General features: G+C 58.8%; 45 protein-coding genes (2 of these 45 cut by a window edge). 26 read left to right on the forward strand and 19 right to left on the reverse strand.

Annotation, left to right across the window (positions count from 1 at the left end; translation table 11 throughout):
• Both mfd and bamA read right to left on the reverse strand, forming a co-directional pair.
• Window positions 1-2,781, reverse strand: the 5' portion of a protein-coding gene (gene mfd, locus HNQ81_RS02770; protein ID WP_183348088.1) for a transcription-repair coupling factor. Its footprint begins 771 nt before the window's first position; only the first 2,781 of its 3,552 coding nucleotides appear in the window; it begins with the start codon at window positions 2,779-2,781; its stop codon lies off the left edge, out of view.
• Between the two features lie 70 nt (window positions 2,782-2,851).
• Entirely contained in the window at window positions 2,852-5,542 is a 2,691-nt protein-coding gene (bamA, locus tag HNQ81_RS02775; protein ID WP_183348090.1) for an outer membrane protein assembly factor BamA, read from the reverse strand.
• Between the two features lie 349 nt (window positions 5,543-5,891).
• Here bamA and HNQ81_RS02780 point away from each other — a divergent pair, with 349 nt between their 5' ends.
• Complete coding sequence (locus HNQ81_RS02780) at window positions 5,892-6,629, forward strand: ComF family protein (protein WP_240191633.1); 738 nt, start codon at window positions 5,892-5,894, stop codon at window positions 6,627-6,629.
• Window positions 6,630-7,175: 546 nt separating this feature from the next.
• Window positions 7,176-8,498: a chromosomal replication initiator protein DnaA gene (dnaA, locus tag HNQ81_RS02785; protein ID WP_183348094.1), complete on the forward strand. Its 1,323-nt coding sequence runs from the start codon at window positions 7,176-7,178 to the stop codon at window positions 8,496-8,498.
• Window positions 8,499-8,585: 87 nt separating this feature from the next.
• On the opposite strand, the gene hemG is transcribed toward dnaA, so the two are convergent.
• The 5 genes from hemG to HNQ81_RS02810 form a co-directional block, all read right to left on the reverse strand.
• Window positions 8,586-9,986 (reverse strand): protoporphyrinogen oxidase, encoded by a 1,401-nt coding sequence (hemG, locus tag HNQ81_RS02790; RefSeq protein ID WP_183348096.1) that lies wholly within the window; start codon window positions 9,984-9,986, stop codon window positions 8,586-8,588.
• 163 nt (window positions 9,987-10,149) lie between these two features.
• The gene (locus HNQ81_RS02795; protein WP_183348098.1) at window positions 10,150-11,874 is read right to left on the reverse strand and encodes a Na/Pi cotransporter family protein; all 1,725 of its coding nucleotides are present in this window, start codon (window positions 11,872-11,874) and stop codon (window positions 10,150-10,152) included.
• Between the two features lie 174 nt (window positions 11,875-12,048).
• Window positions 12,049-13,728, reverse strand: coding sequence for an ABC transporter permease (locus tag HNQ81_RS02800; RefSeq protein WP_183348100.1), 1,680 nt, complete (start codon window positions 13,726-13,728; stop codon window positions 12,049-12,051).
• A gap of 8 nt (window positions 13,729-13,736) precedes the next feature.
• On the reverse strand, window positions 13,737-14,819 hold the full coding sequence (locus HNQ81_RS02805; RefSeq protein WP_183348103.1) for an ABC transporter ATP-binding protein: 1,083 nt from the start codon (window positions 14,817-14,819) through the stop codon (window positions 13,737-13,739).
• 12 nt (window positions 14,820-14,831) lie between these two features.
• The gene (locus HNQ81_RS02810; RefSeq protein ID WP_205240171.1) at window positions 14,832-15,827 is read right to left on the reverse strand and encodes an ABC transporter substrate-binding protein; all 996 of its coding nucleotides are present in this window, start codon (window positions 15,825-15,827) and stop codon (window positions 14,832-14,834) included.
• 426 nt (window positions 15,828-16,253) lie between these two features.
• Between HNQ81_RS02810 and htpG the strand changes: the two genes are divergently transcribed.
• The 5 genes from htpG to HNQ81_RS02835 all read left to right on the forward strand — a co-directional run bounded on the left by htpG (window position 16,254) and on the right by HNQ81_RS02835 (window position 20,944).
• Window positions 16,254-18,125: a molecular chaperone HtpG gene (gene htpG / locus HNQ81_RS02815; protein WP_183348107.1), complete on the forward strand. Its 1,872-nt coding sequence runs from the start codon at window positions 16,254-16,256 to the stop codon at window positions 18,123-18,125.
• Window positions 18,126-18,312: 187 nt separating this feature from the next.
• Window positions 18,313-18,702: a hypothetical protein gene (locus HNQ81_RS02820; protein ID WP_183348109.1), complete on the forward strand. Its 390-nt coding sequence runs from the start codon at window positions 18,313-18,315 to the stop codon at window positions 18,700-18,702.
• Window positions 18,699-19,346 (forward strand): protein-L-isoaspartate(D-aspartate) O-methyltransferase, encoded by a 648-nt coding sequence (locus HNQ81_RS02825; RefSeq protein ID WP_337833415.1) that lies wholly within the window; start codon window positions 18,699-18,701, stop codon window positions 19,344-19,346. Before HNQ81_RS02820 ends, HNQ81_RS02825 begins: the two co-directional genes overlap by 4 nt.
• A 253-nt stretch (window positions 19,347-19,599) precedes the next feature.
• Window positions 19,600-20,022, forward strand: a complete 423-nt coding sequence (locus HNQ81_RS02830; protein WP_221270816.1) for a hypothetical protein — start codon at window positions 19,600-19,602, stop codon at window positions 20,020-20,022.
• Window positions 20,023-20,146: 124 nt separating this feature from the next.
• Window positions 20,147-20,944, forward strand: coding sequence for a sulfite exporter TauE/SafE family protein (locus HNQ81_RS02835; RefSeq protein WP_183348113.1), 798 nt, complete (start codon window positions 20,147-20,149; stop codon window positions 20,942-20,944).
• Window positions 20,945-21,015: 71 nt separating this feature from the next.
• On the opposite strand, the gene pruA is transcribed toward HNQ81_RS02835, so the two are convergent.
• The 5 genes from pruA to HNQ81_RS02860 form a co-directional block, all read right to left on the reverse strand.
• On the reverse strand, window positions 21,016-24,015 hold the full coding sequence (gene pruA, locus HNQ81_RS02840; protein ID WP_183348115.1) for an L-glutamate gamma-semialdehyde dehydrogenase: 3,000 nt from the start codon (window positions 24,013-24,015) through the stop codon (window positions 21,016-21,018).
• Between the two features lie 33 nt (window positions 24,016-24,048).
• Window positions 24,049-24,543, reverse strand: coding sequence for an Lrp/AsnC family transcriptional regulator (locus HNQ81_RS02845; RefSeq protein WP_183348117.1), 495 nt, complete (start codon window positions 24,541-24,543; stop codon window positions 24,049-24,051).
• Window positions 24,544-24,701: 158 nt separating this feature from the next.
• Window positions 24,702-27,878, reverse strand: coding sequence for a hypothetical protein (locus HNQ81_RS02850; RefSeq protein ID WP_183348119.1), 3,177 nt, complete (start codon window positions 27,876-27,878; stop codon window positions 24,702-24,704).
• 116 nt (window positions 27,879-27,994) lie between these two features.
• Window positions 27,995-28,645, reverse strand: coding sequence for a thiamine diphosphokinase (locus tag HNQ81_RS02855; protein ID WP_183348121.1), 651 nt, complete (start codon window positions 28,643-28,645; stop codon window positions 27,995-27,997).
• Window positions 28,646-28,686: 41 nt separating this feature from the next.
• Window positions 28,687-28,935, reverse strand: a complete 249-nt coding sequence (locus tag HNQ81_RS02860; RefSeq protein WP_183348123.1) for a hypothetical protein — start codon at window positions 28,933-28,935, stop codon at window positions 28,687-28,689.
• A gap of 359 nt (window positions 28,936-29,294) precedes the next feature.
• Between HNQ81_RS02860 and HNQ81_RS02865 the strand changes: the two genes are divergently transcribed.
• Window positions 29,295-30,485: a hypothetical protein gene (locus HNQ81_RS02865; RefSeq protein ID WP_183348125.1), complete on the forward strand. Its 1,191-nt coding sequence runs from the start codon at window positions 29,295-29,297 to the stop codon at window positions 30,483-30,485.
• 86 nt (window positions 30,486-30,571) lie between these two features.
• On the opposite strand, the gene HNQ81_RS02870 is transcribed toward HNQ81_RS02865, so the two are convergent.
• From HNQ81_RS02870 to HNQ81_RS02880, 3 genes are read right to left on the reverse strand one after another with little or no spacing between them, the layout of a single operon-like run.
• Entirely contained in the window at window positions 30,572-31,786 is a 1,215-nt protein-coding gene (locus tag HNQ81_RS02870; protein ID WP_183348127.1) for an NADP-dependent isocitrate dehydrogenase, read from the reverse strand.
• A gap of 38 nt (window positions 31,787-31,824) precedes the next feature.
• Entirely contained in the window at window positions 31,825-33,207 is a 1,383-nt protein-coding gene (locus HNQ81_RS02875; protein WP_183348129.1) for a PFL family protein, read from the reverse strand.
• A gap of 59 nt (window positions 33,208-33,266) precedes the next feature.
• Window positions 33,267-33,824 carry a glycine cleavage system transcriptional repressor gene (locus tag HNQ81_RS02880; RefSeq protein ID WP_183348131.1) on the reverse strand — a complete coding sequence of 186 codons (558 nt, stop codon included), beginning with the start codon at window positions 33,822-33,824 and terminating at the stop codon, window positions 33,267-33,269.
• Window positions 33,825-33,910: 86 nt separating this feature from the next.
• On the opposite strand from HNQ81_RS02880, the gene HNQ81_RS02885 reads away from it, so the two are divergent.
• From HNQ81_RS02885 to HNQ81_RS02895, 3 genes are all read left to right on the forward strand, one after another.
• Window positions 33,911-34,084 (forward strand): hypothetical protein, encoded by a 174-nt coding sequence (locus HNQ81_RS02885; protein WP_183348133.1) that lies wholly within the window; start codon window positions 33,911-33,913, stop codon window positions 34,082-34,084.
• On the forward strand, window positions 34,078-34,572 hold the full coding sequence (locus tag HNQ81_RS02890; protein ID WP_183348135.1) for a hypothetical protein: 495 nt from the start codon (window positions 34,078-34,080) through the stop codon (window positions 34,570-34,572). The genes HNQ81_RS02885 and HNQ81_RS02890 overlap by 7 nt, the downstream gene beginning before the upstream one ends.
• 286 nt (window positions 34,573-34,858) lie before the next feature.
• Window positions 34,859-36,985, forward strand: a complete 2,127-nt coding sequence (locus HNQ81_RS02895) for an RNA degradosome polyphosphate kinase (RefSeq protein WP_183348641.1) — start codon at window positions 34,859-34,861, stop codon at window positions 36,983-36,985.
• Between the two features lie 27 nt (window positions 36,986-37,012).
• On the opposite strand, the gene mtgA is transcribed toward HNQ81_RS02895, so the two are convergent.
• Both mtgA and HNQ81_RS02905 read right to left on the reverse strand, forming a co-directional pair.
• Window positions 37,013-37,729 carry a monofunctional biosynthetic peptidoglycan transglycosylase gene (gene mtgA, locus HNQ81_RS02900; RefSeq protein WP_183348137.1) on the reverse strand — a complete coding sequence of 239 codons (717 nt, stop codon included), beginning with the start codon at window positions 37,727-37,729 and terminating at the stop codon, window positions 37,013-37,015.
• Between the two features lie 8 nt (window positions 37,730-37,737).
• Window positions 37,738-39,042, reverse strand: coding sequence for an amidohydrolase (locus HNQ81_RS02905; RefSeq protein ID WP_183348139.1), 1,305 nt, complete (start codon window positions 39,040-39,042; stop codon window positions 37,738-37,740).
• A gap of 227 nt (window positions 39,043-39,269) precedes the next feature.
• Between HNQ81_RS02905 and ychF the strand changes: the two genes are divergently transcribed.
• From ychF to HNQ81_RS02955, 10 genes are all read left to right on the forward strand, one after another.
• The gene (ychF, locus tag HNQ81_RS02910) at window positions 39,270-40,367 is read left to right on the forward strand and encodes a redox-regulated ATPase YchF (RefSeq protein ID WP_183348141.1); all 1,098 of its coding nucleotides are present in this window, start codon (window positions 39,270-39,272) and stop codon (window positions 40,365-40,367) included.
• 26 nt (window positions 40,368-40,393) lie between these two features.
• Window positions 40,394-41,422, forward strand: a complete 1,029-nt coding sequence (locus tag HNQ81_RS02915) for a 3'-5' exoribonuclease YhaM family protein (RefSeq protein WP_183348143.1) — start codon at window positions 40,394-40,396, stop codon at window positions 41,420-41,422.
• A gap of 19 nt (window positions 41,423-41,441) precedes the next feature.
• A complete protein-coding gene (gene holB, locus HNQ81_RS02920; RefSeq protein WP_183348145.1) occupies window positions 41,442-42,473 on the forward strand; it encodes a DNA polymerase III subunit delta' in 1,032 nt (343 codons plus the stop codon).
• 37 nt (window positions 42,474-42,510) lie between these two features.
• Window positions 42,511-43,413, forward strand: a complete 903-nt coding sequence (locus HNQ81_RS02925; RefSeq protein ID WP_183348147.1) for a PSP1 domain-containing protein — start codon at window positions 42,511-42,513, stop codon at window positions 43,411-43,413.
• Window positions 43,414-43,453: 40 nt separating this feature from the next.
• Complete coding sequence (gene metG / locus HNQ81_RS02930; protein WP_183348149.1) at window positions 43,454-45,391, forward strand: methionine--tRNA ligase; 1,938 nt, start codon at window positions 43,454-43,456, stop codon at window positions 45,389-45,391.
• 15 nt (window positions 45,392-45,406) lie between these two features.
• A complete protein-coding gene (locus HNQ81_RS02935; RefSeq protein ID WP_183348151.1) occupies window positions 45,407-45,706 on the forward strand; it encodes a YggT family protein in 300 nt (99 codons plus the stop codon).
• A 45-nt stretch (window positions 45,707-45,751) separates the two neighbouring features.
• Window positions 45,752-46,672, forward strand: coding sequence for a DivIVA domain-containing protein (locus tag HNQ81_RS02940; RefSeq protein ID WP_183348153.1), 921 nt, complete (start codon window positions 45,752-45,754; stop codon window positions 46,670-46,672).
• Between the two features lie 52 nt (window positions 46,673-46,724).
• Window positions 46,725-47,051, forward strand: a complete 327-nt coding sequence (locus tag HNQ81_RS02945; RefSeq protein WP_183348155.1) for a DUF167 domain-containing protein — start codon at window positions 46,725-46,727, stop codon at window positions 47,049-47,051.
• A 28-nt stretch (window positions 47,052-47,079) separates the two neighbouring features.
• The gene (locus tag HNQ81_RS02950; protein ID WP_183348157.1) at window positions 47,080-47,772 is read left to right on the forward strand and encodes a triose-phosphate isomerase; all 693 of its coding nucleotides are present in this window, start codon (window positions 47,080-47,082) and stop codon (window positions 47,770-47,772) included.
• A gap of 127 nt (window positions 47,773-47,899) precedes the next feature.
• Window positions 47,900-48,583: a DUF533 domain-containing protein gene (locus tag HNQ81_RS02955; protein ID WP_183348159.1), complete on the forward strand. Its 684-nt coding sequence runs from the start codon at window positions 47,900-47,902 to the stop codon at window positions 48,581-48,583.
• 38 nt (window positions 48,584-48,621) lie between these two features.
• Here HNQ81_RS02955 and HNQ81_RS02960 read toward each other — a convergent pair whose 3' ends face one another.
• Together HNQ81_RS02960 and HNQ81_RS02965 are read right to left on the reverse strand one after the other, a co-directional pair.
• Complete coding sequence (locus HNQ81_RS02960; protein ID WP_183348161.1) at window positions 48,622-50,304, reverse strand: ABC1 kinase family protein; 1,683 nt, start codon at window positions 50,302-50,304, stop codon at window positions 48,622-48,624.
• Between the two features lie 245 nt (window positions 50,305-50,549).
• Window positions 50,550-51,275, reverse strand: coding sequence for a hypothetical protein (locus tag HNQ81_RS02965; RefSeq protein WP_183348163.1), 726 nt, complete (start codon window positions 51,273-51,275; stop codon window positions 50,550-50,552).
• Window positions 51,276-51,402: 127 nt separating this feature from the next.
• Here HNQ81_RS02965 and dnaG point away from each other — a divergent pair, with 127 nt between their 5' ends.
• The 5 genes from dnaG to HNQ81_RS02990 form a co-directional block, all read left to right on the forward strand.
• Window positions 51,403-53,229, forward strand: coding sequence for a DNA primase (dnaG, locus tag HNQ81_RS02970; protein ID WP_183348165.1), 1,827 nt, complete (start codon window positions 51,403-51,405; stop codon window positions 53,227-53,229).
• A 209-nt stretch (window positions 53,230-53,438) separates the two neighbouring features.
• Window positions 53,439-55,091, forward strand: a complete 1,653-nt coding sequence (locus HNQ81_RS02975; RefSeq protein WP_240191627.1) for a sigma-70 family RNA polymerase sigma factor — start codon at window positions 53,439-53,441, stop codon at window positions 55,089-55,091.
• Window positions 55,092-55,176: 85 nt separating this feature from the next.
• Window positions 55,177-56,280 carry a DNA-processing protein DprA gene (gene dprA / locus HNQ81_RS02980; RefSeq protein ID WP_183348169.1) on the forward strand — a complete coding sequence of 368 codons (1,104 nt, stop codon included), beginning with the start codon at window positions 55,177-55,179 and terminating at the stop codon, window positions 56,278-56,280.
• A 68-nt stretch (window positions 56,281-56,348) separates the two neighbouring features.
• Window positions 56,349-57,032 carry a ribulose-phosphate 3-epimerase gene (gene rpe / locus HNQ81_RS02985; RefSeq protein ID WP_183348643.1) on the forward strand — a complete coding sequence of 228 codons (684 nt, stop codon included), beginning with the start codon at window positions 56,349-56,351 and terminating at the stop codon, window positions 57,030-57,032.
• 41 nt (window positions 57,033-57,073) lie between these two features.
• Window positions 57,074-57,671: the start of a glucose-6-phosphate isomerase gene (locus HNQ81_RS02990; RefSeq protein ID WP_244960467.1), read on the forward strand. The gene runs 986 nt beyond the window's last position; 598 of the gene's 1,584 nt are visible here — the first part of the coding sequence; its start codon is at window positions 57,074-57,076; the stop codon falls past the right edge of the window.

Genomic DNA, 57,671 nt, shown 5'->3' on the forward strand with positions numbered 1-57,671 from the left:
TCGGCCCCGCAGCTGGTAGATCTCGGCCAGTCCGAGCTGATCGGCGCGGTTGATGATGATCGTGTTGGCGGACGGGATGTCGAGCCCCGATTCGATGATCGTCGTGCAGATCAGGACATCGATGTCATGGTTGACGAAGGCGACCATGATGTCTTCCAGTTCCTTACCCGCCATCTGCCCATGGGCCACGGCGATCCGGGCGGTGGGGACCAGTTTTTTGATGTTGGTCGCGACCTGGTGGATCGAACGGACCCGGTTGTGGACGAAAAAGACCTGGCCGTTGCGCCGGATTTCCCGGGTCACCGCCTCCTTGATCACCAGATCGTCATACTGGGCGACGAAGGTCTTGACCGGACGGCGGTGCTCGGGCGGGCTGGAGATCACCGACAGATCGCGGATGCCGAGCAGGGACATCTGCAGGGTGCGGGGAATCGGGGTGGCGGTGAGGGTGAGGACATCGACCGCGGCCCGCAGCTTCTTGACCTTTTCCTTGTGGGCGACGCCGAACCGGTGCTCTTCGTCGACGATCAGCAGCCCGAGACTCTTGAAGACGATGTCCTTCGACAACAGGCGGTGGGTGCCGATCAGGATGTCGATGCCGCCCTCGGCCAGCGCCTTGACGAGTTTCTTCTGCTCGCTCGTCGTCCGGAAGCGATTGATGCATTCCACCCGCACCGGAAAGCCCTGCAGCCTCTCCCGGAAGGTCTTGGCATGCTGTTCGGCGAGCACGGTCGTCGGCACCAGGATCGCCACCTGCATCCCGTCCTCGACGACCTTGAAGGCGGCCCGCACCGCCACCTCGGTCTTGCCGTAACCGACGTCGCCGCAGACGAGCCGGTCCATCGGTTTGTCGGAGATCAGATCGTCGATGACTTCGGTGATCGCCTTGTCCTGCCCCGGGGTCTCGTCGAAGGGGAAGGACTCCTCCAATTCGTGGAACAGTTCAGCCGGGGGTGAAAACTGCCGGCCTTCGCGGAGTTCCCTGGTCGCGTAAATCTCCAGCAGTTCCTGGGCCACCTTCCACACCTCCTCCTTGACCTTGGCGGTGGTCGTCTTCCAGGTCTGGGTGCCGAGTTTGTCGATTTTCGGGGTCTGATCGGACAGTCCCTCGTAGCGGGAGATCAGGTTGAGCCTGTCCACCGGAACATAGAGCCGGTCACCGTCGCGGTATTCAATCTGGACGAAGTCGTTGGTGACGTCATTGAACCGCATTGTCACCAGTCCCTGGTAGACCCCGAGTCCATGGTCGCGATGGACTATGATGTCGCCGTCATTCAGTTCGGCGAAACGCAGTGGCGCCCCTTCCTGGTTGCCTTTACGCCTTTTGCCGAGACGCATCTCGCCGAACAGTTCGCTTTCGGAAAGGAGATGGATCTTCAGGTCAGTAAGAGAGAACCCCTGGGTCAGGGGATGATTGCAGAGGAAGACGGTCCTTTCGGCTTCGGTGCCCGCAAACTGGTCGAGATCGAGTGGTGGTGCGGCCTCGGCGGTAAGATGATGATGCCGGGCCAGAAGATCCCGCAGGTTTTTCATGTGCCGGCTTGACCGGCAGCAGAGGATGATACGGTCGCCTTCTCGCTGCCAGCTATTGATCTGTTCCGAGAGCGGAGTCAGGATGCCGCGGTCGCGACGCTGGAGATGGATATCCTGTTTGAGCGGCAGATGGCTCTGGGTTGTCAGGGAAATCGTGGCGGTCGCGTTGACGTTGAAATCGCTGCACAGGGCCTGATGGAAACCGGCCATCCGCTCTCTGGTTGCCGCGGCGTCGAGAAACAGTCGGTCGGGATGCAAGGCCGGTCGGCCGGCGGCCTGGGCGGCGGCAAAATTGCTGACAATGCGTTCCTCGACCAGATCCATGTTCTGGTTGATCGCCTCCGGCGAGACCAGCAGCAGTGTAGTTTCCCGAGGGAAAAAATCGAGAACCGCGGAGCTGCCGGATGGTTCGGCCGGATAGAAGAGCGGGAGATAGAACTGCATGCCGGCAAAGCGCCGGCCGCTCACAGCCTGCTCGATCAGGGCCGCGGCAGGTTCTTGCTCCCAGCCGGCGCTGCCGCTGTAGTCCTGAAAGCTCCTCTTGAGCCGGATCGCCGCCGTTTTGTCGGTCGGGTTGAGCAGGATGTCGGATACCGGAAGCAGGATAGCCTCGGCGATCTCCATGGTCGACCGTTGCGACAGTGGATCGAAGGCCCGCAGCGATTCAACGGTGTCGCCGAAGAAATCGAGGCGGACCGGTCCATCGTAAAGGCGGGAATCGTCCAGGGGGAACGGAGGGGGATAGATGTCGAGGATGCCGCCGCGGAGCGAAAAGTCGCCGACGCTCTGGACCAGGGCGACCTGTTCGTACCCCATCATGACCAGACTGGAGATCAGTCGCTCGATATCGATGTCCTCGCCGGCAAGGATCAGCTCCGGAATCCGGGTAAGCAGACCCTTGGGCATGACGCGCCGCATCAGGGCCTCGATCGAGGTGACGACGAGGGGCGGGGAGTTGCTGTCCGTCAACTGGTACAGGGTTGAGAGACGAAGGGCGGTCGTCTGCTGGTCCGGTGCCAGCGGGGTGTAGGGCGGAATCTCGTGGGCCGGATAACTGAGGACCTTGCCGGCAGCAAAAAGCCGCAGGTCCTGTTCGAATGGGGCCACCATCTGCTCGTCCGGAACGATGCAGCAGCAGGGGCCCTGCTCGGCGAGCAGGGCCCCGAGCAGGGCGGGACTGGAACCGCGCAGGCCGGTGCACTTCACGGTCGATGCAGATTGAAAGAGTTGCTGAAGTTGATTGCGCATTGGTAAAAAAAAGTGCCGGTTGCACCCAGAGGAGCAACCGGCAGGAAAGGAAGACGGACAGAAAAGAGGTCTAAAAGGTACCGCCGACGCTGAAATCCCAGACGGAATCATCCTCGTCGTCAAGCGGATCGAGGTTGTAACCCCAGACAATCTTCAACGGTCCCATCGGCGACAGCCAGTTGAGGCCAAGGCCGACGGACTCCCGGTAGGAATCGAGCGACCAGTCCTCGTCGTCATCGAAGACCTGGCCGGCATCAAAGAAAACCAGCCCCTGAACCCCCTGGTTTTCGGCAAGGGGGAAGAGAATTTCCCAGTTGGTGTACCACATTTTATCACCGCCGATACGCTCACCGGTAACGGGATCGAGCGGACTGAGATCACCGTAATCGAACCCTCGTACGGTATTGATGCCGCCGAGATAAAAGCGCTCGTAAACCGGCAGTTTGTCGGTCTCATTTTCAAACACCTGGCCGGCGGAGCCTTTGAAGTGGAATACCGTCTTCCAGAACATCGGAAAATACCAGCTGGTCGAACCCTCCAGTTTCGTGAACTCGGCGTCGCCGGCAAACGGTCCTCCTGCATACTCGGCGCTGAGCAGGTTGTAGGAACCCTTCGAGGCGCTGAGAATCCGGTCGCGGGAATCGCGGACGAGCGACACCTTGACGGCACTGGTGACATGCAGGTCGACTGAATTTCTGATGACATAGGAGGCATAGTCGGAAACATCGGTCAGGTCGGTATCGGTGTAGCTGTACATGCCGACCATGCGCCATTTTTCCCATACAGGATAGCCGATGCGGATATCGCCCCCCTGTGAATCCTTGGTGTAATCGTCGTATTCGCGTTCGGTATCGAACAGGTCGGCGCCCCAGGACAGATCGGAGTCGTTGAGATGGGGGTTGGTATAACCGAGATTGTAGCGTGAACTGGAGCCGCCGATATTGGCGGCAAGCGAAAGCCGGTCACCCCGACCGAGGAAGTTGTTTTCGGAGATCTCGCCCATGAATATCAGGTTGTCAACGGAACTGTAACCCGCGCCGATACTGAAGTTGCCGGTGCTTTTTTCCTTGACGGCGATGACGATGTTCATCCTGGTCGGATCGAGAGAAGGTTCCGGGGTGATATTGACCTCCTCGAAATATTCAAGACGCTGCAGGGCCTGGGTGCTCTGCCGCAGGGCCTTGGAATCGAAGATGCCGCCCTCGGAAACCTTCAGTTCGCGGCGAATGACATTGTCGCGGGTCCGGGTGTTGCCCTTGATGGAGATCCGGTCGATGTAGACCAGATCGCCTTTTTCGATCTTGAACTCGACATCCAGCCTGCCGCCCGATGCCGATTTCCTGATATCCGGTCTGACTGTGGCGAAGGCATACCCTCTCTCGGCGTAATAATCGGTGATCTTGAGGATATCGTCCCGCATGACCTGCCGGCTCAGAAATTCTTCCTTGCGGATGGCGAGGAGGTTGAGCAATTCGTCCTTGTCGGTGATCAGATCGCCGGCAATATCGATGGTCCCGACCTTGAACCGCGGACCCTCCTCGACCATGAAGGTCAGGTAGAGCCATTCCTCCTCCTGCCGGATCGTGGGCTCGGAAATCCTCGCCTCGAGAAATCCGTGGTTGTTGTAGAAGGCGACGATGCGGCCGACATCCTGTTTGACCTCATCCATTTTCAGCGTCCCTGATGCGGTCAGCCAGCTGAAGAAGCCTTTCTCGCTGGTCTCGATCTCATCGGCGAGATCACCGTCGTCAAAGGTCGTGTTGCCTTCGAAATCGATCTTCTTGATATAGATCTTCTCTCCCTCGTCGATGATGATCCGGACGACGGCGCCTTCATCGCTGGGGAAGGTCGTTTCGGCCTTGACCTGGGTGTTGTAATAGCCTTTGGATTTGTACAACTCCCGGATGGCCTCGACGGCGGTGTTGATCCTGGCAGGATTGAGAATGAAGTGCTCCTTGATGTTGGCCGCACTCTTGACGTCTTCTTCCTTGAGTTCGTCGATGCCCTCGTACACCAGTGAGGCGATGACCGGTTTCTCCACCAGCTTGAAGACGATCTGCTTCCCTTTCTCGCTGTCGCTGACGTCGATCTGGACATCGTTGAAATAGCCCATCGAGTAGATCGACTTGAGATCCTCCCGCAATGTCGACGGACTGTAAATATCGCCGACCTTGCTCTTGATCTTGCGCAGGATCGCGCCTGAATCGATCCGTTTGTTGCCCTGCGGGGTGATGGTGGCGATCCGAAGGTCCTTGCCGGAGTAGAGCAGGATGTCGCCGATGACGGCGGCGATGCCGTCACGCAGGGTTTCAACGGTCAGTCCATCCTTGAAATAATAGCGCGGAGCGTTCGGGGACAGCAGGTCGAAGACCTTGATGTCGATGCTTATCTGTTTACCGACATAGGTGAGACTGCCTGCCGCGACGTTGTCGAAACCGGTGGTTTCCGCGATTTTCTGCATCTGCGGCACTGCCGGCGGCCAGACCTTGGTGTAGTCGGCCATCGATTCCACCCTGGTACGGGACAGCATGGTCTGCCCGTTGCTGACCAGGGCCTCCTCCATGAAGGTGTCGGCCTGTGCCGTCAACTTGTCCACCTCCTGCTGGCTGTTGATTTTCAACGGCAGAAAGGCGGTGTTCTGGTCGGCCGAGATCGCGGGACCGGTAAAAATGACCGTTGCCAGGGCGAAAACCAAAAGCTGCAGAAGACGGAACATGTGGAGATGACGGAGGGGAGACGGCGTTTTTCCGGTGTGATCCATGGCGGAGTTCCTTTCTGTTTGAGATGCCCTTGAGGATACGGTGGAGTGTATACGCATCGTTGGACGTGGGTGTATCAACGGTCTGTGGGTAAATAGTCTGATAAGACAGGTATTGCACTGTGCATGAAATCCAAGGGTAAAAATCGTGACCATTATGCCATGTTTGGCAGGAAATGCAAAGAGAGCATCTGGATAAGAGAGAAAATGGTCTCCGGCGATGATGGCGGCCGGTTGAAGAGTTCTTTGAGGTCGGGCGTTTCATTAATATTTTGAAATATAACATGAAAACACAATCCTTCGGGGAGGCGTTGAGTCGTCGCGTCTCGCGGGATCGGCAGCGTTGAACTCCATGCCGCCGCCGAAATCCTGGGCGACAATCTTTCTCGATCTGGTGTTTCCCCCTCGTTGTCTGCTCTGCGGCGCCTACCCCGGATGGGAAAATCCTGAACACCTGTGTCGGGACTGCAGGCAGGGGATAAACTATATCCGGCCTCCTCTTTGCGCCTGCTGCGGCAAAATGATGGCGGCAGGGGAACCGGGGCGCAGTCATCGCTGCCAGGACTGTCTTGTTCACCCGCCGCCGTTCAGCGTTGCCCGATCCTGCATCCGCTATGACCAGACGGCGAGCCTGCTGCTGCATCGTTTGAAATACCATGGCGACACGGCGGTGCTGCCTGGTCTCAGGCATATCATCGAGCAGGCCGCTATCGCCGGGGTTTGTGACCCTGACATTATCGTCCCCGTCCCTCTCTATCGAAAACGTCTGAAAGCGCGGGGGCTGAATCAGGCCGCTCACCTCGCCCGCCTGTTCTACCCCGGACGCGATAGCGACATTCGTTTCGATCTCCTTCATCGCATACGGGATACTCCCCCCCAGACAGTACTGAGCGGCGCCGCCCGGAGGAGAAATCTCCGCTCCGCCTTTGCGGTGAAGGATTTGACGTTGGTGAAGGGAAAGACGGTCTGTGTCGTCGATGATGTCTTCACCACCGGCACAACGGTGTCGGAATGCAGTCGGGCGCTTCGTCTGGCCGGGGCGGAAGAGGTCTATGTCCTGACCCTGGCCATGGTTGTCTCCACAGTGTAGTATGTTCCGGTTCTGTTCAGAAAAAATATGGTTGAGGTTAAGGATGAATTACCTTCTAGAAGGTGCGGAAATACGTACATCTCGCGGTGGATGTAAAGATATATTGAGTAAAAAGCAATTTAGTCCCTTAATTTTGAGAAATATTGAGTTGAACCATTTTGTAAAACTGTTGATAAGTTGTGGGGAATCAGACTAAGCTGTCTATTTGACGGTGGAAAAAGGCTATCGCCGCAAGGCCTCTGAGAATAAGGATTTCGAGAGGGGGGGGGCGGAGACTCAGGCTGGTTCTGGTCTTGCAGCTGTTAACAATAAGATGTTGCACTAATAACAAATTTCTCGATATCGTCTTTGACTGGAAATGGGAAATGGAGTTAATCATCCGCCATCCAATGCGAGGCGAAAATCACGGGAGGTCCTCCTTCCGTTTTTTGGCTGACGGGTGGTTCCGGGCATTGGGATATAAAGCGTACAGTATCGTTCATTTCTGCTGAATTGGCTGAAATGGATCTGGATCGCTTGTAAAACCTGTTACGGGAAGGATTAGGGATGATCTGGGAGAAGACGAAAGAGAGATTGAAGGACGCATTGACGGAAAATGTCTATGCGCTGTGGATAGAACCGCTGGAGTGTGTCCAGGTTCAGGCTGACGCCCTGTTCCTCGCCAGCCCGGACAGGTATTTTAATGCGTACATTTCTCAGCATTACCTGGGCTTGATTGAAGAAAAGATCAAGGAGTGCGGGGCATCGGCCCGGAAGGTGGTGCTCTGTGAAAAGGAGGCGAAGCCGCTACCGGTAAAACTCGCCAAAGGCCAGATGCGTCTTCCCAGCGTACCGGAAAACACTACCCGGCTCCGCGCCCTGCATCCCCGCTATACCTTCGATGAGTTCATGGTCGGAGATTGCAACATCCTCGCCCACTCCGCCTGCCGGTCGATATCGGTGAGCGAGGACCTGGTCGGTCCCTGCCTCTACATCAACAGCGGCACGGGTCTTGGCAAGAGCCATCTGACCCACGCCGTGGCCCACAAGATCATCGCCGATTCGCCGATGACCCGGCTGCACTATGTCACCGCCCAGCAATTCGCCTCGGAAATGGTTCGCGGCATCCAGTCCAATACGATGGACCAGTTCAAGCGCAAATACCACGACAACTGCGACATCCTGCTGGTTGAGGATGTCCATTCGCTGACCGGCAAGAAGAAGACCCAGGAGGAATTGAACGAGTTGCTCGACACCCTGGTCAAGTCCGGCAGGCGGGTGATACTGACCGCCAACAGCGCCCCGCGGGATCTGGTGGGAATCGACGACGAGTTCCGCTCACGGATGTCGGCCGGTCTGGTGACGAGCATCAAGCCGCCGGATATCGATACCCGGCTGCGCATCGTCAGCCGCAAGGCCGTTCAGCACCAGCTCGTCCTGGAGGAGAGGTATGTCGATTACCTGGCCCAGCATATCAGGGGCGATATCCGCAAGGTCGAGTCGGCGCTGATCGCCCTGCGGGCCAAGGCCTCTTTGCGCAAAGGGGATATTGACCTGGACCTGGTAAGGGAGGTCGTCTCCAGCGTCGTCGGACATCAGCAGGTCCTGACTTCGGCGATGATCGGCGATCTGGTCGGCAGCCAGTTCAAGGTCAGCGTCAAGGATATGCAATCCCGATCACGGAAGAAGGTCGTAACCTTTCCCCGCCAGGTGGCAATGTACCTGAGCCGTAAATATACCGACGAGTCTCTGGCCGATATCGGCAGGAACTTCAACCGGGACCATTCCACCGTTCTCCATGCGATCAAGGTCGTCACCAACCTGACCAACCGCGATACCTCCGTCAACGCCCAGCTCAACCTTTTGTCCGACAAGGTCAAGCAACTCTGATGCGATAAGGCGCAAGAAAGGATGAAAGGGGAAGACCGCGCCTGCGATCTTCCCCTTTTTTGTTACGAGGCTTCTTCCGGCGCCGGTTTAAAAATAGACGCCCTTGATCTCCGCCCCTTCGGGGGCGGCGGTGGAAGGTCTGAGGATCCGTTCGGCAACACTGGTGGCACTCTTGATCATGTCGTTGATGCCGATGCCCTCCCAGCCGAAACCGCAGACCGCCAGTCCCCGCTGGTCCAGCATCAGCTGGTTGCGCCAGGCCAGAAGCCGGCTGTAGCCCTTCTCCAGTTGGGGGATGCCCGCCTTTGGCCGGAGCACCGTGCTGTAGACTGGATTGCCGGGCAGATTGAGAACCTCGCGGACGTCGTCGAGGGCGAGCCTGGTGATGGTCGCGTCGTCGAGTTCCAGCCGTTCCGGATGACGCCGGCCGCCGACGAGGGTCTCGCAGACGATATGACCGGCCGGGGCTCGGCCGGGGAACATGTTGGACGAGAAGAGGGTTCCGAGGGTGAATCGCCCTTCCTGTTCCGGGGTCAGGTAACCAAACCCCGGCGGCAGGACGGCCCCTGGGCCGAAACCGAAGACCACGGTGGCAATCCATGCCTCCGGGACGGCGGTGGCGGGCACGGTGGGGTCGATGTCGGCCAGCAGGGCGAGGGAGGCATTGACCGGCAGGGCCAGAACCAGGTTGGTGGCGGTATGGACTCCTTGCTCCGACTCCACCCGCCAGCCGGATTCGGTACGGGAGATCGCCGTGACCCCGCACTGAAGCAGCAGATCGGTGCCCGGCTGCAGCGATTCGGTCAGTCGTTGTGCCAAGCGGGCCATGCCGTCAGGAAAACTGGTCATTGCCGGCATGGTCAATTTTTTCGCGGTGCCCGAGCGCCTGGCCTTCAGCATCTTCCACAGCATGCCGCGGATGACCGAGCCGCGTTCCTTCTCGAGCCGGCGGATGCCGGGCATGACGCTGTCGATCGTCAGTTCGTTGAAATCGCCGGCATAGGTGCCGGTGAAAACGGCGTCGGCGAAGGGCAGGAGGGCCGGGCCGAAACGATGGTCGACCCATTTGGCGACCGTCGGTTCCCCGTCGAGCGGACGGAGCCAGAGATCGGCAAGCACGCGCAGTTTGGCCGTCCAGGGAACCAGTGGGGCCATCAGTATTTTGCCCGGACTCTGCGGGATGCAGCAGAGTTTGCCGTGGAGGTAGACATAGCGCACAAACTGCTTGAGCGGGGCCTTGACACACTCCCGGTCAAGTCCGGTCTCGCTCAGCAATGCCCGGCTCTCGGGACAATTGTCGAGAAATCCATGCGGGCCGATCTCGGTAACGTATCCCTGCTCCCGGTGCGTCCGTATCGCCCCGCCGGTTCGATCCGATTTTTCGAGGAGCAGGAAACGGTGGTCGGGGGCATGGCTCTTCAGTTTATGGGCGATTGTCAGGCCGGAGAGCCCGCCGCCGATGATGATGGTATGAAGTTGTGCTGTCATTGCAGGGCCGAAGCAGAGGTGGATTTTCCAGTGAAGGTGCTGTCGTTCTTTACCAGGAATCCTTGATATCGGCAATGCAGGAATGGCCGATCGGTGGGCCGCATCCCGTGGCTGAAAGCGGAGATTCCGGCTGTTTTGCTGGAGATTGCGATGGCAGCCGCGATCAGGCAGCGACCGACCGCGCCGGCCGTTGCTGTTCCTCGTCGAGGATTTCCTTCATGTCCATGGCCTTGTCGAATTCATGGATTTCCTCTTCGGTGAGGAGGAGATTCTTCAGGGCAAAGACCTGGAGCCGGGAGGACTGGTTGAACAGACGGTTGGCCATGAGCAGGGAGGCGATTTCCAGTTCGTTGATCTCGCCGTTGGCGGCCCTTTTCATAACTTCCTCGAGCGCCTGTTTGTCCTTCTGTTCGAGGTGGAAGATCGTTCGCAGGAGATCGCGGTGCTGGTCCCGGGGATTGTCGCTTTCCAGCAGGTGATTGGTGTCGTAGTACAGCTCGACCAGGCGACGACGAAACAGCTTGTACTGGCGGTTGAGGTGCTCATTGTCCGAGCTTTCGAAGTCATCGAGATCGTTTTTGATCCCCTTGATGTTTTTGATGGAGTTCATGATATTGCGGGAGGCGTACGCCATCCGTTCCAGTTCCTTGACCTCGGATTCTTCCAGTTGCGATCGCAGCATTTTCGCATAAAATTCAACAATCTCGCCATGTAGAAGTTTTATGTTGTCGTAGAGGCCGGGCAATGTGGTACGCCGTGGACTCTGTTCCAGGGGCAGGGGGTGGTCGAAGATCAGCTTGTCGTCAATTTTAAAGGTCCTGAGGCTGTACAACTGCGACTCTTCAAACAGATGGAGGATCTCCTTGCGCAGGGAAGCGGTGGCCGCGTCCGTGATTTCGGTCGGGGTATTGTTGATGTAGACGGCCACCATCTCCTTGCGGTCCGGAAAAGCGCGAACCAGAAGTCGGGAGAGGATTCCGATGAAGGGGAAAAAGACCACGACGCCGGTGACGTTGAACAGGGTATGAAAGAAGGCCAGGACCATGACGGCATCGGTCGGGATATCGAAGAGGGTGGGAAGCAGTTGCGACAGGGGACGCACAAGGGGAAAAGCCAGGATCCCGGTACCGAGATTGAAGATCAGGTGACTGGTGCTGACCCTTTTCTTCGATGGGATTCCTCCGATGGACCCGAGGAGAACGGTGACGGTGGTGCCGATATTGGCGCCGATAACCATGGCCATTGAATGCTCGAGGGTCAGCAGACCGCCGTTGAGCCCGGTCAGGATGATGGCGATACTCGCCGAACTCGACTGCATCAGGGCCGTGATGAGGATGCCGATGAGCAGAAAGACCCACAGTCCGTAATGGATGATGGCATTGAGGTCGATATGGCGGGCGAAGTTCTCCACTCCGGTCTTCATGAATTCGAGGCCAAGGAAGAGAAACCCGAAACCTATCAACAACCGGCTGGCCTGAAACAGTTTCGATGACGGGCCGAAGGCGATGAACACCAGTCCCCCGAGCGCGACCAGAGGCAGGGCGAATACCTCGATATTGAGCTTGAAGCCGAAAACGGCGACAATCCAGGAGGTCAGGGTGGTGCCGATATTGGCGCCCATCATCACTCCAATTCCATTCTGCATCGTCATCACCCCTGCCCCGACAAAGGCCAGGATCATCAGGGAGACCGCCGAACTGGACTGGAGGATCGCGGTGATGAGGGCGCCGCTGCCGATGGCACGGAGGCGGCCGGCGGTACAGTACCTGATCATCTGGCGGAAGGCCTTGCCGGACATGGTTCTGATGGCGTCCTCCAGCATGTACATCCCGTACAGGAAGAGGGAGAGGCCGGCGAGGAGCTTCCAGATATCCAGGGATTCATTCATGGGCATGGACAAAAATCAAAGGATGACTGCGCGACGTTGATTGCCGGTTGTCCGGAGGAGTGTCGATCACCGTAGGCAAGTATACACGATCTGGATCCATGTCGTCAGTGCGACTCGTTGCGATCGGCATGAACAGCAGGCTGCAGTCGAGGGCCGAGGAGGCAGAGGCAACGGTCAGCGGTCGACCGGACGAAACCAGCGGCCGATGAGGGTGACCAGGAGCACCAGCAGGGTCGAAACCCCGATCATCATGATTCCCAGGGCCGACAGTTTGCCCCACAGTCCGTCCTCGGAGAAACGCAGGATCTGCACCGCCAGGACCTCGGTTCCCGGTCGGGACAGGACCACGGACAGGGACAGTTCCCGGACGAACATGGTCGCCATCAGGACCCAGCCGGAAACGATTCCCGGTACCAGCAGCGGAATGACGATCCGCCGGAGCGTCGTCAGGTACGAAGCGCCGGCGACCAGCGACGATTCCTCGAGATGGTCGTGTATCTGGACAAAGGCGCTGGACAAAGGGCGGATCCCATAGGGCAGATAGGTGGCGATATATCCGATTAGCAGGGCCCAGACCGTGGCATAGAGCGGGGTGCGGACGAAGAACCACATGAATCCGACGCCGATGACGATGCCGGGAAAGGAGAAGGAGAGAAAACTGAGGGATTCCAGGATCCCGGCGCTCCGGCTCCGTACCTTGACGATGACGTAGGCCACGAAGATCGACAGCACGATGCCGAGAGTGGCGCCGACGACCCCGAGAAACAGGCTGTTCTTGAGGGACAGCAGCGAGATCGGATCGTTGAGCACCTCGATCCAGTGCTTCAGCCCCATCATCGACAGGGCCCTCATGCTGGGCACCATCGAATACGGTACCAGGGAGGTGTAAAAGAGGACCACGACCGGCAGGATGATCAGGATGAACGACAGAAATCCGAGGATGAGAAAGAGCGGAATCTTTGAGCGTTGCAGCTTGATGATCGTCGGCTTGTAGCCGCGGCCGGCAATCGTCACGAACCTGTCGCTGGCCGAGGTGAGGTAACGGTAGAGGTAGATGAGGATGATCGAGGCGAGCAGGACGCTCATCCCCACTGCGGCGGCCTTGCCGTAATCGGCGGCGAAGCCGGTGGAAACCATCTGGTAGAGATGGGTGGCCAGGACGTAGATCCGCCCCGGCATGCCGATGACCGAAGGTACGGCAAAGGAGGCCAGGCCGCGAATGACGCAGAGGATGAAGGCGGCGAGAATCGCCGGTCGCAACACCGGCAGGGTGATGCGGAAAATCGTCTTGGCGGTCGAGGCGCCGCAGACCCGGGACGATTCCTCCAGCGAGGCGTCGAAGGAGGCCATGGCCGGGGCGATGATCAGGTAGGCGATCGGCAGATCGAGCAACCCTTCGACGAGGACCATGCCGGGCAGGGAGTAGATATTGAACGGGGCATGATGAAGAGAAAAGGCCTGTTGCAGGATGAGGTTCAGTATGCCGTTGGAAGGATTGAGCAGCAGTACCCAGCTGACCGAGAACAGGAGATGGGGAATCATCATCGGGATAATCGAGATGATGCCGAAGATGAACTTGAAGGGGATGTCGGTACGGATGTTGAGGTAGGCGAGAAAGAGGGCCAGGGCGGTGGCGGTCGTCGCTGCCCCGCCGACGAATATCACCGTATTCCAGATGACTTCCAGGAGTGCCGGATCGGTATAGGCGGTGATGTATTTGGCCAGTGTGAACTTGCCGGAGGCGGTCAACCCTTCCGAGAGACTGCCGAAGATCAGCATGATCACCGGGCAGATGGTGAGAAAGCCGACGATGGCGATGAGCAGAAGGGTCAATCCCGAGTGTCTGCCGGTCATGGTCGCTGTCACCCGGCAACGAGGAGGCAATGATCGGGGCTCACTTGGAAACCGACCTCGTCGCCCACGGCCAGATCCGTCTCCGGTTCGATCCGGGCCAGCAGGTGCTGGTCGCCGACGCGGATCTCACCCTCGAAGGCATCGCCGACGAACACCATCGAGACGATGGTCCCCTGGACGACATTGGTCCCGGGGTGGTCACCCCGGGCCAGGGAGATGAATTCCGGGCGCAGGCAGAGCGTCACCTTCGTGTCGGGCGGAAAATCGCCCTTGCGACAGGATAACCGACCGATCCCGGAATCGACGATGGTCGTTCCGGGAAGCTGCTGCCGGACCACCGCCTTGACCAGGTTGGCCCGGCCGATGAAGTCGGCGACGAACTCGCTTTCGGCATCGAAGTAGATCTTTTTCGGCGAACCGATCTCGATGATCCGGCCGGTCCGCATGACGGCGATGGTGTCGGACAGGGCGAGGGCCTCGACCCGGTCGTGGGTGACGTAAACGGCGGTTATCTGGAGATCGTAGAGGAATGTCTTCAATTCCTTGCGGGTTTCCTCACGCAGCTTGGCGTCCAGGTTGCTCAAGGGCTCGTCGAAGAGAATGACCCGGGGTTTCGCCACGAGGGCGCGGGCCAGGGCCACCCGCTGCTGCTGGCCGCCGGAGAGCTTGGTGGCGGGCCGGTTTTCGTAGCCTTCGAGTTGGACGAAGGCCAGGGTTTCGGCCACCCGCCGGCGGATTTCCTCCTTCGGCACCTTACGGTTCTGCAGCGGGTAGGCGACGTTATCGTAGACGTTCATGTGCGGCCAGATCGCGTAGGTCTGGAAGACCATGCCGAGCCCCCGTTTTTCAGTAGGCAGGCTGATGTTCTGCGCCGACGAGTAGACAATGTCGTCGCCGATCCGGATCTCGCCGGCGTCGGGGGATTCCAGGCCGACGATGCTGCGCAGCAGGGTGGTCTTGCCGCAGCCGGATGGGCCGAGCAACGTGAAGATCTGGTTGGACGGAATGGTCAGGTCGACATCGTCCAGCGCCTTGATGATCCGGCCGTCGGAAGCGTAATGCTTGCGAAGGCCGGTGATGCGGATTTCCATGGCCGGAGAGGGTTATCTGATCGCGAAGATCTTTTTGAATTCCTCGCCCCACCTGGCTATCTCGTCATCGGCGAGTTCCCTGATGGGTATGACCTGGGCCTTGTCCATGCCGGCGATGGGGGGGAAGACGCCGGGGGCGAGGACGTATTCGCCGACGTCGTTCGCCAGCAGGGTCATGGCGTCCTTGGACAGCCAGTAGTCCATGAATTTTTTCGCCGCTTGCGGATGCGGGGCCTTCGAGGAGATGCCCATCGCCCGTGGGGTCCCCATCAGTGGTTGATTTTCCACCCGGGCCCAGTCGAGGGGAGCCGGGGCTTTGGTGACGATATATTTGGGCATCGAGATGCCGATCTGTTTCTCGCCGCTCTCGATCGGGGCCGGGGTCGGACCGAAGGAGGCCACGAACATCGGCCGGTTCGCCGCCAGACCCTTGAGGAATTCCCGCCATTCCTGATCGGAGGCAAAGACGTTTTCCCGCAGGCCGATCAGCCAGCAGATGGTCGTGGCATGGCTGGCCGGATTCGCCATGACGATCTTGTCTTTCCACTTCGGGTCGGCGAGGTCCTGATAGCGCTTCGGCACGTCCTCCGGTTTGACCAGCTCCCTGTTGTAGATGATCCCCACATATTCGATGCCGAAGAGCTGGATGCCGTTCTTGTTCGTCCATTCCGGGTATTTCGCTGCCTCGGGAGAAACATAGGGGGCGATGACCCCCTTTTCCTTCAGCATCTCCAGGACCGGCAGCGGGGCCTGGATGACATCCGCCATCAGCTTGTTGGCCTCGAATTCGGTGAACACGGTGGAAAGGAACTTGGCCGTGGAGATCCGGGTGTATTCTCCCTTGATGCCCGTCGATTTGGAAAAAGCATCCATGATCGGCTCGATGGCCGTGATGTTGGCGTAAAAGGACACTTTGTCCTCCGCTGCGGTACCCTTACCGACCAGCAGCGACCCGGCGGCCAGAAGAAGCGCCGCGAAAACAACAAACATTGTTTTTGCCGTTTTCATTCCGTTTTCTCCTTTGATTTCCATGGTTGACCCGGCGATCCCCGACCTTGTGTCGAGGCCGATACACGGCTCTCATGTTTATTCATCCTATCAAATCCGCCGAGACAATTTCAATGGCCGACGGCAAGATAAGGCAAATACCCAATACAGGGGTGATTCCCCTCCTGCTTTGAACTGTCGCTGACACGATCGCGTGTTCGCCTTTTCAAAAGCCGGGGACCGTGCGGCTGGGATCCGCCGCGATGGAACAGCGTCCGGAGGCAGCGCTGAGCTGAAGGGCGTTGAAGGGTCGTGGCTCGGTGGCCGCCATGGCTTGACAACCACGCAGATATGCTTAGCGTTACCGCCAAAATTGGCAGATAAATCAATGGCAAGGGAGCTGCATGTTCCCGTACCGTTCCGACCAAAGCATAAGAGGTATTCGTAATGACAGTGAAAACCACAACCCACGAATTTCAGGCAGAGACCAAGAAGCTCCTCGATATCGTCATCAACTCGCTGTACACCGAGCGGGATGTCTTTATCCGCGAATTAATTTCCAATGCCGCGGATGCCTTGGAGAAATTCAGGCATGAGAGCATTACCGCCACCGATGTCTTCGATGCCCACGTGCCGCTCGAGATCAACATCAGCCTTGATGACAAGAACCACACCTTTACGATCACCGACACCGGGATCGGCATGACCCGCCATGAGCTCGAAGCCAACCTCGGCACCATCGCCCATTCAGGGTCGAACACCTTCCTGTCCCAGCTGGCGGAGGCGGCGAAGAAGGATGTCAGCCTTATCGGCCAGTTCGGTGTCGGCTTTTACGCCGCCTTCATGGCCGGCAGCCGCGTTCTCGTGCAGAGCCGGTCCTGGGACGGCAGTGAGGGCCATGAATGGGCCTCCGACGGCACCGGCTCCTTCACCATCAGCGAGATGCCGGGTCTGCACCGCGGCACCAGGATCATTGTCGACCTGAAAGAAGACGCCCATGATTATGCCCAGAAATGGAAGGTCGAATCGATCATCAAACAGTATTCGTCCTTTGTTTCTTTCCCGATCAAGCTCGAGGGCGAGATTGTCAATACCGTCCAGGCCTTGTGGACCCGAAACAAGGCAGAGATCAGCGAACAGGAATATGTCGATTTTTACAAATTCGTCGGCAATGCCATCGACGAGCCGATGTACCGCCTGCATTTTTCGGCCGATGCGCCGCTGGCGATCAATGCCCTGCTCTTCGTCCCGAAGGAGAACTTTGAAGTCATGGGTTTCGGCCGGATGGAGTCCGGAGTGAACCTGTACTGCCAGAGGATTCTGATCGATCAGCATTCTGAGAACATCCTGCCGGAATGGCTGAGGTTCCTCAAGGGTGTGGTGGACAGCGAAGACCTGCCGTTGAATATTTCCCGTCAGGCGCTGCAGGACAACGCCCTGGTCGGCAAGCTGCGCCGGGTCATTACCAAACGGTTCCTGAAATACCTGGAGGAAGAGGCGAAACGGGATGCCGATGCGTATCTGGGTTTCTGGAAGACTTTCGGTATCTTCCTGAAGGAGGGCGCCACCTCCAGTTTTGAGTACCGCAACGATCTCGGTAAGCTGCTGCGATTCGAGTCTTCGAAGTCTGAGGCCGGCAAACCGGTGGGCCTCGCCGATTACCTGCTGCGGATGAACCCGGACCAGCAGGAAATCTACTATATCAACGGCACCAGTCGGGCGGCGATCGAGGCCGGCCCCTATGTCGAGATGTTCAGGAAGAAGGATATCGAGATCATCTATACGATGGAACCGATCGACGATTTCGTTCTCAGCCATCTCGGTGAGTTCGAGGGCAAGAAACTGGTCTCCGCCGATCGGGCCGATCTCGCCATTCCCGAGACCGAGGAGGAGAAAAAGGCCGAAGAGGACCAGGAGGCGGGGCTTGACAGCACACGGACCGAGGCCCTTCTCGCCTGGTTGAAGCAGACCCTGGCCGACGGGGTGCAGGATGTCATCGTGTCGAAACGGCTGGTCGATGCCCCGGCGATGATCGTCAATCCCGACAGCCATATGACCTCATCGATGCAGCGGGTCCTGGCGGCATCGCGATTCGAGAAGGGGCTCGGACTCGAGACATCGAAAAAGAACCTGGAGATCAACCTCAGGAATCCCCTCATCAAACGGCTGGCGGACCTGCAGGAATCGGACGAGGAGTTTGCCGTCGATGTGGCCAGGCAGATCTATGATAACGCGATGATTCAGGCGGGACTGGTTGTCGATCCGTTGGTCATGGTCGACAGGAACTACAAGATCCTCAAGCGGGCGGTACAAGGGTAAACGTCGTTCATCGTTCTGAAGTAGTGCGCTCACAGAGAGATACCGGGCCAATGCGGCGTTCAGGGCGTCGGAGGTGGTGATCCGGCAGGCGGTCATGCGACGACATAACCATTGAAAAGTGGTGGTCTTCAGGCTATAGATCGACATGTTGTCCCGCTTTTCCGATTTCAACCAACTGGGAGGTGCTATGCCCTTTTTCTGCCGTTACTGCCTGATTTTCCTGGCAACCGTGCTGCTTCTGGGCGGATGCTACAACAAGCCCGTTCGCAACCTGGCCTCGGACGTGCTGCTGATCAAGGTGGGGCAGTCAACCGGCGATGATGTGCTGACCTACCTTGGTGAGCCGGATGAACAAAAGGTCATCGACAAGGGGGGCGAACAGTGGCTGTTCAGGGAAAAGACCTCCACCGTCATGGAAAGGACCCCGGTAGTGGGCAAGTATCTCGGTAGTCCCGGCATCGTCGAGGTCATCGTGACGCTGAAGGATAATGTGGTGGTCGATAGCCGGTATGAGGCACACGACGCCGACGAAAACGATTGGACGGATGACTTTTCCTGGCAAAAGGGTGAAAAGTGACCGATCGTTTTGCCACAGCCCGTGAGCGGATGGTACAGGAACAACTCGCGGCCAAGGGGATAACCGATCCGCGAGTCCTCGCCGTCATGGGGGAAGTGCCGCGCCATCTTTTTGTCGACGACGCGATGCAGGGCCGGTCCTACGGTGATTATCCCCTGCCCATCGCCGCCGGCCAGACGATCTCACAACCTTTTATTGTCGCCTATATGACCCAGGCCCTGGAACTGCAGGGGCATGAAAAAGTCCTGGAGATCGGGACCGGATCGGGTTATCAGGCGGCAATCCTCTCCCGCCTCTGCCGCAAGGTCTATACCGTCGAGCGGGTCAATACCCTGTTGGCCGGGGCGAGGAAGCTTTTCGATACTCTCCACTGTTTCAATATCGTCGCCAAGATGGATGACGGCACCCTCGGCTGGCCGGAGTTCGCTCCCTATGATGCGATCATCGTCACCGCCGGCGGCCCCGAGGTCCCCCACCCTCTGATCGACCAGCTGGCCGATCCCGGGCGGCTGATCATCCCGGTCGGTGACCAGGATATCCAGAATCTGCACCTTGTGACCAAAGAGAAGGGGGAAATTCGGATCGATCGTCTGGCCAGTGTCCGTTTTGTCGAACTCATCGGCGAGCATGGCTGGGGGCGCTGAGAACGACCTCGACCATGCGGATGCCTGCCGCTCTTTGAGCTTGTGTATCCCTCTTCTTTCCGCACAGACCTGAACAGGTGGCCCGGCGCCGCCACTCGAACATCTTCCTCCCCATCGATTGCCATGATACCGGCAACCTCTCGATGACCGCCGGCCAATTTTGCGCCGGATCGAAAAATCAGATGCATTTGCTTGGCGAAGAGGTATTCTGACAGGAATAATTATGAGTATTTGCAAATAACAGGAGGCGAGCATGATCGAGTCGACAGCAGTGAATCAGGAAATCGAGGCATTTATCAACGGCTGGGAGGATGACGACTCTGCAGCGAGGCAGGGATTTCTCGATCTCTACCGCCATGTCCGGGCGCTGGCCGGGGTGACGTTGGATTTTGTCGGCCGGCCGGGTGTCAGTTACTCGCTCCGGCCACGAGGTCGTCGCCAGGGGGAGGGCGAATTTTTCGCCATTATCGATGTCATCGATGACGATCCCCAGGCTCGGTGGCTGTCCGTCTGTTTTTACGGCCATATGATCAGCGATCCGGAGGGCAGGGGCGAGGTCATCCCCGGCGGTCTGGCCGGTGCCGACGGCTATTGTTTCGACGTAGCCGGCGATGATGCGGGCGTGATTGAATACCTTCAGGAGCGCTGCCGGGAGGCCTGGACCCGGGTGTCATGACAGGTTGCCGGTCAGTCGATGATTTTCAAGTTCACCAGGAGGTAGTGCTTGCCACTGGTCTGTCGGGTAAGGTACAGTCTCTGCTCTGATTTGTCGTGATCCGTTGTTTTAAGGGGTAGAGGCCATGGAATCCATTCTGCTGATCTATCTGGCCGCCGGCGCCGTTGCCGGTCTGCTCGCCGGTCTCCTGGGGATCGGGGGCGGACTGGTGATCGTGCCGATGCTGGTCTTCTGTTTCTCGCTGCAGCATATCGACCCGGCGGTGACGATGCACCTGGCCCTGGGAACCTCGATGGCCAGCATCATCTTCACCTCCGTTTCCAGCTTTCGGGCCCACCATCGGCGGGGGGCGGTGGAGTGGCCCCTGGTGCGGCGCATCGTTCTCGGCATCTTTGTCGGCACGTTTCTCGGCTCGTGCCTGGCGGCGAGGATGTCCACCGGTTTCCTGAAGGGCTTCTTCGTCCTCTTTCTTTATTACGTCGCCACCCAGATGCTGCTGAACACGAAGCCGAAGCCGTCCCGCCAACTGCCCGGCAACCTCGGAACTTTTGCCGTCGGCAACGTCATCGGCGCCTTTTCCAGCCTGGTTGGGATCGGCGGCGGCACCCTGTCGGTGCCGTTCATGACCTGGTGCAACATTCCGGTGCACCGGGCGATCGGCACCTCGGCGGCGATCGGCTTCCCGATCGCCATCGCCGGGACGATCGGCTATATCGTCAACGGCTGGCACACTGCCGCGCTTCCCGCCTACTCGCTCGGCTATGTCTATCTGCCGGCCATGGTCGGCCTGGTCGCCACCAGCGTCCTCACCGCCCCGTTCGGTGTCCGCCTGGCCCACAGCCTGCCGGTCGACAAGCTGAAGCGGGTGTTCGCCGTCCTGCTCTACGTGGTCGGCACCCGGATGCTGATCAGCCTGGTCTGAACTCCACCAAAAAAGCAAAGGCCTTTACGCTGCGGAGGCCGTTGTCGATACCACGTTGACGCCTCAACCCATCAATTGATCCAGTCGTCGGTCGCCTCGATCGGGGCGAAACCGCGTCGCATCGTATTCTCGCTGACCAGTTTGGGGTCGACGAACTGGAGGAGATAATCAGGTCCCCCGGCCTTCGAGCCGACTCCTGACATATTGAAGCCGCCGAATGGGTGGCGCTCGACCAGGGCGCCGGTACTGCCGCGGTTGAGGTAGAGATTGCCGACGTTGAACTCGGCCCGGGCCCGGTCGAGATGTTCCGGGCTGCGGGAGAAGATGGCCCCGGTCAGGCTGAAACGGGTCGAGTTGGCCCACTCTATCGCCTGGTCGAAGTCCTTGACCTTCAACAGTGCCAGCACCGGCCCGAAGATCTCCTCCTGGGCGATACGGTGCTCCGGCCGGATGCCTTCGACAATCGTCAACGGCACATAGCAGCCGGTGGCCGGGACCTCGCGGCTGAGCAGGACCTTGCCCTCCTGCTTCGCCAGTTCGATATACTCGAGGATCGACTTCCGGGCCGTCTCGTCGACCACCGGTCCCAGCGAATTGGCAGGATCTTCGGCTGGACCGATCGTCAGCGATGCGGCAGCCTGGACCAGTCGCTCGCGGAATTTCTCGTAAATCGGTTCGACGACAATGGCGCGGGAACAGGCCGAACATTTCTGACCCTGGAAGGCAAAGGCCGAATTGATGACCTGCCTGACCGCCTCATCGAGATCGGCGTCGTCATCGATGATGATCGCGTTCTTGCCCCCCATTTCGGCCACCACCTTCTTGATCTGCCTCTGCCCCGGCCTGACCGTCGCGGCCCTGGTGATGATCCGCTGGCCGACCTCCATCGAGCCGGTGAAGGCGATGAGGGCGATGTCGGGATGCTCGACGAGGTAGTCGCCCATCACCGCGCCGCGGCCGGGGACATAATTGAAGACCCCGGCGGGCAGTCCGGCCTCGCGGAAGATCTCGACCAGATTGAAGCCGACCACCGACGACGGCCCGGCCGGTTTGTACAGCACCGGGTTGCCGGTGACGATGGCCGCCGCCGACATCCCGCAGCTGATCGCCAGCGGGAAGTTCCAGGGGGCGATGACGGCGGCGATGCCTTTGGCCTGGTAGCTCAGCAGGTTGATTTCGCCGGGGCTGGTGCCCATGCGTCGGGGAGTGCCGAGCCGGACGGCCTCCCTGGCGTAGTATTCGAGGAAGTCGATGGCCTCGGCGACATCGGCCTGGGCCTGGTTCCACTGTTTGCCGACCTCGAGGATCTGCCAGGCGCTCAGTTCGTAGATTCTACGGCGGGCGACGGCTGCCGCCTTGACCAGGTACTGGGCCCGCTCGGCAAACGTCAAGGCCTGCCACGCCGGAGCGGCTTGTGCGGCGGCGGTGATGGCCGCGTCAATTTCCCGGGTCGAGGCCTGGCAGATTGTGCCGATGATCTCCTGTGGTCGGGCCGGATTGACCGAGGGCAGCCGGTCGTCGGTAACGACCTCGCGGCCGCCGATGACCAGCGGATAGGTGGCGCCGAGTTTGCCACGGACGGCGGTGATGGCGGCGACAAAGCCGTCGCGGACCTCCCGGCGGGTGAAGTCGGCGATCGGTTCGTTGACGAAGCGATCAGACCTGGCACCCGCCGGCCTGGCCTTGTCCGGGTTCTGTTCGGCGATGCGGACCAGGGTCGTGAACGGGTTTTCGACCAGCCGGTCGATTTCCGCCGCCTCGGCAAAGGACTGGCGGAGGAAGGATTCGTTGGCGGTATTCTCCAGCAGCCGCCGCACCAGATAGGCCATTCCCGGCAGCAGGTCGCCGTAGGGGGCGTAGAGCCGCACCCGTCTGGCGACGTTGAGCAACCCTTTGCGCACCGGTTCGGCCATGCCGTACAGGACCTGGAATTCGTATCGGTGCTCGGGGACCTCAAGTTCCCTGGCCATCTCCATTGCCGCCGAGATCGACCGGATGTTGTGGGAGGCGCAGGCGTAGCTGCAGATATCTTGGTTTTCGAGGATCATCCGGGTGTGGCGCTCAAAGGCGGCATCGGATTCGGCCTTGATCGTGTAGACCGGAATCTCCCAGCCGTTCTGTTTGGCGATGACCGTTTCATAGTCCCAATAGGCGCCCTTGACCAGGCGGATGGAAATCGGCAACCCCTCGCTGCGGGCCCAGGCAAGGAGGGCCTTGAGATCGGCATCGGTCTCCTTCAGGTAGGATTGGAGGGCGATGCCGAGGTGAGGATAGTCGCGGAACTCCTGGCTGGCCCGCAGGCGGCGGTACACCTCGAGGGTGATATCCTTGAAGCGGTGATGCTCCATGTCGATGCGCATGAAGCCGCCCAGTTCCCTGACCTTGCGGAGGATCGGGATCAGCCGGTTGGAGATGCCCGTCACCGATCCCTCGAAGTCCATCGGATCGGTCAGCGAGAACAGGGCCGAGGGCTTGACCGAAATGTTGATGCGCGGTGCGTGCCCCCAGTCGAGGGTGTCGTCACCGATCGCATGCCAGTCCTTGTAGGATTTTTCCAGCGCCGCCAGCAACTGAAGATACATCTCCATGAAAGAGGCGGCCTCCATCTCGCTGACCGTTGCCTCGCCGAGGATATCGACGGTCAGGGTGAAGCCGTCCTTGCGGATTTTCTTGATGGTCTTCAACGCGTCCTTGACGTTCTCGCCGATGATGAACTGCCTGGCCATGCTTTCGAGGTTGGTGCGGATGGTCCGGTTGAGAATGACGCCGGTGAGTTTACCGCCGAAACCGGCGCCGAGCGCCCCCCATTTCATCACCGCCGGCACATCCTGGTCATCGCCGGCAAAATACTCCCGGATATGACGGGAAAGTGATTCGGAGGTCGTGAGGTAGGGCAGGACGTCGACGAAGCGGAACAGCTGGACCTTGAAATTTTCGTTCTTCATCGACCAGTCCATGACCTTGCCGGTCCACCAGCCCTTGTTGAAGATGGAGGGGGCCTCGCCGCTGATGCTGGTGAAGAACTCCCTGCTGCGGGCAGTGATCTTTTGATCGAGGGAATTGATATCCATGGATGTACCTCATGCAAAGGGAGGGAGAGGGGATCAGGTGTCCTTTTTCAGCTTTTTCTGGTTCTGCTTTGTTTCGGCGAAGGCGGTGTCGAGCCTCTGTTCTTCCTTGAGGGTGCCGAGGACGAGGGTTGTCCGGCTGTCCTGGACCCCGGGAATGGCACCGATGCTTTTCATCAGCGCGGTCAGGCCGTCGGTGCTGTTGACCCTGGCCTTGATGAGATAGTTGTATTCCCCGGCAATCCAGTGCACCTCCTGAATGCCGTCGATCTTCGCCACTTCCCGGCCGATTGCGGTACAACCGACGGCATCGGCCGTCTTCAGGTGCATGAAGATCGTCAGGGCCAGGCCGACGGCCTTGGGATCGAGACGGACCTCGTAGCCGACAATGACGCCGTCCTTCTCCAGCTTTTTCACCCGCTCGAGGACCCCTGAGGGTGCCATGCCGAGCCGCCGTGCCAGTTCGGCGTTGGCGATTTTGCCGTTATTCTGGATTATGTTCAATATTTCAAGATCAATATCGTCTATCATATAGAAATAAACTCCTTTAAAAGAATAATATTCAAATTAAAGGGGTGGGTCAAGTGCGATCTTTTGTCTGATGATCTTCTACTTGAGTGGGGTGCTGAATCGAGGGGATTGAACACGACAGAGGAGGTGGAGAAGCTGGCTGGATACTGTTGCGATCGTCAGCGTACCGTGAGGCCCTTGGCCTGTGAAATTCGGGTCATGCCGGCGAGATATTCCCCGTGCTGCTCGAGATAGAAGGCAAGAGCCCTGGAGAAATGCTTGCCGACCAGCCCATCGACGAAGATCTGGCTGATCTCCCGGTAGCGCTTGAGAATGAGCTGGGAACGATAGAAGATCAGCCATTCCTCGGTCGACATATCCTGGACGACGATCTCCAGAGCCTTGCGGGCCCGGGGCTGGTACATCCAGAAATACATCAGGTCGAGGGCGGTGACGATGAAGGCCCGTTCGAGGTCCCGCGCCTCGTAGTTCATCGTTTCGATAAACATCTTCGGCGACTGCAGCATGTCAAGGACATCCTCTTCCGGGAACAGCATGTCGAGATGGGCGAAAAGTCCGAAGAGATGGGTCAGTTTGCTTCTGTAATCGGCAAGACGGATACGGATATTGGCCTGACGATCGGCGAGACCTTCGATGACTGCGGCGACACAGTCGGAGGCGAATTTGGAGATGACGGCCGCCCACTTCTGCAGGATCCCGTCGATCCCGGGGATCAACGCCGCATGCAGGATGGCGGCGATCAGGGCGTTGAACAGGATGGCGAGCGGGATGGAGAGGATCGAGCGGAACATATTGCCGAGGGCGGCGCTTCGGGGCAGGCCGCGGAAGAAATTATGGCTCGAGATGTACAGGCCGTTGGCCACTCCCATCGCCGAATAGAGGAGTACCGGATTGGTCGAGGTGTTGACTCCCAATGTTTGGTCGAGCAGGACGGTCTTGACCAGGTAATCGAGGAGGGGAACGGAGAAGCCGGTGTACAGCAGGGAATCGGCGATCCGCGACCAGCTGATGAAGGCGTTCCACTGCAGCAGCGGTGAGCGGACCAGCCCGCCGCCCCCCAGGACCGACTGAATGATATTGCGCAGGCAGGTGATCCCGAGCCAGATAAAGGCCCCGAAATAGGCGAGCAGCCACCAGTCCTTGGTCAGGCTGAAGGTCAGGAAGGCCGGGATGAAGCCGATCGCCACCTTCAACAGGTTCTTCAATCCGGTATTGAGGTATTTCAATGGCCTGCCGATGCGTTCGGCCGCCGCCCCGGTCCCCAGTCTGATCGGGTAATCGGCGGGGTGGCGGAGTCCTCCCAGGGTGACGACGTTGCCCTCTCGTCCCGGGTGGAGCTCGATGGCCTCGAGGCTCCAGTCCCTCCATTCGCTGCGGGTGGCGAAGCGGCTGCCGGGGAGGCAGCCGAGGATCCGTCCCAGCAGGCGCTGTGGCCGGGCGCTGCGGCGGGTGTGGCGATGATTGACCATCCGGGCGGTGACCGGCAGGCACTTGCGGCGGGTGTGGCGGACCTCCCGGACCGCCTCGCGACGGGCCCGGGGGGGGAGGGTGTCGAGGACCACCAGTCCCATGCCGTACTGGTGTTCCGACTGGCCGGTGGAGCTGCTGCCGATCCGGGAGCCGAGATTGCGCTTGCGATAGTAGGTGTGGAACGTTTCGATGTCGAACAGGATGCCCAGGAGCCTTTCCTTGCGGGTATCCATCGCCATCAGCTCGGTGGTCTTCGCCTTTATCGTCGTTTCTGTAGAGGTCCCGGTCTCTTGCAACTGTTCCAGATTCCGCTGGAGAGCGACCCTGGAATTTTCGAAATCCCAGATGATCTCGCGGATCGTCCGCTTGAGGACGATGACGTTGTCTTCATTGAGGGCCTTCTGCAGGGTGTTGGTCAGGCTGTAGGTGCGTTCCGGGTTGACGATCGTGACCGCCTCGCCCGCCGCTCCGGCGGTTGCATGGATGTCGGGCCCGGCAACCATGCCGTGCGACGCGTCCTTGAGATTGTAGCTTTCGATATGGGTTATCCTGCCCTGGCAGTCGTACAGCAGCTCGAGGGTGTCCTGGATCGAGAGGTTGCTCAGGTTGAGGATGAAGTGCGAGCCGGAATGGAGGGCCGACAGGCGATGCAGCAACTCCCGGGACGACATGTGCAGCAGGCTTGGGACATCGGCATCGTCGTGCGGGATATTCGGGTCGACGATTTCCGGGTTCCGGACCGGTTGCAGAAACCGGTCGATCAGCACTTCCCTGGTCAGGGAGCCGAACAGCTTGAGCCGGGAGTGCAGTTCGTGACGGTTATCGATCTCGATCGTGTTGTACCGCTCTCCCAGTCTCTTGATTTCGTCCTTGATTGCCGGCTGCAGGGAGCTGTGGATGAATTTGGCGAGATGGAGGAGGGACGGCTGGCCGGTGCCAACAGAATCGATGAATGCCTGTTTGTCGAAGGCCCTGATTTCGAATCCAAGCTCCTCCGCCAAGGTATGCCGATGTCCGCGGTTGAAGGCATCCAGGACCTGGAATACATACCGTTGCTGGTAGCGTGAAACCTGGCGGCCCTCCTCCATCAGTGCCTCAACCTGTTGCTCCCGCAGGAAATGCAGCAGCGAGTGGCTGTCGGTGAATCCGTGCGGGCTCCAGGTCATCCGGACATATTTGTCGAGAAAGCGGGACGACATCTCGATGCCGATGCGGATGTGGACGTCGAGGATTTCGCCGGCCTCGAGCAGCTCCTCCGCCACCTCCGGGTCGACGTAGTTGTAGTAGATGACGGTCAGGTTGCGGATGCCTTTGATCCATGCATCCATCACCAGGTGGGTGGCCGATTTTCGCCCCTTGGTGTTGGCGTCGTGCACCCGATCGTCGAAGGTGAACTGGTTCCACTCCTCCGGCATTTCCAGCAGATGGTAGTGCCTGAGTTCGGCGCGGACCAGGCGGGGGCGGCCGGTGGAGACCAGCCGGAAGTCATGGGCAAGCTTGAGTTGATGGAGGGTGTTGCCGCGGTTGCGGACCAGTTCCTTCATGATCTGCATCAATACCCGGGCGGTGTTTTTCTGGAAATAGGTGGTGGCGGAGAGGAAGACCTCATCGCGCAGTGAACGCAGGGCCACCAGGCGGTCATCGGCTTTGCCGGTTTCAAGCGAGCCGAGGAGCTGGGCGATGGCATGGGCGATGCGGAGTCCGCTGGAGGCAGCCATCTCCTTGATGCCGTGGGGATGCATGCTCGCGATCATCAGCGAGCTCATCGACTGCTGCTTGTGGGCGCGGCTCAGGACTTTCTTGACGATACGGAGGAGTTCGTAGTCGTCCTTGTCGAAAAACGGTCGGGTCGGATTGGTCGGCATCTGCTGGTCAGTTCGGGAGGGCTACGGAAACGGAGATCGTCAGAAAACGATAATGTTTTGCTTATCGCATGGTTGGTGGTCATTGTCAATGGCCTCTGGCAAGGTGCTGGCGGTAATCAGGCCGGACCGGGTTCCTCGACGAGGCAGAGCAGCAGCCCCTCCCGGACCTCGATCGATACCTCCGGCCGGGTGACGACATTGCTGATACCCAGCGTCGAGCCCATGGGGATGCAGTGGTCGGCGAGGGGGTACTCCAGCCCCTGCAGCGTCACCCCGAGAGCCGGGCCGCCAAGCGGGATCAGCGATAACCGCGCGCCCGGCACGGCGGCGAGATCGAGGCGTTGCCGGCCCCGAAGGCAGAAAAGGTCGGTCGGTCCGTCGCGCAGGATGATGCGCAGGCCGGCAAACCGCGGGGTGGTGAGGAGCATGACTGCGGCGATACTCATGTCCCAGCGCTGGCCGAGGGCGGCGAGGATCGTCAGGTCGGTCATGCCACGTTCAATCGCCAGATCGATGGCCAGTTCCAGGTCGGTGTGGTCTTTTCGCTCCGGATAGGTGCGGGTTTCCACGCCCTGTTGGCGAAATTCGTCGAGGAGCCATTGGGGTATCGAGTCCATATCGCCGACGACCAGATCCGGCGTCAGGCCGAGGGCATGGCAGTGGAGGGCGCCGCCGTCGGTGGCGATGACGTAGTCGTGCCGCAGCATTTTCGGGTCGATTCGGGCATCGGGGGAAAACGGACCGTTGGCGAAGATTGTACACTTCATATTCACCTCATGTTCTTTAGGACCTTCTCATCGCGGTGGGATCAGGCCCGATCCGGATGGTGCCGCCGGTCTGGGGCGGAACCGGGTCGAGCGGCAGATCGGCAGAGGAGCATGGTCTGGTCGAGTTGGATCGACGGCAGGTCGAGATGATAATGATCCATCATCCCGCTGTTGACAATACCGTTGGATTCGAAGAGGGCCCTGAAGGCGGAGGCGATGACCAGCGTCGGCAGCACGAAGTGGCAAAGATGATGCCCGGAGCTGATCGTCTCTGACGATGCGGTATTCAAATCCCCATGTGGATAGGTAGAATCAGATGCGCCATTGGTCAGGCGTGCATCTGTCTTTATTGAAGATATAGCCAAAATACTGTTCGAAAACAATATGTTTTCGGGGAAAGACTTGATTGTCTCTTTATTTTGGTATAAAAGGAGTATAATTATTTGAACACTGCACAATGTTCACTGGCGTATGTCGCCGGGTGTTCAAGTCCGGTGTTGATGTTTATTGATAACGGTTTTCGCCTGAAGGTAATCGATATCACGACAATTTTTTTCGATTGAGAGAGGTTGCTGATGGTGTTGGGGAGATGCGACTGTCATACGAGAAGATGGCAGCCGATTGAGAAAAAAAGATAGGGAGAGAAAAGATGAGGAAAAAACTGTTGCTGTTGTTTGGTCTGTTTCTGGTGATGGCCTGTAGTTCGACCGCCTTTGCCGCTGTCACCCTCAAGAGGCTTGGTGATCATCCGTTCTTCAGTCCGCCTCTGACTTCGGAAGCTGAATTTCGGGCCATGGTCGATAACAATGGGGCGGACATCAAACTCGGTTTTGAACAGGCCGGGTACGGAGATCTGTACCCTGAGTTTGTCGCTCAATTCCCGACTGCCGAGGTCGAAACGATTCAGGTTGCTCCCGGCGACCATATGGACTGGATGCTCTTCCGCCGCAAGGGAACGGGGCCGGTCAAAACAGTCAAGGATGTCACCTGGGGCGGCGAGGCTCCATTCGACGCCTTCAGCTTCGCCATCGACAAGGACGAACAGCGCTACAATTTCATCGTCCCCTATGCCTGCGGTAATTTCAGCCTGATGAACATCGCCGCGGTCCCGGCCCCGGTCAACCAGGAGCCGGTGTGCAGCATGACCGTTTCCGGCGGCGAGGTGAAATGCGGCGAGACGATCACCGTCGATGCCAGCGGTTCAACCGACGCTGAAGGCGCCATCGCCCAGGTCATCTTCAGGCTGGTCGACGCCAACAACCAGGTTGTCGCCGAGCAGGTTGACACCGAAGCCCCGTATGTCCAGGAATTCACGGTGCCCTGCGAATCGACCCAGTACACGGTCAAAGTTGTGGTGGTCGATGCCGCCGGAGCCGAGTCCAGCCCGACCGATTGTACCCAGACGATAACCGTCGCCGAGAAAAAGGGTGGTCCGATTGTCGATCTCGGCTATGCCCGTCAGACTGATCCGGCCGACTACCTCTTTGGTCGTGTCGGCTATGAGTATTTCCTCAACGACAGGGTGTCCGTAATCGGTGCCATTGGCGGGTTCGTCCGTGTCCACGGTGACGACGGCGGCAGCGCCTTTATCGCCGATGCCCTGATGAACTACTATTTCAACGATAAGCTGTTTGTTGGCGGGGGTGTCGGGCTCTGGACAGGAGAAGACGATTCTGCCGATGACGAGACCGAGATCGATCTCATCGCCAATATGGGCTACAAGATCCATGAAAACGAGAAAGTGAAGACCTCCCTGTTCGTGGAAGGCCGCTTCGAGGCCGACGAGCTGGTATCCAGTCTCGCCACCCGTCTCGGCGTGGGGCTCCGTTTCCAGTTCTGATCAGCACTGGTTGACTGACCAAAAACAAAAAACCCCATCCGGTTCTTCCGGATGGGGTTTTTTGTTTGGATGGTGCGAGGCGGTGGTTACGCCAGCTTTGCTGTAAGCCGTGTCGCCAGTTCGTCGAGGAATTCCATTGAATTGAGAACCTTGACGGCCTTCGGCTCGCAGATCAGGGCCAGGTCGCCGGTCATGTAGCCCTGTTCGATACACTCGATGATCGTCCCCTCGAGGGTGGCGGCAAAGCTGATGAGATCCGGCAGTCCGTCGAGTTCGCCCCGTTTGCGCAGGGCCCCGGTCCAGGCATAGATCAGCGCCACCGGGTTGGTCGAGGTCTTTTCCCCCTTCAGGTGCTTGTAGTAGTGACGCTGGACGGTGCCGTGCGCCGCCTCGTATTCGAAGTAGCCGTGCGGCGACACCAGCACCGAGGACATCATCGCCAGCGAGCCGAAGGCCGAGGCCACCATGTCACTCATGACATCGCCGTCGTAATTCTTGCAGGCCCAGAGGATGCCGCCGCTGGTCTTCATCATGCGGGCCACCACATCGTCGATCAGGGTGTAGAAGAACTCGATACCGGTCGCTGTGAACCTTTTTTGGTACTCGGCGGCGAATATCTCCTGGAAGATGTCCTTGAACCGCTGGTCATATATCTTCGAGATGGTGTCCTTGGTGGCGAACCAGCAGTCGATCTTCTGATCGAGCGCATACTCGAAACAGGCCCGGGCAAAGCTTTCGATCGAGGCGACGGTATTATGGACACCCTGGAGGATGGCCGGTCCATCGACATCCATCACCGTCTCCCGGGTCTCCTTGCCGTCCTTGCTGGTGACGACGATCTCGAGTTTACCGCCGTGCGCGGCGAAGATCTCGGCATTCTTGTAGACATCACCATAGGCATGGCGGCCGACGACGATCGGTTTCTCCCAGCTGCGGACCGCCGGACGGATGTTGTCGACCATGATCGGCTTGCGAAACACGGTGCCGTCGAGCATCGCCCTGATCGTGCCGTTGGGTGATTTCCACTGCTGCTTCAGGCCATATTCCTTGACCCGGTCGGCATTGGGGGTGATGGTGGCATTCTTGACCCCGACCCCGTATTGCATGATCGCCCGGGCGGCGTCGACCGTGACCTGGTCGTCGGTCCGGTCCCGTTCCACGATCCCCAGGTCATAGTATTCGGTCTTCAGGTCGATGAAGGGGAGGAGCAGTTTTTCCTTGACGAGCGGCCAGAGGACCCGCGTCATTTCGTCCCCGTCGAGTTCGACGAGGGGGGTGGTCATCGTAATTTTCTGTGGCATGGAATTATTTCCCCGTTGAGATGGGTGGTTTGAGTTGCTCAGTTCTTGAAACTATGGATCGGCGCCGGGATGCGTCCCCCCCAGGCCATGAACCGGCTGGATTTGCCGGCGTTCCTGATCTCCATGATCGGGCTGGCGCCGAACAGGCCGCCGAAGCTGACATGGTCGCCGGCCTCTTTGCCCGGTACCGGGATGATCCGGGCGGCGGTCGTCTTGTGGTTGACCATCCCCAGGGCCATCTCGTCGGCGATGATGGCGGAGATGGTGTCGGCGTCGACCGAACCGGGGATCGCGATCATGTCGAGGCCGACCGAACAGACGCAGGTCATCGACTCGAGCTTTTCGAGGCAGAGCGAGCCTTCGCCCACGGCCTCGGCAAGGACCGCGTCCTCCATGACCGGGATGAAGGCGCCGCTCAGGCCGCCGACGGTCTTGCTGGCGAAGATCCCGCCTTTTTTCACCGCATCGTTGAGCATCGCCAGAATCGCGGTGGAGCCGGGGGCGCCGACCGCGTCGACGCCGAGAATCTTGAAGATCTCGCCGACGCTGTCGCCGATTGTCGGGGTCGGAGCCAGGGAGAGGTCGACGACGCCGAACTCGATGCCGAGGGCCTTCGAGACCTGGCGACCGATCAACTCGCCGCAGCGGGTGACACGGAAGGTGGTCTGTTTGATCTCTTCGGCGATCTCATCGAGGCGCAGGGGTTCCTTGCCCTGATGATGGCCGATCATCCGCTCGAGAGCCCGGGCGATGACGCCCGGGCCGCTGACCCCGATATTGAGGACGGCGTCGGCCTCTTCCAGGCCGTGGATGGCCCCGGCCATGAAGGGGTTGTCGCCCGGCTGATTGCAGAAGACGACAAACTTGGCGGCCCCGAATCCGCCTTGGTCCCGGGTCTTTTCGGCCAGTTCCTTGATGGTACGGCCGACTATCGCCAGGGCGTCCATGTTGATCCCCTTCTGGCTGGTGGCGATGTTGATGGAGGCGCAGACCTTTTCGGTCCGGGCCAGGGCCTCGGGCAGAGAGGCAATGTATTCGCGGTCGGTGGCGGTCATCCCCTTCTCGACCTGGGCCGAGAAGCCGCCGAGGATGTCGACGCCGACGGCGGCGGCGGCCCGGTCGAGGCATATAGCCAGATCGATAAAGCCGAAGCGGTCAAAACCGGCGCCGACAAAGGCGATGGGGGTGACTGCAATCCGTTTGTTGACCACCGGGATGCCAAGTTTCCGGCTGATGTCGTTGCAAGTGGCGACGAAGTTGCCGGCCAGGGCCTTGATTCTCTCCTCGATCCGGTCGCAGGTGCCGGCGACGTCACCGGTGCGGCAGTCAAGGAGGTTGATCCCCATCGTGACGGTACGGACATCAAGGTTTTCCTTCTGGATCATCTCGACGGTGGACAGGATCTGGTCTGAGCGTAGCATGTGGTGGAGTCCTCCCGGTCGTCGGCTCTGCCGACTCGGCGATGTGTGTGGTATCGCGTTCAGTGCAGGGTGATCTCGTTGGTCACCCGGAAGATATCGTTATGCTGGAGCACCAGTTTGAGGCTGCTGTCGCGGGAAAAGATCTCAAGGTCGACGATGACGGTATCCATCGAGGCGATATTGCGCATATCGAGTTGCAGGACCATGGTGTACTGATCTTCACTCAGAGTGGTGGCCAGATCGAGGATGTTGATGCCGTGGCTGTAGCAGAACTGGCTGATACTGTGAACCAGGCCGCTGCGGTTCCGGCCCTGGGCGGTGAGGACATAGGTGTCGGTCGGCGGCGGAATGTGGGCGATTTCGATGGGGATGTCCATTTCCTTGATCAGCACGTCGAATTTTTCCCCCGACTGGATATGGGAGATTTCGGCCAGGACATCCTCGCGGGTGATGTCCTCCTCGAAAGAGGCGATGAGGATCATGGTCAGGTAGCCGCAGAGGATCGATTGATTGAGATCGGCGAGATCCCCCTTCAGCGCGTAGATCGCCCCGGTAATTTCAGCGATAATGCCCGGCCTGTCCTTGGACATCACCGAGATGATCATCTGTTTGCTCATGCAGTGTCGCTCCTTTCAGGGTGCTGCCAGGTGGATTGATCCATGTTCCGGCGGGTTGCCCCGCCGGCCGGATTGGACCTGATAATATGGCACTGTTTGCGGCAATCATCAATATTTTAATGGACTGCACCGATTCCGGAGCGGAAAAGAAGGAAAAATATGCCGTGCCCTGTGATGCCGGGCAAAAAAAGATTATTCTATTGAATGGCATATCAATAACACCGGCAATCGATGATGACAAAGGAGGGGTTCCATGCTGATGTGGTCTTTGCGGTCAATGATGGTCCTGATGGTGCTGGTCACGGCTGGTTGCGCCGCCGGAACGGGACAATACGGCTCGGCTGCGAAGTCGATCGCGATTGATAGAATCTTTCTTTCCGGACCACTCCCGGCCGAATACCGCTATTTTTACAACGGCGTCAAAGGCGAGCCGGTGGCGATTCTCGGTCTGAGCCGGGAGTATGCGCTCCGGTCCGATTTCTGGACCGAGATCGATCTCGACGATCGTCAGATGAAAGATTGGCGTAAATTTTTCCTGCAGAGCATGACCTGGTACGATGATCGCAGTCACGGGCGAATGTCCTACGATGGATACCGCCTGTCCGACCAGCAGGGAAAACACATCGGGATACTGTATTCACGCTACGAGTGGATAGTGGTCGAGTTTCTGCAGGAGAACGGCATTCTGGTCCACCCGCCACAACCCCATGTCATCCGTTCCAGTCTGTGGGAAGATTTTCCCCTGTAACATTGAGGTGCCGCCTGGCAACGGCCAAGGTCAGGCAGCATCGTATCGCTCTTCGTGCCGGACCATTGTCGACGCAACTGTCGGGGATATGATCTCAACGGCTCGGTAATGACCGGCGGTGGTGGCTGGACGCGGCAGCGGGGACGAAAATGGTGATGGAAAAGTCCGTTGCAGGAGAGCTCTATGGTAATCGAATTTTTTTGCATAACAGGAGTGTCGGGTGCAAATCACTGAAAAGCGGGGGGCTCGCCGTCGGGGCGGGCGCAGCGAGGCAGAGCCTGGGGGCATGGACCATGACGGGGGGGCGGAGAGTTTCCTCCGAACCTCGCCCAAACGATTTTTCAACCGGGAACTGAGCTGGCTGGCCTTCAATGAACGGGTGCTCGAAGAGGCCAAGAACGTCCACCACCCGCTTCTGGAACGGGTCCGCTTTCTGTCGATCTCGGCCTCGAACTGGGACGAGTTTTACATGGTGCGGGTTGCCGGGCTGATGGGCCAGATTGCGGCGGGGATAACCTCGCCGAGTATTGACGGCCTGCGTCCGCAGGAGCAGATTGCCGTCATCCTCGCCAGGGCCTCTTCCCTGATGCAGGAACAACAGGCCTGCTGGCGGCAGCTGCGCGAAGAGCTGAAGGGGCAGGGGATCGCGATGCTGGCGCCGGAGGAACTCGGCGTTGCCGAGCGCCAATGGCTGCAGACCTGCTTCAATGAGCATATCTTCCCCATTTTGACCCCGATTGCCGTTGATCCGGCGACCGCCTTTCCCTTTATCCCCAACCTCGGATTCTGTCTCTTTCTCCAGATGGAGCGACCGAATGGGGAACGGATGTACGCCCTGATCCCGATCCCGAAACAGGTTGATCGATTCATCCGCCTGCCTGGCGGCAGAGCGATCCGCTTTGTCTCGCTGGAGGATACCATCCTCCTCTTCCTCGACCACCTTTTCCCCAGTTTCAAACTCGTCAGGGCCGGTAACCTGCGGATCATCCGCGACAGCGTGGTGGAGATCGACGAGCGGGCCGAGGATCTGGTCGAGACGTTTGAGACCGCGCTGAAGGCGCGCCGCCGTGGTTCGGTGATCCGCCTGTCGGTCAATGCCGATATCGATCCTGATCTGCGGCGCATCATCGTCGATGAACTGGGCGTGGACCAGGAGACCATCTTCCTGCGAGAGGGAATCCTCGGCCTGGTCGATATCCGGCAACTGATCGTCGCCGATCGTCCCGATCTGCTCTTTTCCCCCTTCGAGGCCCGTTTTCCGGAGCGGGTGCGCGACTTCAACGGCGATATCTTCGTTGCCATCAGGGCCAAGGACTTTATTGTCCATCACCCCTACGAAAGTTTCGATGTGGTGGCCCAGTTCGTCAGTCAGGCGGCGCATGATCCGGCGGTGATCGCCCTCAAACAGACCCTCTATCGGACCAGCAGCGATTCCCCGATCGTCGCCGCCCTGATCGAGGCTGCCGAGGCGGGCAAACAGGTGACGGCGGTGGTTGAACTCAAGGCCCGTTTCGACGAGGAGGCCAATATCCGCTGGGCGCGGGAACTGGAGGAGGCCGGCGCCCACGTCGTCTACGGCTTCGTCGACAAGAAGATCCATGCCAAACTCAGCCTGGTGGTGCGGCGAGAGGGCGGGCGGCTGCGCTCCTACGCCCATTTCGGTACCGGAAACTATCATCCGGTGACGGCCAGGATCTACACCGACCTGTCCTTTTTTACCGACAATGAAGAACTGTGCCGTGACGCCCTCCACATCTTCAACTATATGACCGGCTACGATCTGCCGTTGCGACTCAATCGCCTGGCCTATTCGCCGATGACGCTGCGGCCGGCGCTGGTCGACCTCATTCGGGGGGAAATCGAGCAGGCCGAGGCCGGGCGACCGGCCGCAATCTGGATCAAGGTCAACGCCCTGACGGATGGAGATCTCATCGATGAGCTGTATCGGGCCTCTCAGGCGGGGGTGGAGATACGGGCCATTGTCCGCGGCATCTGCTCGCTCCGACCGGCGGTGCCGGGTCTTTCCGACAATATCAGCGTCAAGAGCATCGTTGGTCGATTTCTCGAACATTCCCGAATCTTTGTGTTTGGGGCGGGAAATGCGCTGCCGTCGGTGCAGGCCAAGGTCTTCATCAGCTCGGCTGACTGGATGGGCCGCAATATGGATGGTCGGGTCGAATTGCTGGTGCCGATCGAGAATCCGACGGTGCACCAGCAGGTTCTCAACGAGATCATGGTCCATTGCCTCGAGGATACACTGCAAAGCTGGGAACTGCTGCCCGATGGCCGCTATCGCCGACTGGAAACCGATGGCTCCGGGATGTCGGCGCACACCTATTTCATGACCAACCCGAGTCTGTCGGGACGCGGCAGCGCCAGAGAACGGCCGTGCGCGGAACGGGAATCGAGTTGAGGCCCTGCAGCGATCAAACGGGGAGGCTCAGGGCGGCAAGAGCGGCCCGATATGGCGCATCTGCTGCAGGATCCAGCGTTGCCGCTGCATCAGGTAGCCGGTCGGTCGGGCCGGGTTCCACCGCAGCGGTGCCGGCAGGATCGCCGTGAGCATGGCGGCCTGACGGTTCGTCAGCCGCCTCGCCGAGGTCCGGTAATAGGTGCGGGCGGCGCTTTCGACCCCGTAGACCCCGGGGCCGAATTCGGCGACGTTGAGGTAGACCTCGATGATCCGCTCCTTGCTCCAGCACAACTCGAGCAGCAGGGTGAAATAGGCCTCGACGCCCTTGCGGAGATAGGAGCCGCCCGGCCAGAGGAAGACGTTCTTGGCCGTCTGCTGGGTGATCGTGCTGCCCCCCTTCTGGCGCCCGCCAGTCCGGTTGTTCTCGTAGGCCTTCGAGATCGCATTGAAATCAAAGCCAGAATGATCCAGGAATTTCTGGTCTTCGGCGGCGATGACCGCCCGGACCATCGCCGGCGATATCCGCTCCAGCGGCTGCCATTGCTTGCGGATGATGAAGCCCTGGCCGGTGGCCATGCCCTGGATCCCGCGGATCATCATCAGCGGTGTTGCCGGCGGCGGGACAACGCGCAGTATGATTGTGGAGACGACGCTCAGTACGGCGAAGCCGAGGACCAGGCGGCGGAGCCATCTTCTCCAGGCGGCTGGGCGCCGGCGGCTCGATACAGGTACAGAACGGGCCATGGGTGCAGTCAGTTTGCTGATCCGGCAGTGCTGGCCAGTTTCCTCACCCTGGCCTTCGCCTCTTCGACGTCGAACGAGAGGATGCGTCGGCCTGCCATCAGCAGTCGGCCGTCGACCATCACGGAATCGACATCGGCGCCGCTGGCGGCATAAACCAGGAGGTCGGGGTGGTAGAAGGGGGTGAGATGGGGCTGGTGAAGATCGACCACGATCAGGTCGGCGCGATATCCTGGTTCGAGTCGGCCGATATCCGCCAGGCCGAGGAGTGTCGCGCCGCCGCCCGTCGCACAGTGCAGGGCGGCCTGGGCCGGAAGGCTCGTCGCGTCGCCGCCGGCCACCTTCTGGATCTTGGCCAGCATGTCCATTTCCCTGAACATGTCGAGGCTGTTGTTGCTGGCGCAGCCGTCGGTCCCGAGACCGACGGCGATCCCGTGGCGGAGCATGTCAGGCACTCGGGCGATGCCGGAGGCCAGCTTCATGTTGCTCTGCGGACAGGTGACGATCCGGGTGCCGCTCCGGCCGACGAGGTCGAGGTCATCGTCGTCGAGCCAGACGCCGTGGACGCAGACGGTGTTGGAGCCGAGCAGCCCCAGGGTGGCCAGATGCCGTACCGGGCTGGTGCCCCTGGGGTCGATAATCATATCGATCTCGTTGCGGCTCTCGGCGAGGTGGACAAAGAACCGGACCCCGGCCTCCTCCGCCAGCCGGCACGATTTGATGAGCGTGGCCGGGGAACAGGTGTAGGGAGAGTGGGCGAACACCGCCGGAGTGATCAGGGGATCCTTGCCTTGCCACTCGGCGATGAAGGCGGCGACGGTCGCGATGTTTTCAGCCGGGTCCGGGACGCTGGGGACGGAAAAATCGACGATGCCGTGACCGATGACCGCCCGCAGGCCGCAGTCACCGAGGGCCCGGCCGCTCAGCGCCGAGAAGAAGTAGGCGTCGGCGACGCAGGTCGTGCCGGAGAGGATCATTTCGGCGGCGGCCAGCTTCGTCGCCCAGTACACCATTTCCGGCGAGATGCAGCGGGCCTCGGCCGGAAAGATGTGGCCATGCAGCCAGGTGTGGAGGTCGAGATCGTCGGCCATCCCTCGGAACAGGGTCATCGCGCAGTGGGCATGGGCGTTGACCAGACCGGGCATCACGAGTTTGCCGCGAACATCGATGACCCTGGCCGCACCGGGGGGAGGCGCCTGGGCCATCGGCCCGATCGCGGCGATGTGGTTGCCTTCGATGAGGATGTAGGCATTGTCGGTGACGGCGGAGAAGGCTCCGGGGAAGAGCGTACAATGAGTGAACAGCGTTGTTGACATATCGGCGAGGCGGCTGGGTGGAGATGATTTTATAACGTGGGCATTTTCAGGCAATCCAAGTATAATACACAGTTCTCGAAAAAATTGTCGGCAAAAGCTGCCGCTGGCCTGAATGAATTCGCCCTGTCCGGTGTTCGGGACAAATTGTCGTAGCTGTTTGATTTTCTGGAAAAATGAAGAGGATGGGGGCCGGGTTGCGCCCTTTCCTCAGCAAGGAGTCGTTCGATATGGGATTTCGCTGTGGCATCGTCGGTCTGCCCAATGTGGGCAAATCGACGATCTTCAATGCTCTGACCGCGGCCGGTATCGCCGCCGAGAATTATCCGTTCTGCACGATCGAGCCCAATGTCGGCATCGTCCCGGTGCCGGACGAACGGCTCGATATCCTGGCCGACATCGTCAAGACCCGGAAGAAGGTCCACACCCAGATGGAATTCGTCGATATCGCCGGTCTCGTCAAGGGGGCCAGCAGGGGGGAAGGGCTCGGCAACCAGTTCCTCGGCCACATCCGTCAGGTCGACGCCATCGTCCATGTCATCCGCTGCTTCGAGGATGACAATGTCGTTCATGTCGATGGATCGATCGATCCCGACCGTGATCGCGAGATCATCACCATGGAACTGATCATGGCCGATCTCGAAACCGTGGAGAAACGGCTGCGCAAGAGCCAGAGTCAGGCCAAGTCGGGCGACAGGTTCTTCAAGGAGCAGGTGGCCTTTCTCGAGAAGCTGATGGCCCATCTCGATTCCGGGCAGCCGGCCCGCCGCCTGCCGCTCCGGTCGGATACCGAAGAGGAACTGGTCCGCGACCTCTGTCTGCTGACGGCCAAACCGATTCTCTATGTCGCCAATGTCAGCGAGGAGGACATCCGCACCGGCAACGACCATGTCCGCCGTCTGAAGGCGGCGGCCCTGGCCGATGGCGACAGCGTGGTCATGATCGCCGGCAGCATCGAACAGGAGTTGAGCCAGCTGGACAGGGAAGAACAGCGGGAATTCCTGCAGGAGATGGAGATGGAGGAACCGGGGCTCAACCGGCTGATCAAGGCCGGCTATGCCCTGCTCGGTCTGCAGACCTTTTTTACCGTCGGCGAGAAGGAAACGAAGGCCTGGACGATCCCGATCGGGACCAAGGCCCCTGCCGCCGCCGGCAAGATCCATTCCGATTTTGAACACGGCTTTATCCGGGCGGAGGTCATCGCCTATGCGGATTACGTCGCCTGCCAAGGCGAGGCCAGGGCCAAGGAAAAGGGTCTGATGCGGGTGGAAGGCAAGGAGTATGTGGTGGCCGACGGTGACTGCATGTATTTCCGGTTCAACGTCTGAACCGGGGCAACGGCGGCGAGGTGGAGATGACGAAAAACACGTTTGTCGAGGAGCTGAAGGAGGGCGATCGTTTCGATGACCTGTTTCTGGTCAAATCGGTCAGGCTGTCCGAAACCAAGGCCGGTAACAGCTATCTGATCCTGACGGTGATGGATCGCAGCGGCGAGTTGAGCGGACCGATCTGGGACAATGTCGAGGCCTGGCAGAAGATCTGCCGTGCCGGCGAATTCATCCGCTTGAAGGGGATGGTGCAGGCCTATCGTGACAAGCCGCAGCTGAAGGTGGATTCGGTGCAGCCGGTCGATCGCGATGCAGTTCATCTGGCCGATTTCGTCGTCGCCACCACCAGAGATCCGCAGCAGATGGCCGAGGAGCTCCAGCGATTGGTGCGTTCGGTGAAGGATCCCTATCTTCGCAGACTGCTCAATCATTTTTTCAAATCGGGGTCGGTGTGGGACAAGTTCCAGATGGCCCCGGCGGCCAAGGGCATCCACCACGCCTATGCCGGCGGCCTGCTCGAGCACTGCCTGTCGATGGCCCGGGTCGCCGACATGCTGGCCGGCCACTATGAGGGGGTCGACCGTTCGCTCCTCATTACCGGCGCCCTGCTCCATGACATCGGCAAGGTCGATGAACTGGCGATGGAGATCGGCGTGGTCGAGTATACCGACCGCGGCCGCCTCAAGGGGCACCTGGTGATCGGCTGTGAGATGGTGGCGGCGGCGGCGGCGAAGATCAACGGCTTCCCCCCGGAGCTGCTGGACCAGGTGCAGCATCTGGTCCTCAGCCATCATGGCCGCCAGGAGTTCGGTTCGCCGATCGTGCCGATGACGGTGGAGGCCCTGCTGCTCAGCTTTATCGACGATGTCGATGCCAAGATGAATCTGATCGAGCAGTTGCGTCGCAAGATGGAGGGGGGATCGATGCAGTGGACGGAATACCAGCGTTCGCTCGAGCGGTTCCTGTATCTCGGCGGATTTGAGGAGAAGGAAATGGCGGAAGAGACGGCGGAAGCGACGAACACCCCGGCCAGGCAGCAGTCCCTTTTCTCCTGAGGCGCACGTGACGATGGGGATGAGCGGGACCGGTACGGCCTTTTCGGGTCTGCTGGGCCAGGAAAAGGCCAAAAAATTGATCCGCCGCGCCCTTTCCTCCGAGCGGATGCCCCATGCCTTCCTGTTCCGGGGGCCGGAGGGGGTGGGGAAACAGCTTTTCGCCCGGGAGATGGCTGCAGCGGTCAACTGTCGCAGTCGGGAGAGGGAAAGACCCTGCGGCGCCTGTTCTTCCTGTCGCAAGTTCCGTTCCGGCAGCCACCCCGATTTCATGGTGGTCAGTCCGGACAAGGGGGCGATCAAGATTGAGCAGGTGCGACAGACCAGTCTGGCGCTGAGCTACCCTCCTTATGAATCGCAGACGAGGGTCGTGCTGATCGAGGATGTGCATGGGATGCGGGCCGAGGCCGCCAACTGTCTGCTGAAGACCTTGGAGGAGCCGCCGCCGGACAACCTGCTGATCCTGACCGCCGATTCATCGCGAGAGATTCTGCCGACGCTGGCCTCGCGCTGTCAGCTGGTCCCGTTCTACAGCCTCAGTCAACGCCAGACGGTGGAGGTGCTGCTCGGCTGCGACGCCGGACTGGATCAGGACACGGCCGAACTGGTGGCCCGGTTGGCCGAGGGAAGTCCCGGCCGGGCCCGGCTGTTTTTGCAAACGGAGATGATCGCCGTGATGCGGAAGGTGACGGCGGTGCTTTCGGACCCCTCGCTCCATCCCGATCGGGATACCGGCGCTCTGCTGCAGGCTGCCGGGATAATGGCGGATTCGAAAGAGAATCTCCCTTCTCTGCTCGGCCTTCTCCGCCTCTGGCTGCGGGACCGGCTGATGCTGGTCTGCGGCCTGTCTGATCGCTCCGGACGGCCCGAGGGGGGAGGATACGGCACGGGGCGGGACAGGGTGAATAACTGGAGTTTACCCAGGTTTTTTGATACATTGGAGACGATCACCGCCGCAGAGCGGCAATTGGCCCGAAACTGCAACCGCCACCTGGTCTGCGAGGTCCTGCTGTTCAAATTATCCGCCCCCTTCAATGGCAGTGAGGTGGAGTGAATCGAGTGTAACAATGGAATCAACGGAGTTTCGTGAAATGACCGAAAAGGATGACGGGACGTCTGAACCGGAGCAAGTAGCCGATGCCAACGACGTCTTCTATCACATCCGCTTCCGGGAAGATGGCCAGCAGTTTACCGCCTCGTCTTCGACGGCGGGGTTGAAACGTGAGACGGGGGTAATGGTCAAAACCGATCATGGTCTCGAACCGGCGCATATCGTCGCCGTCGCTCCCCCCTGCATGTGGACCGAAAAGCCCCGGCTGGCCTCGTTTGAGACCACCAGGGAAATGACTGCGGAAGAGCAGGAACGCTATGCGCTGCTGATCGATCAGGAAAAGCAGGCGCAGGCGACCTGCGTTCACCTGATCGCCAAGCATGAATTGGAGATGCGCCTGGTCCGGGTCGAGAAGTTTTTCAACGGCAGTAAGATGATCTTCTACTTTACCGCCGACAATCGGGTTGACTTCCGCAACCTGGTCAAGGACCTGGTCCAGGAGTTTCGAACCCGGGTGGAGATGCGGCAGGTCGGTGTTCGTCATGAAACCAAAATGCTGGGCGGCCTCGGAACCTGCGGCCGGGAGTTGTGTTGCGCCTCCTTCATCAAGAAGTTCGATTCGGTCTCCATCAAGATGGCCAAGGAACAGGATCTCCCCCTCAATCCTTCCAAGATTTCAGGGCTATGCAACCGGCTGCTGTGCTGCCTGACTTACGAGTACGATATCTATCGGAGGCAGCGTAAGGGGATGCCGAAGGTCGGCAAGAAAATCATGATCGGTGACGCATGTTACCTGGTGAAACGACAGAATCCGTTGCAGGAATCGATAGTTGTGAGTAATGAAAAAGGTGAGGACGAGCATCTGCGGAAAGATCAATGGCAGGCCTGTGAACCGTTGAAGAACGAACGGCCCATCAGGAAAGACAGAAAGGTCAAGGAATGACGGCTGCAACCAGCCGGCACAGCTACAGGCATATCAATCGATGACGACGTATATCACAACCCCAATTTACTATGTCAATGCCCAGCCGCATCTCGGCCACGCCTACACCACCATTGTCGCCGATGCCTACAGCCGCTATCGCCGCCTGATCGGAGATACGGTACGCTTTCAGACGGGCACCGATGAACACGGCGACAAGATCGCCGAGGCCGCAGCGAAAGAGGACGTGCCGCCCAAGGTCTATGCCGACCGGATCAGCACCCTTTTCCGGGAGACCTGGCCGCTGCTCGACATTCATCCCGATCATTTCATCCGTACCACCGACAAACAGCATGTCGCGGTCGTCCAGTCGATCCTGCAGCAGGTCCATGCCAGTGGCGACATCTATTTCGACGAGTATTCAGGGTTGTACTGCCGCGGCTGCGAGCGGTTCCTGACCGAAAAGGAACTGGTGGACGGGGTCTGTCCCGATCATCAGGTACCGCCGCAGGAGATCGCCGAACAGAACTATTTTTTCCGGATGTCGCGCTATCAGGAACGACTGATTAGCCATATCCAGGACAATCCCGAGTTCATCACCCCCGAACGGTATCGCAACGAGGTGCTGTCGTTTCTCTCCGAACCGCTGGAAGACCTCTGCATCTCGCGGCCGAAATCCCGTCTGACCTGGGGCATCGAACTGCCCTTCGACTCCGGTTTTGTCACCTATGTCTGGTTCGATGCCCTCATCAACTACCTGACCGGCATCGGCTACCCTGACGGCGCCGATTTTCAGCGCTTCTGGTCCGCCGCCGAACACGTGATCGCCAAGGACATCCTCAAGCCGCACGCCATCTACTGGCCGACGATGCTGATGTCCATGGGCCTGCCTCTCTACCGCCGGCTGCATGTCCACGGCTATTGGAACGTCGATGATACCAAGATGTCGAAGAGCATCGGCAATGTCGTCCGCCCGGCCCAGCTGGTCGAAGAGTACGGCGTCGATACGCTGCGCTATTTCACTTTGCGGGAGATGTCTTTCGGCCTCGATGCCTCCTTCAACCGGGATGCGATCATCGCCCGGAAGAATTCCGATCTGGCGAACGATATCGGTAATCTCTTCAGTCGTTCGATTGCGATGCTGCAGAAATATACCGCCGGCCGGGTCCCCGCCCCGGCCACCGACGGTTCAGACGATACGGTGCTGCAACAGGCGGTCGAGCAGATGCTGCCGATTTACGGCGAGGCGATGGACGGTTTCCAGTTCCATCGCGCCCTGCAGGCGGTTTGGGAGGTCATCAGCCAGGCCAACAAGTATATCGTCACCAACGAACCGTGGGTCCTGGCCAAGGACCCGACCCGTTCCGCCCGGCTCCATACGGTCCTCTACAATCTGACCGAGTGTCTGCGGCTGCTGACCATGGTCCTGCGGCCGATCATGCCGGGGGCGGCGGCGAAGATGGCCCGCGGCCTGGGGCTGGACCCCGAGCACGAGCTTGTTTCCAGCCTGTCCATGTGCGGCCGTTGGGGACTGCTCCCGGTCGGCACCGAACTGCAGCCGACGGCGGCGCTGTTTCCCCGGGTCGAAAAGGAAAAAACCAAGGAGACGTTGCCGGCGGCCGGGAAGAAAATTCCGGAGCCTACGGTCGAGAAGGTCATTGCCGCCAACGTCCTGACCTTTGACCAGTTCCAGCAGGTCGACCTGCGAGTCGCCGAGATCATCGCGGCGCAGAAGGTCAAAAAATCCGAAAAATTGCTGGAGCTGACGGTCCTGGTTCCGGAGCAGCGGACCATCGTCGCCGGTATCGGAGAATACTACAAACCGCAGGACCTGGTGGGAAAACTGGTGCTGGTGGTGGCCAACTTGAAAACGGTCACCCTGATGGGTATCGAATCCCAGGGGATGGTCCTGGCGGCGAGGACCATGGTCGATGGCAGGGAGCGTCTGGTCCTGTCGACCGTCAGTGATGAGATGCCGGCAGGCAGCAAGGTGGCTTGAGCCAGGAGGAGGGACATGTTCGTACTCAATAATTTTCTGATGGCCGTGGCGCAACTGGTGGAGTTTCTTCTGGTCGCCTATATGTGGATCGTCATCGGCAGGGCGGTGATCTCCTGGGTCAGCGCCGATCCCTCCAATCCGATCGTCCGCTTTCTCTATGAAGTGACCGAGCCGCCGCTGCGGCGGATCCGCCGGTATCTGCCGGTCAATATGGGCAGTATCGATTTCTCGCCGATGATCCTGATCCTGGTGATCATGTTTCTCCAGAATTTCCTCGTCCCGACATTGAAACGTCTTGCCATGGGTCTGGGGTAGCGGATTGCAGGGACATAGTTCAATTATTTTCAACGGAGCTTCCTCATGTCTATGACGCCACAGGTTATAAAAGATCAGGAATTTCAAATAAAATTCAGGGGATATGATGCAATTGAGGTAAAGGCCTATCTGGATCTGCTGGCAGAGGAGTTTTTTGAACTGTACGAGCAGAACAGGGTTCTGGCCGAGGATATCGAAGGATTGACCGTAGAAAAACAGACCCTCGAGTCGGAGCGGGAAAAACTGGAGAAGGAAATCAAATCCCTGCGGGACGAACTTCAGCAAGCCCGAACCGGGGCGGAACGCAAGGATGATGATCTTGCCGCTCTGCAGCAGGAGATAAAGGAACTGAAGTCCCAACTCGATGGAAGCCGTAAAGAGACGGACCTGGCGAAAGAAGTCGTGGACGCGGTTGAGAGGCGGATGAAGTCGGAACAGGAAAAGGCGGCGATGCGGTTGCGGGAGGAAGTGGAGGCTGTCGAGTCACGGGTTGCCGAGGAGAGGGAGCAGAGCGGTCAACTGAGACTTGAAAATGAACAACTGCGCCAGCGTCTGGAACTGCTCGAACAACAGCACCAGGAACTGAAGAAGGACGAAATGGATTTCAAGACGGCCATTGTTGCCGCCCAGAAATTCTCTGAAGACCTGAGGAGACGAGTGGAAGAAGAGACCGCGGAGTTGATGGAGAAGGCAAGGCAGGATGTCGAGCTTTTCCGTCGCAAGGCCCATGAAGAACTGGCCCGTCTGCCGATCGAGATCGAAAGGCTGCAGAACAGGCGGGTCGAGGTCCGTGAGGAGTTGAAATCACTGTTGAGCACCTACCTCCAGCAACTTGATACCTTTCCCGGCAGTAAGGATTCCGAGTCGGAGGGAGACCTGATGGAATTGTATCAGACTATCCAGTTGCCGGATGTCGGAGCGCTTCCTTCCGAAGAAATCGACACTCTCAATCCGGATCTTTCCTGATCAACGCCGGCAAGGGGAAATCGAAATCGACCGGATGGCTTGGGGAATGACGATGGAAACCGACGAATCGGCGTTGCCTTGCCTTACAGTACAGAGAGACGGCTCGGTCGGCATCTGGATATACGTGCAACCCAGGGCCTCGAAATCCGCCATCGCCGGCATGCATGATGGATGCCTGAAACTGGCAATCACCTCCCCTCCGGTCGATAACAAGGCGAATCGCGCCGTTACCGCATTTCTTGCCGATTTTCTGAATATACCCCGGAAAAACATAAGATTGATCAGTGGTGACAAATCCCGACGCAAACTGTTCGGGATCGCTGGCAGCACACTGATTGAATTGCAGGAGCGGATCATGCCGATCGTCCTGAGGGGATAATCATGACGCTGTTGAAAAGGGGGAAAGGATGAAGCGATTTGTCATTGGTAATTGGAAATGCAACAAGAACATCGATGATGCCCGCCGTTGGTTCGATACCTTCGCTTCGCTCTATCGGCCGACGCCGGGGGTTGAGGTCGCCATCGCCCCGTCGTTCATCTGCCTGGCGGACCTGGCCGTTCATGTGAAGGAACTCGGTCTCCATAATGTATCCCTGGCGGCCCAGGATATCTCACCCTTCCCGAAAGGCGGTTACACCGGGGCAATCGCCGCCGATATGGTCCGTGGTCTCGCCGACTACGTCATTGTCGGCCATTCGGAACGCCGGCGCTATTTTCATGAAACAGTTCAGGATGTCGTCAACAAGGTCCACGAGGCGGTGGATTTCGGACTGCGGCCTGTTCTCTGCGTCGAACCGGCATCGGCGATGTCGCAACTGGCGCCATTGACCGATATCGACTGTGAGAAGATGATTATCGCCTACTGCCCGGTCGATCCGCTGACCTTCAGGATACCGGAATCGCCGGAGAAGGTCGGTGAGGGAATCGGGTTTGTCGCCGAGATGCATCCGAACCGGGCGATAGTCTATGGCGGCTCGATAACGCCTGACAATGCTGCCGAGTACCTGGCGTTGACCGGACTTTCCGGGGTGATGATCGGTGCCGCGAGTCTCAAGGCTGAATCGTTTGCCAACATATGTAATCTGGCCGGGGCCCATTGAAACGGCACTCTCGGAATGGATCGATGTTCCGGATCATATCCTGTCGGGTTGATGAGGCTGGACCTCATGCGAAGGCGATGCGGGAAACTCTGGTGGACTGAAAAACATTTATGAACAACGGACTGATATGATAAACGCTGAAAAATTGTTGGGACAGGTTCTAGGGGGAGTTCTTGGCAAGAAGAACGGCAAAGGAAAGAAAAAGCTGATGAACGGGTTGACGTCAGGGGCGGGGCTGATGACGGCCATCGGCCTTGCCGTCGGTGCCTACGAGATTCTGAAGGATAAGAAGACGGGCGGAGCGATGGCGATGCCCGGAATGCCGGGTCCGCCACCTCCTCCATTTCCCGGGCCTGGGCAGACGGCCAGCGACCCGGTTTCATCACCACCGCCGGTTCCACCCCCCCAGTGGACAACCGCTCCTCCCGTTGCGCCGGTTTCCGCAAGTCCTGCACCGAGGTTGGGCTCTGAGGAAATTGCCCGTCGGATGATCCAGGTCATGGTTGCCGCTGCCCATGCCGATGGGACGATGGATGAGCGGGAGGAGAGGGCGATTCTCGACAAGCTGCGTGCAATCGATCTCTCCCAGGAAGAGAGGATGTTTCTGCTGGATGAACTGCACCACCCCAGGGATGTTGCCTCTCTGGTGGCTGGAATGAGTGATTCTTCGACCGCCAAAGTTATGTATATGCTGGCCTTTTCTACAGTCGAGGTCGATGCCGAGGTCGAGAGGGCATGGTTGAACGAGCTGGCCACGGGGCTTGGCCTCAGCCCGGCGGTGCAGGCGTTTATCGAGGAACAGAACCGGTAGGCTCGATTTCCATCCGTTGTCTCCCCGTCTCGTCAGGGTTATTCACGCTTCTTCGGCAACAGGAAGGAGACGACAAATCCAACTGCGTAGACCCCGGCCAGGCCGAGACCAAAAAGACCCATGGTGCCGAGGAATCCCTGCCTGTCGGAGAGTTGATCGGCAAGGATGAGGATCGAAGAGCCGACGATCAGGGCGGCGATGATCATCGCAATCCCCATCACCCGACTGGCCAGGTCGATCTTGTCGGCCATATGCTCTATTCGTTTCATCTCCAGATTGAGCGTGAAACGGCGATGGCGGATATGGTCGAGAAACCTCTGGATATCTTTTGGGATATACTCTAAAAGTTCGAAATATCCAGTCGCAGCCTTCAGCAGACGGTCCTTGAGGGCGTTGTAGCCGTACCTGTTGATGACGATTTCCTGGATCTGCGGTTCGACGTGGGCCAGGACATCAAAAGTCGGGTCGAAATGGGCGGCGACGCCTTCGATGGTGGTGAGGGCCTTGGTCAGGAGCATCAGGTCGCCGGGGCATTGCAGGTGATAGCTCTGCAACATCTCGAAAAATTCGGTCAGCAGTGTGCTGATATCGAGATGCTGCAGATCGGCATTTTGAAAGTGGCTTATCAGGTGCTGCAGATCGGCGCGAAAATCGCGTCGATCCGTCTTGGCCGGGTCGGTGTCGGTCAGTTCGACGACGACCCGGCAGAGCTTTTCGATGTCGCCGCGGATGACCCCGGCGACGAGATCGATGAGCTGCTCGGTGGTCTTCCGGTCAAGCTGGCCGGTCATGCCGCAGTCGATGAAACAGAGCGATCCGTCCGCCAGCAGAAAGATGTTGCCGGGGTGCGGGTCGGCATGGAAGAACCCGAAGCGCAGACACTGTTTGAAAACGGCGTCGGTGCCCTTGGCGACGATGGCCCTGCGTTCCTGCGGGCTGAGACTGTCCGGTTGGATGGTTGAAAGGAGACGGCCGTGGATTTCCTCGAGGGTCAGGACATGGCGAGTCGTCGCCGGCCAGTAGACCTTCGGAAAGTGGATGTTCGGATCGTTCTCGAAATAGCGGCGGAGGCGATCGGTCGATTGCCCCTCATAGATCAGGTTGACCTCCTTGGCCAGTTCCCGGGAAAATTCCTTCACCACGGCGACCGGGCTGTAGCCGAGGTTGGAAAAGTACTGTTCAACGATCTGGGACAGGCTCTCGAGCAGGGCCATATCCTCTTCCACCAGCTGCCGGCTGTCCGGTCGCAGCACCTTGATGACGACATTCTGGCCATCGCGGAGGGTGGCCCGATGCACCTGGGCCATCGAGGCGGCGGCAATGGGTGTTTCCTCGATCGATGAGAAGAGCTCGTCGAGCCGCCCGGGGAAATCCATACTCAGGACCTCGTAGATCTCGCTGAACGGGACTTCGGAACAGTTGTCCTGCAGCTTCTTCAGCTCCTCGGCCCATTCGGCAGGGATCAGGTCGGGACGGGTCGACAGGATCTGGCCGCATTTGATGAAGGTCGGGCCCAGTTCCTCGAGGACCTGGCGAAACCGCACCGGCCTGGGGATGTTGCTGGAGGCGGCGGCATCCGGACCTTCGACTTCCCTGTCGAGGAGCCGACTGATGCCGGAATCGATCAGGACCTGGCGGAATCCATAGGCGGACAGGACCTTGATGATCTCCGCCAGCCGTTTGGTATTGCGAATGGTCCGGGTGATGGTCGTTATTTTCATGGAATGGCGAGGTCATCAATGGCTGAGGGACACCGGTAAATCAAATTGTGCGGCGGCTGTCGGGCATATTCCGAGGGTGTTGTGGTGAAATCAGAGGGAGCCCCCCTGCTTGTTGAAGCATATATTTTTTTAGGAAAAAAAAGCAAATCGAATGAACCGTTGCCGTCTTTTGACCGATGTCACCGAGGCTTGTCCGGACCGGCAGAGTTCCCCTCCAGGTCGTGTGGGATGGAGAGAGCTTGATATCATGCGAGCGGCAGGATCTCGTCTCGAAGGCGCCATTTTCGTGGTAACGTGTACGCCTCGTTGATCAACTGCTTTAGCTGGGGGCGTATATCCTTCAAAGCGGGAAGAGGCGAGATTGTCGGCAGAAGGTCGCAGGCAGGCAGGGGAGGATGCAGTCGCATTTTTTCATCGAGGCCATGGTGGGCGTCTATGGTGGAGGATGCCATCAACTCGTTGGGATCGGGGTTGTCAATCCGGCGGATAAAGCTCATAATGCTGTCGATATCGTTTCTACGATAGAACAGGTTGATCTGTTCGCGAATTGTTTCCTGTTCCTCGGTCAGTTCCGACAATGTTTTGCGATAGGATTCGATATGGCCGGCAAGCGATTCGTAGATATCGTAGAACATGTTGCGAAATCGTGACCGTCTGGACCATCCCCTGGATTTCATCCCGCTGAAGACCCGTCTCCGGATTGACGCCGATTGGACGAAATAGGGATCGTAGTAGAATTCCTGCGGCAGACCGACAAGATCGATAAAACGATGGATCAGGTGTTCGTCATGGAGGAGGATATAGATGCGGATCAGATCGAATCCAATGCTGCTTTCCAGTTCGAGCGAGGAGGCCGTGAGCCGCTGTTGATAGAGGTCTGTGTCGTCCTCTATGCGTTTGCGAAAACCGAAATAGCGTTCGGCAATCTCTTTTTTGACCTCAAGCGACAGTATCTTTGTAATATCATCCATGGCGTAATGCCCTCCAGGCCATTGCGGCAGATCTTCGGTAACCGGCCGGTATCGATGGAGGCGGTCGGATATGGTTGCAGTATAGTCTCTTGCCGGCCGAGAATCACCACCCATTTTGGATAACGAAATGAAATTTCAGGAATCCCGGGAAGACATCGCGGCACGGATCAAGGACCAGGCGGATATCGTCAAGATTATCGGTGAGTCTGTCGACCTGAAAAAAAGCGGTACCAGATTCCTCGGCCTGTGTCCTTTTCATGGCGAGAAAACGCCATCATTCACGGTGCATCCGGGGCAGCAGTTCTTCCACTGTTTCGGCTGCGGCGAGTCCGGCGATGTCTTCACCTTTATGATGAAGTACCACCACCTCGACTTTCCCGCTGCTTTGAAGGAGCTTGCCGCCAGGTACCAGATCGCCCTGCCGGAAAAGCCTCGTTCCGCGGCTGAGGAAAAACTGGCCAGGAAACGACAGGCCATGTTCGCGGTCAATGACAGGTGTGCCACGATCTACAGCCGATACCTGCTGGAATCACCGGGAGCCGCCGTGGCCCGCGAATATCTTGTCCGGCGGGGTGTGAGCGCCGCTGTCCGCGATCGATTCAGGATCGGGTATGCCCCTGCCGTTGACGTTGCCGGATGGGACTTTCTTGCCCGGCAACTTCCGGCGGAAGAGAGGCGCATCGCCGAAGAACTCGGACTTCTGGTCAAAAAGGACAATGGTGGCTCCTATGACCGTTTCCGTGACAGAGTCCTCTTTCCCATTTTCGACATCCGGGGCCGGGTGGTCGGTTTCGGCGGCCGGATACTCGGCGATGGGCAGCCCAAATATATGAATTCACCTGAGAGTCCGGTATTCAATAAGAGTCGGGCTCTGCTCGGGCTGTTTCAGCAGGGTGAGTCCATCCGTCGGTTGCGGCAGGCCATTGTGGTCGAGGGAAATTTCGATCTGATTTCGCTCGTCGAGCATGGACAGGGCAATGTCGTGGCCCCGCTCGGAACCGCCCTGACCCGTGAACAGCTGCGTCTGCTCCATCGCTTCGCCGAAGAGATTGTCCTGCTCTTCGATGGCGATTCGGCCGGGCAGAAGGCGGCGATGCGGGCGGTGCCGCTCTTGTTTGCAGAGCAGATGGCCGGTCGGATCGCTGTCCTGCCTGTCGGTCACGACCCGGACACCTTCGTTCGTCAGGAAGGGGTCGATGCGCTCCGGAAGATTGTTGAGAAGGCCGAACCTCTTCCCGAATTCGTCCTTGCGTCGCTGATTCGGGACCATGGCCTGACCCTTGACGGCAAGATGAGGATCATCCAGGAGTTGAAACCCATCGCCGATGCCGCCCCCTCACCATTGCAGCGCTCCGTGGTCCTGGCCCATTTCAGTGAAAAGCTCGGGCTGCCGGCAGGACAGATGGAATCGTTCTGGACTGCCAGGGTCGCGACAGGCGAGGGGCGCCGGGAACAGTCGTCCGGGCCGACAACCGGTGGCTCCGACCACGAAAGGGGAACATCGCTTTCAGGGACGCAGCGGCACCTTGTCGGTTTCATGGTGCTTCATCCCCGGTTTTTTCCCAAGCTCGCAGCGACGGGATTACGCGATTTCCTTGCCGGCACGGTGGGGGAAGTCCTCTTTCTCCAGATGCAGGCGATACTGGCGGAGAAGAGTCACATTGAGCCGGAAGAACTGCTTTCTCTGCTGCCGGAAGGTGCAGAGCGGGGTCTTGTTTCCGATCTTTTGATGAAAGCCGCCGGTCGATCCGGCGATCCGGCTTTCCCTACTTCTCCCGAGGAAGAACTCGAAGATCTGGTCGGCTGGCTGCGGATTCAAATATTGCGAAAAAAGTCTATGGAATTGCAGAAAAAAATACTTGTGTCGCAGCAGCAGGGCGATCTCAAGCTGATTCAGCTCCTGGTGGTGGAAAAACAGGATGTCGACCGGCAACTGCAGGGTGTGGAGGGGTGAAACCTGTTCTATCCCGGCCCTGCGACCTGCCTGAGTGCAGGGAAAAAGAGGGCTTGTCAGTGGTTTTTATTTATCCGTATATCACACGGTGTGATTGAATTATGTGATCTTATTGATTATGTATATGCCAAAGGATAGGCGGATTACCGGGTAGAATGTCCCTTGTCGGCCAGTATGGCATATTGTGGTTAGGGAGAGGGAGAAAGCACATGGCTGCGAATGAACGGGACTTTAAGAATCGCAACCGGTTTGACGTAGACGATGATTTCTTTGCCGTCGATGACGATGATGCATCGATCTATGAACTTACCGGGATGTATAAGACAGATGATGAAGCCATCCCTGTTGAACTGCCTGAAGAATATCCGGAGGACGGAATAGCGGCGGCGGGAGATCATCATGACATTCCTGTGCCCGGACGGCGGAAGAGCAATCGTCGTCGCACTTCGCGAGGGACCAGCAAGGATGGATCGCACTCCATCGACCCGATGAACATCTATCTTCGTGAAATGGGTTCTCTGACTCTGCTCAGTCATGAAGAGGAGTTGAAACTGGCCAGGATGATGGAAGAGGGGAAGCGGAGAATACAGAACGCCGCTTTCAAGACACCTCTCGCCATCCCCGCTTTGATTGAGGTGGCGAAAGATCTCAGAAAAAGCAAAGAGAAAATATGCAGTATCGTCAGCAGCGTACCTGAAGACCAGACCGACCTGGTGGAGAGGGAAAGCAAGGCCTTCCTCGACGGAGTAGATACCGCGGTTGAACTGGACAGACAAAGAGGGCAGATGTTGCTGGAGATGCTGACTGTTGCCCCTGGTTCGGCCAGATTTGGCGAACTTCAGGGCGAGGTCGAGAAAATCGGCGAAAAGATCGTCAAGCTGTTCCGCAACTGGATTGTCTGCCCTGAATGTGTCAATGCCGTAGCCGGCGGTCTTGAAGATCTGTCACGACGGTTTCGCAAGGTCTTTGTCGAGTTGATGAGCGCGCGGGACATGGAATCGCTCTCCCCGACTGCCGAGTTGAACTCCCATGAAATCGAGGAACTGGTGGACAGGCAGCTGCTCGGCCAGTCCGGTATCGACCACAAGAGCCTGAAGCTGGCCCTCTATGAGATCGAGGCGGGCAGGGACATGGCCAAATACGCCAAAGAGGCCCTGGTTCGGGCCAACCTGCGTCTGGTCATCTCGGTTTCAAAAAAATTTGCCAATCGCGGCCTCCAGTTTTCCGACCTCATTCAGGAAGGAAATATCGGCCTGATGAAGGCCGTGGAAAAATTCGATTACCACCGGGGATATAAGTTCAGTACGTATGCCACCTGGTGGATACGGCAGTCGATCACCCGCGGCATCGCCGACCAGGGGCGGACGATCCGCCTGCCGGTGCACATGATCGAAACGATCAACCGTCTTCTTCGGGTATCGAAAGATTTTCTGTTGGAAGAACACCGGGAACCCACCCCGGAAGAGATGGCTGAACAGCTCGGCACCGAGGTTTCCAAGGTCAAGTCGGCGCTGAAAATAGCCAAGGACGCAATCTCTCTCGACACCCCGGTCGGGGATGATGGCGAGACGTATCTCGGCGACTTCATAGAAGACAGCGAGCGGCCTGGTCCCCATGAGGTCTCTATGGTGTCGAGTCTGCGGGAATGTCTGAGTCAGGTGATGTCCTCCCTCACACCGCGTGAGGCCAAGGTCCTGCGGATGCGGTACGGAATCAACGCCGATTGCGACCACACCCTGGAAGAAGTCGGCAGGTGCTTCGCTGTGACCAGGGAGCGGATCAGACAAATTGAAGCGCAGGCCATCGCCAAGCTGAAACACCCTTCGAGGATTGAAGAGCTTCGCGTCTTTATGACCGATTAATGCTGCGAGCGCCCCTGATCCGTGATACTGACGGGCCATCTCCTGCTTTATTACGAAAGTCGATTCAGATAGAGGAGGATGGTCTATGGTCCTTGATTGGATCAGTCTTTGCCTAGCGCCTGGTTTGGGTCTCGCCGGCTTTTGGCGTCTTGTCGAGCATTTCGGCAGCCCGGGGCGGGTACTGGCAGCAAGCCAAACGGAGTTACTCAAAGTCCCTGGAATCCAGCCAAGACAGGTCGGGGCGCTGGCCTGTCCCAAGGGGCTGCGGCAGCGCGGGAGCACTGAGCTCGAGCTGCTCCTGAAAAAAAACTGTTTCGCCGTTGATTTCAGCGATGTCTCTTACCCCGAGCTCCTTCGTCAGATAGCGGATCCTCCTCCCGTCCTGTTTCTTCGTGGTTGCAAAGAACTGTTGCATCGCAACAGTCTGGCGATCGTCGGTTCCCGGGCCTCGACGGCCTATGGGCGCAGGACGGCACGTTCACTTGCTGCCGATCTTGCTCCCTATCTCACCATCGTATCCGGTATGGCGCTGGGCATCGATGCCGAGGCCCATGGCGGGGCGCTCGCCGCAGGCGGGGGGACGATCGCTGTCCTTGGCTGCGGCCTTGACGTGATCTACCCGATGCAGAACCGCCGGCTTTATGAACAGATCGGCCAATCCGGGCTGTTGGTTACCGAATACCCGTTTGGGACGAGTCCGGAAGGGTTCCGCTTCCCGGCAAGAAACCGGATCATCGCCGGCTTGAGCCTCGGTGTCCTTGTCGTTGAGGCGGCAAGAAAATCAGGATCACTCATTACCGCGGAGATGGCCCTTGAAAGCGGCAGGGAGGTCTTTGCCGTTCCCGGCCAAGTTGATTCCTTCAAAAGTGAAGGGACGCATTGGTTGTTGAAAGAGGGGGCAAAGTTGGTACAATCTGCTCGTGACGTGTTGGAGGAGTTGAATCTGGCAGCGGATTCCACCAGTGCGAACGGCAAGGCAGCCGATAGCCGTGCCTGCTCCGTTGATCCGGAGGCGCTGCAGCTGCTGAACCACATCGAACCCTACCCGCAGGCACGCGAGCGGCTGTGCAACGATTCCGGCCTGACTGCCGCCAGAATCAACGAACTCCTCCTCCTGCTCGAGTTGGAGGGGCTCATTGAAATGCTGCCGGGCGACGCCGTCAGGAGACTGTGTCCCGGAGACGTGTGAGCGATGCCGGGGCCGGGTCGGGTTCGGTATCAATAGATCAACCAATTGACATCAAAAAGGAATGCGAGATGCGACGGATATTGATAGCCCCGTCGATCCTTTCGGCTGATTTTACTTCCCTGGGTGATGAAATCCGGGCGGTAGACCAGGCTGGGGCCGACATTATCCATGTTGACGTGATGGACGGACATTTTGTTCCCAATATCACCATTGGGCCGCTTGTGGTCAAAGCGGCCAAGGCGGTGACTTCCAAAGAACTCGATGTCCATCTGATGATTTCCAATCCTGACGCATATATCGAAGCGTTCGCCGATGCCGGTGCCGATTGGATAACAGTTCATGTTGAAACCGGGCGACATCTGCACCGCACGATTTCCAGGATCAAGGACTTTGGCAAGAGGGCCGGGGTCGTGCTGAATCCGGCGACGTCGCTGTCCACTCTGGATTACATCCTTGAGGAGGTCGACCTGGTGATGCTGATGTCGGTCAATCCAGGCTTCGGCGGGCAGTCATTCATTCTCTCCTGTCTGGATAAAATCAGAAAACTGCGGGATCGCATCGACACCTTGGGGATCGAGGTGGATATAGAGATTGACGGCGGGATAAGCAGCAGGACCATCGGTGATGCCGTTGCGGCCGGCGCCAATATTTTCGTGGCTGGTTCGGCTGTCTTCGGCAGCGACGATTACGCTGCCACTATCGCTGAACTGAGAAGTCTCGCCGAAACCGGAGGGCGATCGGCGCGGGGTTGAAATTCTGGGGGAGGGCAACTATGGGGAACGGATACTGCAGCATGTACGAGACTGATGCCGGAAAACGGCTGCAGCAACTCGCCGGGCGGCCGTATGACCTGACGGCGCCGGATGCCTTGACCGCGGCAGGACGGCTGGAAAGGTATGTCTGCCGGGCAGGATCATTGAGAATGCTCTATTCGATGCAGCGGATAACCGATGAGGTGCTGGATGCGCTGCAGGATCTGGCTGATGAATGCCGCCTGGTCGAGCAATTCAAAGAGATGCGGCGAGGGGCGGTGATCAATCGCATCGCAGGCTGGCCCAGCGAAAACAGACAGGTTCTGCATACAGCCTGTCGTGACATATTTTGTCAGAATCCGGCTGCTCCCGCTGCCACTGCCCAGGCAAAGAGTGAGTTGGAAAAGTTGAAGGGTTTCCTGGACGATGTGGATTCCGGAGGTGTCTGCAATGCCGATGGGAAAAAGTTCCGGACGCTGATCCATGTGGGCATAGGCGGGTCGGATCTCGGCCCGCGGGCCGTGCATGAAGCTCTGCAGGCGTTCGGTAGAAAGGACAAGGACGTCCATTTTATTTCCAATGTCGACCCGGATGATGCCGCGGCTGTTCTCGAAAAAACTGATCTGGCGACATCGCTGG

This window comes from Desulfoprunum benzoelyticum, assembly GCF_014201505.1.
GTDB lineage: Bacteria > Desulfobacterota > Desulfobulbia > Desulfobulbales > Desulfocapsaceae > Desulfoprunum > Desulfoprunum benzoelyticum.

What these genes read in the sequence shown, in the direction of transcription:
- HNQ81_RS02810 (WP_205240171.1), bottom strand. Translation starts at nt 15,827, where the DNA reads ATGAAAACGGCAAAAACAATGTTTGTTGTTTTCGCGGCGCTTCTTCTG.
- HNQ81_RS02915 (WP_183348143.1), top strand. Translation starts at nt 40,394, where the DNA reads ATGACGAAAAACACGTTTGTCGAGGAGCTGAAGGAGGGCGATCGTTTC.
- ychF (WP_183348141.1), top strand. Translation starts at nt 39,270, where the DNA reads ATGGGATTTCGCTGTGGCATCGTCGGTCTGCCCAATGTGGGCAAATCG.
- HNQ81_RS02975 (WP_240191627.1), top strand. Translation starts at nt 53,439, where the DNA reads ATGGCTGCGAATGAACGGGACTTTAAGAATCGCAACCGGTTTGACGTA.
- metG (WP_183348149.1), top strand. Translation starts at nt 43,454, where the DNA reads ATGACGACGTATATCACAACCCCAATTTACTATGTCAATGCCCAGCCG.
- dnaA (WP_183348094.1), top strand. Translation starts at nt 7,176, where the DNA reads ATGATCTGGGAGAAGACGAAAGAGAGATTGAAGGACGCATTGACGGAA.
- HNQ81_RS02885 (WP_183348133.1), top strand. Translation starts at nt 33,911, where the DNA reads ATGGCACTGTTTGCGGCAATCATCAATATTTTAATGGACTGCACCGAT.
- HNQ81_RS02845 (WP_183348117.1), bottom strand. Translation starts at nt 24,543, where the DNA reads ATGATAGACGATATTGATCTTGAAATATTGAACATAATCCAGAATAAC.
- hemG (WP_183348096.1), bottom strand. Translation starts at nt 9,986, where the DNA reads ATGACAGCACAACTTCATACCATCATCATCGGCGGCGGGCTCTCCGGC.
- HNQ81_RS02935 (WP_183348151.1), top strand. Translation starts at nt 45,407, where the DNA reads ATGTTCGTACTCAATAATTTTCTGATGGCCGTGGCGCAACTGGTGGAG.
- HNQ81_RS02940 (WP_183348153.1), top strand. Translation starts at nt 45,752, where the DNA reads ATGTCTATGACGCCACAGGTTATAAAAGATCAGGAATTTCAAATAAAA.
- HNQ81_RS02865 (WP_183348125.1), top strand. Translation starts at nt 29,295, where the DNA reads ATGAGGAAAAAACTGTTGCTGTTGTTTGGTCTGTTTCTGGTGATGGCC.
- HNQ81_RS02805 (WP_183348103.1), bottom strand. Translation starts at nt 14,819, where the DNA reads ATGGAAATCCGCATCACCGGCCTTCGCAAGCATTACGCTTCCGACGGC.
- HNQ81_RS02880 (WP_183348131.1), bottom strand. Translation starts at nt 33,824, where the DNA reads ATGAGCAAACAGATGATCATCTCGGTGATGTCCAAGGACAGGCCGGGC.
- HNQ81_RS02955 (WP_183348159.1), top strand. Translation starts at nt 47,900, where the DNA reads ATGATAAACGCTGAAAAATTGTTGGGACAGGTTCTAGGGGGAGTTCTT.
- HNQ81_RS02950 (WP_183348157.1), top strand. Translation starts at nt 47,080, where the DNA reads ATGAAGCGATTTGTCATTGGTAATTGGAAATGCAACAAGAACATCGAT.
- HNQ81_RS02870 (WP_183348127.1), bottom strand. Translation starts at nt 31,786, where the DNA reads ATGCCACAGAAAATTACGATGACCACCCCCCTCGTCGAACTCGACGGG.
- HNQ81_RS02965 (WP_183348163.1), bottom strand. Translation starts at nt 51,275, where the DNA reads ATGGATGATATTACAAAGATACTGTCGCTTGAGGTCAAAAAAGAGATT.
- HNQ81_RS02780 (WP_240191633.1), top strand. Translation starts at nt 5,892, where the DNA reads ATGCCGCCGCCGAAATCCTGGGCGACAATCTTTCTCGATCTGGTGTTT.
- HNQ81_RS02905 (WP_183348139.1), bottom strand. Translation starts at nt 39,042, where the DNA reads ATGTCAACAACGCTGTTCACTCATTGTACGCTCTTCCCCGGAGCCTTC.
- htpG (WP_183348107.1), top strand. Translation starts at nt 16,254, where the DNA reads ATGACAGTGAAAACCACAACCCACGAATTTCAGGCAGAGACCAAGAAG.
- HNQ81_RS02890 (WP_183348135.1), top strand. Translation starts at nt 34,078, where the DNA reads ATGCTGATGTGGTCTTTGCGGTCAATGATGGTCCTGATGGTGCTGGTC.
- rpe (WP_183348643.1), top strand. Translation starts at nt 56,349, where the DNA reads ATGCGACGGATATTGATAGCCCCGTCGATCCTTTCGGCTGATTTTACT.
- HNQ81_RS02925 (WP_183348147.1), top strand. Translation starts at nt 42,511, where the DNA reads ATGACCGAAAAGGATGACGGGACGTCTGAACCGGAGCAAGTAGCCGAT.
- HNQ81_RS02945 (WP_183348155.1), top strand. Translation starts at nt 46,725, where the DNA reads ATGGAAACCGACGAATCGGCGTTGCCTTGCCTTACAGTACAGAGAGAC.
- HNQ81_RS02820 (WP_183348109.1), top strand. Translation starts at nt 18,313, where the DNA reads ATGCCCTTTTTCTGCCGTTACTGCCTGATTTTCCTGGCAACCGTGCTG.
- HNQ81_RS02795 (WP_183348098.1), bottom strand. Translation starts at nt 11,874, where the DNA reads ATGAATGAATCCCTGGATATCTGGAAGCTCCTCGCCGGCCTCTCCCTC.
- dprA (WP_183348169.1), top strand. Translation starts at nt 55,177, where the DNA reads ATGGTCCTTGATTGGATCAGTCTTTGCCTAGCGCCTGGTTTGGGTCTC.
- HNQ81_RS02875 (WP_183348129.1), bottom strand. Translation starts at nt 33,207, where the DNA reads ATGCTACGCTCAGACCAGATCCTGTCCACCGTCGAGATGATCCAGAAG.
- HNQ81_RS02895 (WP_183348641.1), top strand. Translation starts at nt 34,859, where the DNA reads ATGGACCATGACGGGGGGGCGGAGAGTTTCCTCCGAACCTCGCCCAAA.
- HNQ81_RS02835 (WP_183348113.1), top strand. Translation starts at nt 20,147, where the DNA reads ATGGAATCCATTCTGCTGATCTATCTGGCCGCCGGCGCCGTTGCCGGT.
- dnaG (WP_183348165.1), top strand. Translation starts at nt 51,403, where the DNA reads ATGAAATTTCAGGAATCCCGGGAAGACATCGCGGCACGGATCAAGGAC.
- holB (WP_183348145.1), top strand. Translation starts at nt 41,442, where the DNA reads ATGAGCGGGACCGGTACGGCCTTTTCGGGTCTGCTGGGCCAGGAAAAG.
- HNQ81_RS02850 (WP_183348119.1), bottom strand. Translation starts at nt 27,878, where the DNA reads ATGCCGACCAATCCGACCCGACCGTTTTTCGACAAGGACGACTACGAA.
- HNQ81_RS02855 (WP_183348121.1), bottom strand. Translation starts at nt 28,645, where the DNA reads ATGAAGTGTACAATCTTCGCCAACGGTCCGTTTTCCCCCGATGCCCGA.
- bamA (WP_183348090.1), bottom strand. Translation starts at nt 5,542, where the DNA reads ATGGATCACACCGGAAAAACGCCGTCTCCCCTCCGTCATCTCCACATG.
- HNQ81_RS02960 (WP_183348161.1), bottom strand. Translation starts at nt 50,304, where the DNA reads ATGAAAATAACGACCATCACCCGGACCATTCGCAATACCAAACGGCTG.
- HNQ81_RS02800 (WP_183348100.1), bottom strand. Translation starts at nt 13,728, where the DNA reads ATGACCGGCAGACACTCGGGATTGACCCTTCTGCTCATCGCCATCGTC.
- HNQ81_RS02830 (WP_221270816.1), top strand. Translation starts at nt 19,600, where the DNA reads ATGATCGAGTCGACAGCAGTGAATCAGGAAATCGAGGCATTTATCAAC.
- mtgA (WP_183348137.1), bottom strand. Translation starts at nt 37,729, where the DNA reads ATGGCCCGTTCTGTACCTGTATCGAGCCGCCGGCGCCCAGCCGCCTGG.
- pruA (WP_183348115.1), bottom strand. Translation starts at nt 24,015, where the DNA reads ATGGATATCAATTCCCTCGATCAAAAGATCACTGCCCGCAGCAGGGAG.